This is a genomic window from Streptomyces sp. NPDC006872 (assembly GCF_040635845.1).
In the GTDB taxonomy this organism is placed as follows: Bacteria; Actinomycetota; Actinomycetes; order Streptomycetales; family Streptomycetaceae; genus Streptomyces.
Map to the genome: position 1 here is coordinate 1 of NZ_JBEYIL010000017.1, position 56,475 is coordinate 56,475.

The 56,475-nt window shown below is 70.5% G+C and carries 47 protein-coding genes and 1 tRNA gene (1 of these 48 only partly in view); 26 read left to right on the forward strand and 22 right to left on the reverse strand.

What is annotated here, in order from left to right; translation table 11 throughout:
• Positions 1 to 135 precede the first annotated feature (135 nt).
• Positions 136 to 1,854, reverse strand: a complete 1,719-nt coding sequence (locus tag ABZ725_RS38425; RefSeq protein WP_358807045.1) for a lytic transglycosylase domain-containing protein — start codon at positions 1,852 to 1,854, stop codon at positions 136 to 138.
• A gap of 335 nt (positions 1,855 to 2,189) precedes the next feature.
• Here ABZ725_RS38425 and ABZ725_RS38430 point away from each other — a divergent pair, with 335 nt between their 5' ends.
• Complete coding sequence (locus ABZ725_RS38430; RefSeq protein ID WP_358807046.1) at positions 2,190 to 3,062, forward strand: DUF4184 family protein; 873 nt, start codon at positions 2,190 to 2,192, stop codon at positions 3,060 to 3,062.
• On the opposite strand, the gene ABZ725_RS38435 is transcribed toward ABZ725_RS38430, so the two are convergent.
• Both ABZ725_RS38435 and polA read right to left on the reverse strand, forming a co-directional pair.
• Complete coding sequence (locus ABZ725_RS38435; RefSeq protein WP_358807047.1) at positions 3,028 to 3,426, reverse strand: hypothetical protein; 399 nt, start codon at positions 3,424 to 3,426, stop codon at positions 3,028 to 3,030. The two genes, ABZ725_RS38430 and ABZ725_RS38435, sit on opposite strands and share 35 nt — an antisense overlap.
• A 206-nt stretch (positions 3,427 to 3,632) precedes the next feature.
• The gene (gene polA / locus ABZ725_RS38440; protein WP_358807048.1) at positions 3,633 to 6,359 is read right to left on the reverse strand and encodes a DNA polymerase I; all 2,727 of its coding nucleotides are present in this window, start codon (positions 6,357 to 6,359) and stop codon (positions 3,633 to 3,635) included.
• A 221-nt stretch (positions 6,360 to 6,580) separates the two neighbouring features.
• Between polA and ABZ725_RS38445 the strand changes: the two genes are divergently transcribed.
• From ABZ725_RS38445 to ABZ725_RS38485, 9 genes are all read left to right on the forward strand, one after another.
• Positions 6,581 to 8,860: an FdhF/YdeP family oxidoreductase gene (locus ABZ725_RS38445; RefSeq protein ID WP_358807049.1), complete on the forward strand. Its 2,280-nt coding sequence runs from the start codon at positions 6,581 to 6,583 to the stop codon at positions 8,858 to 8,860.
• Between the two features lie 49 nt (positions 8,861 to 8,909).
• On the forward strand, positions 8,910 to 9,398 hold the full coding sequence (locus ABZ725_RS38450; protein ID WP_358807050.1) for a hotdog fold thioesterase: 489 nt from the start codon (positions 8,910 to 8,912) through the stop codon (positions 9,396 to 9,398).
• A gap of 73 nt (positions 9,399 to 9,471) precedes the next feature.
• Positions 9,472 to 9,900, forward strand: coding sequence for a hypothetical protein (locus ABZ725_RS38455; RefSeq protein ID WP_358807051.1), 429 nt, complete (start codon positions 9,472 to 9,474; stop codon positions 9,898 to 9,900).
• Positions 9,897 to 10,565 carry a Tat pathway signal sequence domain protein gene (locus tag ABZ725_RS38460; RefSeq protein WP_358807052.1) on the forward strand — a complete coding sequence of 223 codons (669 nt, stop codon included), beginning with the start codon at positions 9,897 to 9,899 and terminating at the stop codon, positions 10,563 to 10,565. Before ABZ725_RS38455 ends, ABZ725_RS38460 begins: the two co-directional genes overlap by 4 nt.
• A gap of 287 nt (positions 10,566 to 10,852) precedes the next feature.
• Positions 10,853 to 12,079 (forward strand): branched-chain amino acid ABC transporter substrate-binding protein, encoded by a 1,227-nt coding sequence (locus ABZ725_RS38465; RefSeq protein WP_351910909.1) that lies wholly within the window; start codon positions 10,853 to 10,855, stop codon positions 12,077 to 12,079.
• Between the two features lie 112 nt (positions 12,080 to 12,191).
• A complete protein-coding gene (locus ABZ725_RS38470) occupies positions 12,192 to 13,124 on the forward strand; it encodes a branched-chain amino acid ABC transporter permease (RefSeq protein WP_351910910.1) in 933 nt (310 codons plus the stop codon).
• 5 nt (positions 13,125 to 13,129) lie between these two features.
• Positions 13,130 to 14,953, forward strand: a complete 1,824-nt coding sequence (locus ABZ725_RS38475) for a branched-chain amino acid ABC transporter permease (RefSeq protein WP_358807053.1) — start codon at positions 13,130 to 13,132, stop codon at positions 14,951 to 14,953.
• 5 nt (positions 14,954 to 14,958) lie between these two features.
• Positions 14,959 to 15,873 carry an ABC transporter ATP-binding protein gene (locus ABZ725_RS38480; RefSeq protein ID WP_351910912.1) on the forward strand — a complete coding sequence of 305 codons (915 nt, stop codon included), beginning with the start codon at positions 14,959 to 14,961 and terminating at the stop codon, positions 15,871 to 15,873.
• Positions 15,870 to 16,586, forward strand: coding sequence for an ABC transporter ATP-binding protein (locus ABZ725_RS38485; protein WP_358807054.1), 717 nt, complete (start codon positions 15,870 to 15,872; stop codon positions 16,584 to 16,586). The genes ABZ725_RS38480 and ABZ725_RS38485 overlap by 4 nt, the downstream gene beginning before the upstream one ends.
• Before the next feature lie 72 nt (positions 16,587 to 16,658).
• Here the strand turns inward: ABZ725_RS38485 and ABZ725_RS38490 are convergent, their stop codons facing one another.
• The gene (locus tag ABZ725_RS38490) at positions 16,659 to 17,315 is read right to left on the reverse strand and encodes a response regulator (RefSeq protein ID WP_351910914.1); all 657 of its coding nucleotides are present in this window, start codon (positions 17,313 to 17,315) and stop codon (positions 16,659 to 16,661) included.
• Positions 17,316 to 17,411: 96 nt separating this feature from the next.
• Between ABZ725_RS38490 and ABZ725_RS38495 the strand changes: the two genes are divergently transcribed.
• Positions 17,412 to 17,495 (forward strand) — tRNA-Leu (locus ABZ725_RS38495).
• An 80-nt stretch (positions 17,496 to 17,575) separates the two neighbouring features.
• Entirely contained in the window at positions 17,576 to 18,364 is a 789-nt protein-coding gene (locus tag ABZ725_RS38500) for a helix-turn-helix domain-containing protein (RefSeq protein WP_358807055.1), read from the forward strand.
• 3 nt (positions 18,365 to 18,367) lie between these two features.
• On the opposite strand, the gene pyk is transcribed toward ABZ725_RS38500, so the two are convergent.
• A complete protein-coding gene (gene pyk / locus ABZ725_RS38505; RefSeq protein WP_358807056.1) occupies positions 18,368 to 19,804 on the reverse strand; it encodes a pyruvate kinase in 1,437 nt (478 codons plus the stop codon).
• Between the two features lie 152 nt (positions 19,805 to 19,956).
• Positions 19,957 to 20,658, reverse strand: coding sequence for an SIMPL domain-containing protein (locus ABZ725_RS38510; RefSeq protein WP_358807057.1), 702 nt, complete (start codon positions 20,656 to 20,658; stop codon positions 19,957 to 19,959).
• Between the two features lie 149 nt (positions 20,659 to 20,807).
• On the opposite strand from ABZ725_RS38510, the gene ABZ725_RS38515 reads away from it, so the two are divergent.
• Positions 20,808 to 22,619: a 5'-nucleotidase C-terminal domain-containing protein gene (locus ABZ725_RS38515; RefSeq protein WP_358807058.1), complete on the forward strand. Its 1,812-nt coding sequence runs from the start codon at positions 20,808 to 20,810 to the stop codon at positions 22,617 to 22,619.
• Positions 22,620 to 22,684: 65 nt separating this feature from the next.
• Here ABZ725_RS38515 and ABZ725_RS38520 read toward each other — a convergent pair whose 3' ends face one another.
• The 4 genes from ABZ725_RS38520 to ABZ725_RS38535 form a co-directional block, all read right to left on the reverse strand.
• Entirely contained in the window at positions 22,685 to 24,121 is a 1,437-nt protein-coding gene (locus tag ABZ725_RS38520; RefSeq protein ID WP_358807059.1) for a SidA/IucD/PvdA family monooxygenase, read from the reverse strand.
• On the reverse strand, positions 24,118 to 25,560 hold the full coding sequence (locus tag ABZ725_RS38525) for an aminotransferase class V-fold PLP-dependent enzyme (RefSeq protein WP_358807060.1): 1,443 nt from the start codon (positions 25,558 to 25,560) through the stop codon (positions 24,118 to 24,120). Before ABZ725_RS38525 ends, ABZ725_RS38520 begins: the two co-directional genes overlap by 4 nt.
• 123 nt (positions 25,561 to 25,683) lie before the next feature.
• Positions 25,684 to 28,200 (reverse strand): aminopeptidase N, encoded by a 2,517-nt coding sequence (pepN, locus tag ABZ725_RS38530; protein WP_358807061.1) that lies wholly within the window; start codon positions 28,198 to 28,200, stop codon positions 25,684 to 25,686.
• A 122-nt stretch (positions 28,201 to 28,322) separates the two neighbouring features.
• Positions 28,323 to 28,676, reverse strand: coding sequence for a chorismate mutase (locus ABZ725_RS38535; protein WP_351910922.1), 354 nt, complete (start codon positions 28,674 to 28,676; stop codon positions 28,323 to 28,325).
• Positions 28,677 to 28,773: 97 nt separating this feature from the next.
• Between ABZ725_RS38535 and ABZ725_RS38540 the strand changes: the two genes are divergently transcribed.
• Positions 28,774 to 29,670, forward strand: coding sequence for a hypothetical protein (locus ABZ725_RS38540; RefSeq protein ID WP_358807062.1), 897 nt, complete (start codon positions 28,774 to 28,776; stop codon positions 29,668 to 29,670).
• Between the two features lie 2 nt (positions 29,671 to 29,672).
• Here ABZ725_RS38540 and ABZ725_RS38545 read toward each other — a convergent pair whose 3' ends face one another.
• Complete coding sequence (locus ABZ725_RS38545; RefSeq protein ID WP_358807063.1) at positions 29,673 to 30,578, reverse strand: SDR family oxidoreductase; 906 nt, start codon at positions 30,576 to 30,578, stop codon at positions 29,673 to 29,675.
• A 1-nt stretch (position 30,579) separates the two neighbouring features.
• Positions 30,580 to 31,338, reverse strand: coding sequence for an SDR family oxidoreductase (locus ABZ725_RS38550; protein ID WP_358807064.1), 759 nt, complete (start codon positions 31,336 to 31,338; stop codon positions 30,580 to 30,582).
• A 54-nt stretch (positions 31,339 to 31,392) separates the two neighbouring features.
• On the opposite strand from ABZ725_RS38550, the gene ABZ725_RS38555 reads away from it, so the two are divergent.
• The 4 genes from ABZ725_RS38555 to ABZ725_RS38570 are packed head-to-tail and all read left to right on the forward strand — an operon-like array spanning position 31,393 to position 34,769.
• The gene (locus ABZ725_RS38555) at positions 31,393 to 32,151 is read left to right on the forward strand and encodes an enoyl-CoA hydratase family protein (protein WP_358807065.1); all 759 of its coding nucleotides are present in this window, start codon (positions 31,393 to 31,395) and stop codon (positions 32,149 to 32,151) included.
• Positions 32,144 to 32,980, forward strand: a complete 837-nt coding sequence (locus ABZ725_RS38560; protein WP_358807066.1) for a CoA-transferase — start codon at positions 32,144 to 32,146, stop codon at positions 32,978 to 32,980. Before ABZ725_RS38555 ends, ABZ725_RS38560 begins: the two co-directional genes overlap by 8 nt.
• Positions 32,977 to 33,720 carry a CoA-transferase gene (locus tag ABZ725_RS38565; protein ID WP_358807067.1) on the forward strand — a complete coding sequence of 248 codons (744 nt, stop codon included), beginning with the start codon at positions 32,977 to 32,979 and terminating at the stop codon, positions 33,718 to 33,720. The genes ABZ725_RS38560 and ABZ725_RS38565 overlap by 4 nt, the downstream gene beginning before the upstream one ends.
• The gene (locus tag ABZ725_RS38570; RefSeq protein ID WP_358807068.1) at positions 33,720 to 34,769 is read left to right on the forward strand and encodes a nitronate monooxygenase; all 1,050 of its coding nucleotides are present in this window, start codon (positions 33,720 to 33,722) and stop codon (positions 34,767 to 34,769) included. Before ABZ725_RS38565 ends, ABZ725_RS38570 begins: the two co-directional genes overlap by 1 nt.
• 15 nt (positions 34,770 to 34,784) lie before the next feature.
• On the opposite strand, the gene ABZ725_RS38575 is transcribed toward ABZ725_RS38570, so the two are convergent.
• From ABZ725_RS38575 to ABZ725_RS38585, 3 genes are read right to left on the reverse strand one after another with little or no spacing between them, the layout of a single operon-like run.
• A complete protein-coding gene (locus ABZ725_RS38575; RefSeq protein ID WP_358807069.1) occupies positions 34,785 to 35,942 on the reverse strand; it encodes an acetyl-CoA C-acetyltransferase in 1,158 nt (385 codons plus the stop codon).
• 34 nt (positions 35,943 to 35,976) lie between these two features.
• Positions 35,977 to 36,588: a TetR/AcrR family transcriptional regulator gene (locus tag ABZ725_RS38580; RefSeq protein ID WP_351910931.1), complete on the reverse strand. Its 612-nt coding sequence runs from the start codon at positions 36,586 to 36,588 to the stop codon at positions 35,977 to 35,979.
• Positions 36,589 to 36,610: 22 nt separating this feature from the next.
• Positions 36,611 to 37,420, reverse strand: coding sequence for an SDR family oxidoreductase (locus ABZ725_RS38585; RefSeq protein WP_358807070.1), 810 nt, complete (start codon positions 37,418 to 37,420; stop codon positions 36,611 to 36,613).
• A gap of 71 nt (positions 37,421 to 37,491) precedes the next feature.
• Here ABZ725_RS38585 and ABZ725_RS38590 point away from each other — a divergent pair, with 71 nt between their 5' ends.
• Both ABZ725_RS38590 and ABZ725_RS38595 read left to right on the forward strand, forming a co-directional pair.
• Complete coding sequence (locus ABZ725_RS38590) at positions 37,492 to 38,631, forward strand: acyl-CoA dehydrogenase family protein (RefSeq protein WP_358807071.1); 1,140 nt, start codon at positions 37,492 to 37,494, stop codon at positions 38,629 to 38,631.
• Positions 38,631 to 39,581, forward strand: a complete 951-nt coding sequence (locus tag ABZ725_RS38595; protein WP_358807072.1) for an acyl-CoA dehydrogenase family protein — start codon at positions 38,631 to 38,633, stop codon at positions 39,579 to 39,581. Before ABZ725_RS38590 ends, ABZ725_RS38595 begins: the two co-directional genes overlap by 1 nt.
• Positions 39,582 to 39,628: 47 nt before the next feature.
• Here the strand turns inward: ABZ725_RS38595 and ABZ725_RS38600 are convergent, their stop codons facing one another.
• A complete protein-coding gene (locus tag ABZ725_RS38600) occupies positions 39,629 to 40,120 on the reverse strand; it encodes an FBP domain-containing protein (protein WP_358807073.1) in 492 nt (163 codons plus the stop codon).
• A gap of 104 nt (positions 40,121 to 40,224) precedes the next feature.
• On the opposite strand from ABZ725_RS38600, the gene ABZ725_RS38605 reads away from it, so the two are divergent.
• Together ABZ725_RS38605 and ABZ725_RS38610 are read left to right on the forward strand one after the other, a co-directional pair.
• The gene (locus tag ABZ725_RS38605; protein ID WP_358807074.1) at positions 40,225 to 40,794 is read left to right on the forward strand and encodes a WHG domain-containing protein; all 570 of its coding nucleotides are present in this window, start codon (positions 40,225 to 40,227) and stop codon (positions 40,792 to 40,794) included.
• On the forward strand, positions 40,791 to 42,005 hold the full coding sequence (locus ABZ725_RS38610) for a GDSL-type esterase/lipase family protein (RefSeq protein WP_358807075.1): 1,215 nt from the start codon (positions 40,791 to 40,793) through the stop codon (positions 42,003 to 42,005). Before ABZ725_RS38605 ends, ABZ725_RS38610 begins: the two co-directional genes overlap by 4 nt.
• Here the strand turns inward: ABZ725_RS38610 and ABZ725_RS38615 are convergent.
• The 3 genes from ABZ725_RS38615 to ABZ725_RS38625 all read right to left on the reverse strand — a co-directional run bounded on the left by ABZ725_RS38615 (position 41,965) and on the right by ABZ725_RS38625 (position 45,005).
• Complete coding sequence (locus ABZ725_RS38615) at positions 41,965 to 43,641, reverse strand: cytochrome bc complex cytochrome b subunit (RefSeq protein ID WP_358807076.1); 1,677 nt, start codon at positions 43,639 to 43,641, stop codon at positions 41,965 to 41,967. The two genes, ABZ725_RS38610 and ABZ725_RS38615, sit on opposite strands and share 41 nt — an antisense overlap.
• 84 nt (positions 43,642 to 43,725) lie before the next feature.
• Positions 43,726 to 44,289, reverse strand: a complete 564-nt coding sequence (locus tag ABZ725_RS38620) for a HutD family protein (RefSeq protein ID WP_358807077.1) — start codon at positions 44,287 to 44,289, stop codon at positions 43,726 to 43,728.
• Entirely contained in the window at positions 44,286 to 45,005 is a 720-nt protein-coding gene (locus ABZ725_RS38625) for a VWA domain-containing protein (RefSeq protein WP_358807078.1), read from the reverse strand. The genes ABZ725_RS38620 and ABZ725_RS38625 overlap by 4 nt, the downstream gene beginning before the upstream one ends.
• A gap of 173 nt (positions 45,006 to 45,178) precedes the next feature.
• Between ABZ725_RS38625 and ABZ725_RS38630 the strand changes: the two genes are divergently transcribed.
• Positions 45,179 to 46,009 (forward strand): chitosanase, encoded by an 831-nt coding sequence (locus ABZ725_RS38630; protein WP_358807079.1) that lies wholly within the window; start codon positions 45,179 to 45,181, stop codon positions 46,007 to 46,009.
• 146 nt (positions 46,010 to 46,155) lie between these two features.
• On the opposite strand, the gene ABZ725_RS38635 is transcribed toward ABZ725_RS38630, so the two are convergent.
• The 3 genes from ABZ725_RS38635 to ABZ725_RS38645 all read right to left on the reverse strand — a co-directional run bounded on the left by ABZ725_RS38635 (position 46,156) and on the right by ABZ725_RS38645 (position 53,351).
• Positions 46,156 to 47,616, reverse strand: coding sequence for a glutamate synthase subunit beta (locus ABZ725_RS38635; protein WP_358807080.1), 1,461 nt, complete (start codon positions 47,614 to 47,616; stop codon positions 46,156 to 46,158).
• Complete coding sequence (gene gltB / locus ABZ725_RS38640; RefSeq protein WP_358807081.1) at positions 47,609 to 52,207, reverse strand: glutamate synthase large subunit; 4,599 nt, start codon at positions 52,205 to 52,207, stop codon at positions 47,609 to 47,611. The genes ABZ725_RS38635 and gltB overlap by 8 nt, the downstream gene beginning before the upstream one ends.
• 412 nt (positions 52,208 to 52,619) lie before the next feature.
• Entirely contained in the window at positions 52,620 to 53,351 is a 732-nt protein-coding gene (locus ABZ725_RS38645) for a VIT1/CCC1 transporter family protein (protein WP_358807213.1), read from the reverse strand.
• 280 nt (positions 53,352 to 53,631) lie between these two features.
• Here ABZ725_RS38645 and ABZ725_RS38650 point away from each other — a divergent pair, with 280 nt between their 5' ends.
• The 3 genes in view from ABZ725_RS38650 to ABZ725_RS38660 are tightly spaced (at most 8 nt apart) and all read left to right on the forward strand, a layout consistent with a single transcriptional unit that may run on beyond the window.
• Positions 53,632 to 54,666 carry an ADP-ribosylglycohydrolase family protein gene (locus ABZ725_RS38650; protein WP_351910943.1) on the forward strand — a complete coding sequence of 345 codons (1,035 nt, stop codon included), beginning with the start codon at positions 53,632 to 53,634 and terminating at the stop codon, positions 54,664 to 54,666.
• On the forward strand, positions 54,663 to 55,910 hold the full coding sequence (locus ABZ725_RS38655) for an ADP-ribosylglycohydrolase family protein (protein WP_358807082.1): 1,248 nt from the start codon (positions 54,663 to 54,665) through the stop codon (positions 55,908 to 55,910). Before ABZ725_RS38650 ends, ABZ725_RS38655 begins: the two co-directional genes overlap by 4 nt.
• 8 nt (positions 55,911 to 55,918) lie before the next feature.
• Positions 55,919 to 56,475: the beginning of an ADP-ribosylglycohydrolase family protein gene (locus ABZ725_RS38660; protein ID WP_358807083.1), read on the forward strand. It continues 619 nt past the right edge of the window; only the first 557 of its 1,176 coding nucleotides appear in the window; its start codon is at positions 55,919 to 55,921; its stop codon lies off the right edge, out of view.

Below are 56,475 nucleotides of genomic sequence, written 5' to 3' on the forward strand. Positions count from 1 at the left end.
TCCCGTACGGCTCACGGAACATCGCGGTCTCGGAGGCCGAGGCCCATCTGCGGCGACTGGTGAAGCAGGGGCACGCGGAGGCGGTGACCGGGAGCTCCGGAGAGGGGCGCCGCCGCCGTCGTGGTGCGGGAGCGGTTATGAAGCGGGGGCCGTCGACTCCGACTCGGTGGGCGTGTCGCTCGGCGTCGAGGTCGGGGCGGCCGTGACGGTCAGTTCGACCGTGAGGGTCGCTCCGCCGGTGGTGGTGATGCGCAGCACGTACGTGCCGGCGTTGTCGTCGGCGTACAGCTGGGGCAGCTGCAGCAGGCCGCTTGCGTCCGTCTGCAGGTTCAGCGTGCGCACGGCATTGCCGGCGGCGTCCTTGAAGTAGGGGCCGCTGTCGCCGGCGCTCGTGTCGCCGGCCGAGTTGAGCAGGGTGGCGGTGGCCGCGACCTTGCCCGCCGCGGCGCCCTGGTACGTGGCCTTCACCCCGACCTGGTCGGCGAACTCGCCGCCGGCGGTGCAGGTCAGCGCGGTGCTGCCGGTGGCAACGAGGGCGTCGGCGGCGCGGGCGGTGACCGTGGCCCGGTAGTCGACGGCGGAGAGCGTGCGGCCGACGAGCGTGGCGCGGACGATGAAGTCACCGGTGTCCTCGCCCGCCTTGAGCGCGGGCGCGAGGGCGACGCCCTTGCTGTCGGTGACGATCGTCGCGACGCTCTCGCCGCCGGCGAAGACGGCATCCGTGTCGCCGACGATGGTGAAGCGGATCCTGACCTTGGCGACGGTCTTGCCGGCCGCCGTCTCCGCGCGGGCGGCGATCTGCTCGGCGAACGTGTCGCCCGCCATGGCGGTGAGGCTCGCCGCGCCCGAGGCCTCCAGGTGGTCGACCGTGTCGGTCGGCGTGGGCGTCGGGGTCGGGGTGGCGGGGGGCGTGCTGGGCTTGCTGGGCACGCTCGGAGTCGACGGGGAGGTCGGGGTGCCGGGCGTCGACGGGGTGGACGGCGAGGTGGGCGTGGAGCCGGTGTCGTCGTCGCTGCGGTTGCTCGGCACGGTGCCGGTGCCGTCGGGGATCGCGTGCGTGCCCTTGCGGTAGTACTCCAGCCACGACAGGACGGTGTTGAGGTAGTCCGTCGAGTTGTTGTAGCTGAGGATCGCGCTGCGCATCCCGGACGTGGTGGACATGTCCCAGTCGTAGCGGCACAGGTAGTGGCCGGCGGCGAGCGCGGCGTCGTAGATGTTGTTGGGGTCCTTCTTGCCGTCGCCGTTGCCGTCACGGCCCGCCCACGCCCAGGTGGAGGGGATGAACTGCATGGGGCCCACGGCGCGGTCGTAGGCGCTGTCGCCGTCGTACGCACCGTTGTCGGTGTCGCTGATGTTGGCGAAGCCGTTGCCGTTGAGGACCGGGCCGAGGATCGGCGTGATCGTGGTGCCGTCGGCGGTCACGTTGCCGCCGCCCGCCTGGCCCGACTCGACCTTGCCGATGGCGGCGAGGAGTTGCCAGGGCAGGTTGCAGCCCGCCTTGGACTGCGCGAGCGCCGCCTCGGCCTTCTTGTAGGCGTCCAGGACGGTGGCGGGGATGCCCGCCTCGCTGCTGCCGGCGGCGGCCGGGGTGGTGGTGGCGGAGCTCGCGCTCGGCGCCGGGGCGGGGGTGTTCAGCGGCGGCAGGTCCGTGTAGTACGGCGAGTTGCCGGTGGCGCTGCCGCTCGTGCCGGGGTCCACGGAGTCCGCGGACGGGACATCGGCGGCCGTCTGCCTGCCCTGACTGTCGGCCGTGACGTCCGGTGCCTGGGACGCGGCCAGAGCCGCGACCACCAGTGCGGCCACGGTCGTGTTGACCGCTCCTTTGCGCAGTCTCGTGCCGATATGCGCCGACATGAAGTGAACCCTCCCGTGGGACGCCTAACGCCCGTCTACGTCTGCACCCTGTTGTTGCCGTTGCCACGCTGGTGCGGTGCTGCTCTTGTGACGATCAACCCACCCCGGAGGTTGCACCCGTGGGCGGTTTGCACTGTTCTGTTGTGTTGTTCGATGTGCCGCGCAGACACGGCGACCCAGGCGACCCTACGACAACTTCTTTTGCACCGGCACCCGTTCGAGCGCCGTTTTCACCGACTGGTCACGCGCCGTTGGCCGGGAACCGACGCCCGCATACTGGACGTCTTCGATCACCGGGCCGCCCGGCCCGCCAACGTCCGCCTCCGGGAGCCCTGTTGCCGTTCACCCTGAGTCACGCCGCGGCCGTGCTGCCCGCGCTCCGCGTCGACGGCACCGGCCGCGGACGGCTGGTGCCGGCCGCACTCGTGGCGGGCTCCTTCGCTCCCGACATGACCTACTACGCGGCGAGCTTCCTGTCCGGGGCCATGGAGTTCGGCGACGTCACCCACTCCTTCCCCGGCGTGTTCACGGTCGACGTGCTGGTCGCCTGGGCGCTGGTGGGGCTCTGGCTGCTGGTGCGCGAACCGCTGACAGCGCTGCTGCCACGGGGCCGGCAGGGCCGGACGGCGGCCCTGACCCGCTGCGGAACGCCACGCGCGCGTGTACGGCCGTCCACAGTCCTGTGGTGGTACGTCTCGGCGGCTCTCGGCGCCCTGACCCACGTGGTGTGGGACGCCTTCACGCACCTCGACCGCTGGGGCATGCGGCTGTTCCCGGTCCTCGGCGAGCAGATCGCCGGCTCACCGCTGTACTGGTACCTGCAGTACGGGGGTTCGGCCGTGGCCGCCGTCGTGATCGCCGCGTTCGTGACGTACGCGCTGCGCCGGACGCCCGCCGCCGAGCCGGTGGGCGTCCCGCTGCTGTCGGTACGGGACCGCTGGTGGGCCGGCGCCCTGATCGGCGGCTGCGCGCTGGTCGCGGCGGTGCGGCGGGCCACGCGGTGGTGGGACTACTGGGGCTCGCGCGGGGCGAAGCCGTGGGAGTTCATCCCGACGCTGTGCTTCGGGGCGGGCGCCGGGCTGGTGCTGGGGGTGCTGCTGTACGCCGTCGGCGTGCGGCTGTGGCGCCCGGCCGCCCGGGGCGGCTCGGCGGGGCCGCCGCAGCCGGAGAGGGTCAGCGCGCAGCGGAGCCGTCCGGGCGTTCGGTGAAAGGCGTCACGGTCGCGACGAAGACGGGGATGCGGCGGACCGTGCGGGCCGTACGGGGCCTGGGGAGCCGGCCCAGGACGCCGACGGCGAGTGTCAGGAAGCCGCGCGCCGCGTCCGCCCACAGACGCCATCTGTCGCCCCGGGGCAGCAGCCGGGTGAGGGCGGCCGGGCAGCGCAGCCGCGCGGCGGCCGCGCGCAGGACCGTGACGGGGGTTCTCGGGACGCGGGGCGCGGCGGCGGCGGGCGCGAGTGCCGGGCGCGGTCGCCGCCGGCGCGCCGCGCCGGGGTCGACCTGTGTGTCCGCGGTGGCCGTGGCGTGCACGCGTGCGTGGGCCTTCCGGCGGTGAAGCATGCGTATACCCATGGCGGCATCCTGGCGGGCCGCGGTGGGGAGAGGCTTGTTCTCGGGGGCCACGCGGGTGAGGGCCCTTCGGGGGATGACCAGGGGTGACGACCCGTCCCGCAGGGCGCAGGCCCCTTGCTGCGGGACGTGAAGGGGGCCCTGCCGCTGCCGACAGGGCCCCCTTCACCAGGCCTGAGACATGACTCCCGCCCGTCCGCCGCCGCGGGCTAGTGCGCCGCCGACTCCCAGTCGGGGCCCGCGCCGACCGACACGTCCAGCGGGGCCTTGAGGTGGACGGCTGCGGGCATCTCGCGGCGCAGCAGTTCCTCGGTCGCCGCGCGCTCGCCGGGGGCGATCTCCAGGACGACTTCGTCGTGGACCTGGAGGAGCATGCGGGACTTGAGGTCCGCCTCGCGCAGTGCCGCGTCGACCTTGAGCATGGCGATCTTGACGATGTCCGCCGCCGTGCCCTGGATCGGCGCGTTCAGGGCCATCCGCTCGGCCGCCTCGCGGCGCTGACGGTTGTCGCTGTTGAGGTCGGGCAGGTAGCGGCGGCGGCCGAACAGCGTCGCCGTGTAGCCGGTCGCGCGTGCCTCGTCGACCGCCCGGCGCAGGTAGTCGCGTACGCCGCCGAAGCGTTCGAAGTAGGCGTCCATCAGGGCGCGGGCCTCGCCCGCGTCGATGTTGAGCTGCTGGGACAGGCCGAACGCGGACAGGCCGTAGGCCAGACCGTAGGACATCGCCTTGATCTTGCGGCGCATCTCCGCGTCCACCGCGGCGGGCTCGACGCCGAACACCTGGGAGGCGGCCGTGGTGTGCAGGTCCTCGCCGGAGGTGAACGCCTCGATGAGGCCTTCGTCCTCCGACAGGTGGGCCATCACCCGCAGTTCGATCTGGCTGTAGTCGGCCGTCATCAGCGACTCGAAGCCCTCGCCGACGACGAAGCCGCGGCGGATCGCCCGGCCCTCGTCCGTGCGGACGGGGATGTTCTGCAGGTTCGGGTCCGTCGACGACAGTCGGCCGGTCGCGGCGACCGTCTGGTTGAACGTGGTGTGGATACGGCCGTCGGAGGCGATCGTCTTGATCAGGCCCTCGACGGTGACGCGCAGCTTCGCCTGCTCCCGGTGGCGCAGCATGATCACCGGCAGCTCGTTGTCCGTCTGCCCGGCGAGCCAGGCCAGGGCGTCGGCGTCGGTGGTGTAGCCGGTCTTGGTCTTCTTGGTCTTGGGCAGGCCCAGTTCGCCGAAGAGGACCTCCTGGAGCTGCTTGGGCGAGCCCAGGTTGAACTCGTGCCCGGCCGCCGCGTGCGCCTCCTTCACGGCCTGCTGGACGGCGCCCGCGAACATCTGCTCCATGGCCTCCAGATGAGCCCGGTCGGCCGCGATGCCGTGCCGCTCCAGACGGGCCAGGAGGGCGGAGGTGGGCAGCTCCATGTCACGCAGCAGGTCGGTCGCGCCGACCTCCTCCAGACGGCCCCGGAAGGCCTCGCCGAGGTCGACGATCGTGCGGGCCTGCACCATCAGGGCCTCGGCCTCGGCGCCGTCGTCCGCGCCGAAGGCGAGCTGGCCGTCGGCCGCGGCGGCGGGCGCCAGCTCGCGGCCCAGGTACTCCAGGGACAACGCGTCCAGGTCGAAGGAGCGGCGGCCCGGCTTGACCAGGTAGGCGGCGAGCGCGGTGTCCATGAAGACACCGGCGACGGACCAGCCGTGCTCGGCGAAGACACGCATGGCGCCCTTGGCGTTGTGCAGGACCTTGGGGCGGTCCTCGGCGGCGAGCCAGGCCGCCCACGCGGTCTCGTCGGCCTCGTCCAGCTCCGTCGGGTCGAACCAGGCCGCCGCTCCCGCCGCGGCGGCGAGCGCGACCTCGGCGACCGAGCCGGCGCCCAGCGCCCAGGTGTCGACGGTGGCGACGCCGAGGGTCTCGGCGCCGTGCTCCGCGAGCCAGCCGGCCAGCTCGCCCGTGCCCAGCACCGTGCCGTCCAGCTCCACCCCGCCGGTGGCCACCGGGGCCGTCTCGGCCTCCTCGCCGCCCGGGTCGACGGCGAGCAGCCGCTCGCGCAGCGAGGGGTTCCTGATCTCCAGGGTGTCCAGGACCATCGCGACGGCCGTGCGGTCGTAAGGGGCGCGCTCCAGGTCGGTGACCGCCTTGGGCAGCTCGACGTCCTTGACCATCTCGGTGAGCCGGCGGTTGAGCTTGACGGCCTCCAGGTGGTCGCGCAGGTTCTGCCCGGCCTTGCCCTTGACCTCCTCGACGCGCTCGACCAGCTCCGCGAACGAACCGAACTGGTTGATCCACTTCGCGGCCGTCTTCTCGCCGACGCCGGGGATGCCCGGGAGGTTGTCCGACGGGTCGCCGCGCAGCGCCGCGAAGTCGGGGTACTGGGCGGGCGTCAACCCGTACTTCTCGACGACCTTCTCCGGGGTGAACCGGGTCAGCTCGGAGACGCCCTTCGTCGGATACAGCACCGTGGTGTGCTCCGACACCAGCTGGAAGGAGTCCCGGTCGCCCGTGACGATCAGCACCTCGAAGCCCTCGGCCTCGGCCTGCGTGGCGAGCGTGGCGATGACGTCGTCGGCCTCGAAGCCGTCCACCGCGAACCGCGAGACGTGCATCGCGTCGAGCAGCTCGCCGATCAGCTCGACCTGCCCCTTGAACTCGTCCGGCGTCTTGGAACGGTTCGCCTTGTACTCGGTGAACTCCTCGGAGCGCCAGGTCTTGCGGGAGACGTCGAAGGCGACCGCGAAATGCGTGGGCGACTCGTCGCGCAACGTGTTGGCCAGCATCGAGGCGAAGCCGTAGATCGCGTTCGTCGGCTGGCCCGTCGCGGTGGTGAAGTTCTCCGCGGGCAGCGCGAAGAACGCGCGGTACGCCAGCGAGTGCCCGTCCATGAGCATCAGGCGCGGGCGGCTTGCGCCGGAGGGGGTGTCGGTCTTCTTCGCTGCTGTCTCTGCCACGCCCCCGATCCTGCCACGCCCCACTGACACTCGGCCCCGGCCACCGCGACCCACCCCGCTCCCGCACGGCTCCCCGCCCGCGCGGGACCGGCCCGCGCAAGCGATGTGCACGCAGGTGAGCAAACCCACAGGAGATCGTTGTCGGCGCCACGTGCGAGGATCGGACAGGTACCGCATTCACCGCGGGACGGCACTCACGGCAGGTGTAAGGAGAGCGTGCGATGGCTACGAAGCCGCCCAAAGCCGATCCGGTCCAGGACGCACCGCAGATCGCCGAGCCCAAGCACGCGGCGGCAGGCCTGCCGGCCGTCGGGCACTCCCTGCGGATCGCCCAGCAGCAGATGGGCGTGAAGCGCACCGCGCTGACGCTGCTGCGCGTCAACCAGAAGAACGGCTTCGACTGCCCCGGCTGCGCCTGGCCCGAGCCCGACCACCGGCACGCCGCGGAGTTCTGCGAGAACGGCGCGAAAGCGGTCGCCGAGGAGGCGACGCTGCGCCGGGTCACCCCCGAGTTCTTCGCCGCGCACCCCGTCGCCGACCTCGCCGGCCGCAGCGGCTACTGGCTGGGCCAGCAGGGCCGGCTCACGCACCCCATGTACCTCCCCGAGGGCGGCGAGCGCTACGAGCCGGTCACCTGGGAGCGCGCCTTCGACATCATCGCCGAGGAGAGCGCCGCCCTCGCCTCCCCCGACGAGGCCGTCTTCTACACCTCGGGCCGCACCAGCAACGAGGCCGCGTTCCTCTACCAGCTCTTCGCGCGCGAGCTCGGCACGAACAACCTGCCGGACTGCTCCAACATGTGCCACGAGTCCTCCGGCTCGGCCCTGTCGGAGACCATCGGCATCGGCAAGGGCAGCGTCCTGCTCGAGGACCTCTACCAGGCCGACCTGATCATCGTCGCCGGGCAGAACCCGGGCACCAACCACCCGCGCATGCTTTCCGCGCTGGAGAAGGCCAAGGCGGGCGGCGCGAAGATCATCAGCGTCAACCCGTTGCCCGAGGCGGGCCTGGAGAAGTTCAAGAACCCGCAGACCCCGCAGGGCATGTTCAAGGGCGCCTCCCTCACCGACCTCTTCCTGCAGATCCGCATCGGCGGCGACCAGGCCCTCTTCCGCCTCCTCAACAAACTCGTCCTCGAGACCGAGGGCGCGCTCGACGAGGCGTTCATCGGCGAACACACCCACGGCTTCGAGGAGTTCGCCGAGGCGGCCCGCGCCGCCGACTGGGAGGAGACGCTCACCGCGACCGGCCTCACGCGCGCGGAGATCGAGGAAACCCTGCGCATGGTGCTCGCCTCCGAGCGCACCATCGTCTGCTGGGCCATGGGCCTCACCCAGCACAAGCACTCCGTGCCGACCATCCGCGAGGTCGTCAACTTCCTTCTCCTGCGCGGCAACATCGGCCGCCCGGGCGCCGGCGTCTGCCCGGTGCGCGGTCACTCGAACGTGCAGGGCGACCGCACCATGGGCATCTTCGAACGGCCCGCCCCGGCCTTCCTGGACGCCCTGGAGAAGGAGTTCGGCTTCGCGCCCCCGCGCGAGCACGGCTTCGACGTCGTGCGCGCCATCCGCGCGCTGCGCGACGGCGAGGCGAAACTCTTCTTCGCCATGGGCGGCAACTTCGTGGCCGCCTCTCCCGACACCGACGTCACCGAAGCGGCCATGCGCCGCGCCCGGCTGACCGTGCACGTGTCGACGAAGCTCAACCGCAGCCATGTCGTCACGGGCGCGCGTGCCCTGATCCTGCCCACCCTCGGACGCACCGAGCGCGACCTCCAGGGCGGCGGCGAGCAGTTCGTGACCGTCGAGGACTCCATGGGCATGGTGCACGCCTCCCGCGGCCGGCTCGCGCCCGCGAGCGCCCACCTGCTGTCCGAGCCGGCCATCGTCTGCCGCCTCGCGCGGCGCGTGCTCGGCGAGGACAGCAAGGTGCCGTGGGAGGAGTTCGAGAAGGACTACGCGACGATCCGCGACCGCATCGCGCGGGTGATCCCCGGCTTCGAGGACTTCAACGCGCGCGTGGCCGAGCCGGGCGGCTTCACCCTCCCGCACGGCCCTCGCGACGAGCGCCGTTTCCCCACCGCCACCGGCAAGGCCAACTTCACCGCCGCCCCGGTCGAGTACCCGGAGCTGCCCGAGGGCCGCCTGCTGCTGCAGACGCTGCGCTCGCACGACCAGTACAACACCACGATCTACGGCCTGGACGACCGCTACCGCGGCATCAAGAACGGCCGCCGGGTCGTCCTGGTCAACGCCGAGGACGCACGCGCGTTCGGGCTCGCGGAGGGCTCCTACGTGGACCTGGTGAGCGAGTGGAGGGACGGCGTGGAGCGGCGGGCGCCCGGCTTCCGCGTCGTGCTCTACCCGACCACCCGGGGCTGCGCGGCCGCCTACTACCCGGAGACGAACGTGCTGGTCCCGCTGGACGCCACCGCGGACACCAGCAACACCCCGGCCAGCAAGTCCGTCGTGGTCCGTCTGGAACAATCGTCCACCGACTGAGCGTTTGCTCAGTGACGCTGGACTGGATCGACGAACGGAGCCGGGCCCCATGGGCGAGCAGCAGCACGTGAAGTTCCCGCAGGAAGTCATCGACGAGTACGCCGCGCTCGGCGTCGACATCCTCGCCCTGTTCTCCGCCGGACACCTCGGCAACCGCATGGGCGTGCAGATCGTCGAGGCCGCCGCGGACCGCGTCGTCGGCACCATGCCCGTCGAGGGCAACACCCAGCCCTACGGACTGCTGCACGGCGGCGCCTCCGCCGTCCTCGCCGAGACCCTCGGCTCGGTCGGCGCCATGCTGCACGGCGGCAGCTCCAAGATCGCCGTCGGCGTCGACCTGAACTGCACCCACCACCGCGGGGCCCGCTCCGGCCTCGTCACCGGCGTGGCCACCCCCGTGCACCAGGGCCGCTCCACGGCGACGTACGAGATCGTCATCAGCGACGAGCAGGGGCGACGCGTGTGCACCGCGCGGCTGACCTGTCTGCTGCGGGACGTACGGGCCGGCGACGGGGCGAACGTCCCTGCGGCCGGCTGACGACCCGGCGCCCCGACAGGCCACGCGCGCGCAGCCGTTGCTCCTCAGCGGCCCGACAGCCTAGCGTCGAGGCATGACCACGGGACGGGCCCCAAGGGCGGGAGCGGCGGCACGGCTGCTCGGACCGGCACTGCTGGCGGGGGCGTTGGCGACCGCGACCGGCTGCGGCGGCGCGTCCGGCGACAGCACGGCCGCCCGCACCCCCTCCCCGCCCCTGTCCCCGTCCCCGTCCTCTTCCAGCGCCTCGCCCGAGGAGTTGTGCACACGCATCGTCGCCCACTGGGCGCGCGAGGTCCTGGACGGCACGACCTACGGGGACTACCAGTCGATGGGACTGTCCAACGGGCAGTACGACATCCTGCGGACCGTCGTGGACGCCGCGCGGGCCGCCAAGAAAACCCAAGGAGCCGACGCCGCAGGCGAGTTGATCGACCGCGAGGCACGCGAGGGCTGCGCCGACCGGTACCGCTCCGGCGGCCCCGACGAAGGCCCCTGGCAGTGAGCGGCGTCGGCCCCGTGGAGCCCGGCGAGGGCACCCGCGCGTGGGACACCCCGCAGCCGCCCGACCCGCACCGCGACCCCGACTCACTCGACTCCCCCGACGCGCAGTCCCCAACTCCCTTCAGCCGCGCCCTCGCACGCCTCACCCGCTTCCACAGCGCCCACCGCCGAGCCGTGCTCGCCGCCCTCGCCGCCGCGCTGCTCCTCGCCGGCGGCGGCTACCTGTACGCGACCCGGCCGCACGACGCCGAACCGGCCGCCCCCGCACCGCCGTTCCCGTCCCAGACCGTGGACGTCAGCTACCTCGGCGAGATCGCCGTACCGCCCGGCACCCGGCCGCGCACCTTCGCCTTCGAAGTGCTGCTCTCCGTGGACTCGGGCCCGCCGGTCACCCTGACACGGCTGGCCCAGCCGTACGCCGGGCTCACCCTGACCTCGGCCCCGTCGGCGCCGTTCAGGACCGAGGAGGGCGCGGCGCGCAAGATCGTCGTCACCATGCATGTGACGGAATGCGGGAAAGCGCCGAGGAACGTCGGACTGCCTTTCCTGGACGTAACTCTACGTAATGCACGCGCAATACAGGACCACAGTTTCATCCTGGGCCCGCGCTATGCGCACGACCTCTCCGAAGCCCTACAGGTCGCCTGCGGCAACGAATCCGCGTAATTACCAAAACGCCTGAGACACCTGAACCCGCCTGGGTTCATCCTGCACTTTCTCACCATGCGGACAGGGCGAATCGGCCTGAATTCAGCCGTTCCACCCACCACGTACCGCTCTGCATTACCTCGTGTCATAACAAGAGAGTCACAGCATGGGTCAGACCCTCCTCCCCGTAACCCCCACCCGCTTAGAGTCACGCCCAGTCACCGCGCGGCTGGAATACCCCTTCGGCCAGACGCTCGACTCGGCCTCTTCCAGGGGGGAGGGCCGCCCATGGAAAGGACTGGAACGTGCGTCAACGTTCGCTCATCGCCATCACCGCCGCGCTGTCCGCCGGAGCTCTCACCCTGACCGCCTGCGGTTCGCGCGACAGTGACGACAAGGGCTCCGACAGCGGCGGCACCACCGTCACCATCGGCGTCGACGCCCCGCTCACCGGCGACCTGTCCGCGCTGGGCCTCGGCATCAAGAACTCCGTCGACCTCGCCGTCAAGACGGCCAACAAGCAGAAGTACGTCGACGGCGTCACCTTCAAGATCGTCGCCAAGGACGACCAGGCGCAGCCCTCCGCGGGCCAGCAGAACGCCACCGCCCTCGTCGCCGACAAGAGCGTCCTCGGCGTGGTCGGCCCGCTGAACTCCTCCGTCGCCGAGTCGATGCAGAAGGTCTTCGACGACGCCAAGCTGGTCGAGATCTCCCCGGCCAACACCAACCCGGCGCTCACCCAGGGCACCGACTGGGCGACCACCAAGAAGCGCCCCTACACCTCGTACTTCCGCACCGCGACCACGGACGCCATCCAGGGCCCGTTCGCCGCGCAGTACGTCTTCAACGACGCAAAGAAGAAGAAGGTCTTCGTCATCGACGACAAGAAGACCTACGGCGCCGGCCTCGCCGCCACCTTCACCGCGGAGTTCAAGAAGCTCGGCGGCACCATCGCCGGCACCCAGCACATCAACCCGGACAGCAAGGACTTCTCCGCGGTCGCCACCCAGGTCAAGAACTCCGGCGCCGACGTCGTCTACTACGGCGGCGAGTACCCGCAGGCCGGCCCGCTCAGCAAGCAGATCAAGGCCGCCGGCGCCAAGATCCCCGTGGTCGGCGGCGACGGCATCTACAGCGCCGACTTCATCAAGCTCGCCGGCGCCACCGCCACCGGCGACCTCGCCACCTCCGTCGGCGCCCCCGTCGAGGAACTGGCCTCCGCCAAGGAGTTCGTCGCCAACTACAAGACCGAGGGCTACAAGGAGGCCTACGAGGCCTACGGCGGCTACTCCTACGACTCCGCCTGGGCGATCATCGAGGCCGTCAAGAAGGTCGTCGACGACAACAGCGGCAAGCTCCCCGACGACGCCCGCGCCAAGGTCACCGCAGCCGTCCAGAACGTCTCCTTCGACGGCGTGACCGGCAAGGTCTCCTTCGACGAGTACGGCGACGCCACCAACAAGCAGCTCACCGTCTACGCCGTCGAGAACGGTGCCTGGAAGGCCGTCAAGTCCGGCACCTACACCGGCTGACCCACCACCCGCACCACAGCTGAGCCGCGCGGGGCGCTGTTCCACAGGCGCCCCGCGCGGACTCACATCCGGCCCCCCGTCGAAACATCCGAACCGTCTCGGAGGACATGCGGTGAACGAACTGCCGCAGCAGCTGGTCAACGGCCTGCTACTGGGATCCATGTACGGGCTTGTCGCCATCGGCTACACAATGGTCTATGGCATCGTCCAGCTCATCAACTTCGCCCACGGCGAGATCTTCATGACCGGAGCGTTCGGCGCTCTCACGGTCTATGCCTACATACTCCCCGACGGCACATCCATGGCCATCGCCCTGCCACTGATGCTCGTCGGAGCCGTGATGGTCTCCGTGACCGTCGCCGTGGGAGCGGAACGGTTCGCCTACCGTCCCCTCCGCAACGCACCCCGCCTCGCCCCGCTCATCACCGCCATCGGCCTCTCCCTCGCCCTCCAGCAAGCCGTCTGGGCCTGGTACCCCGAAGCCAAGTCCGCCCGCGTCTTCCCCCAGATCGACGGCGGCCCCTTCGAAATCGGCAACGTCACCATCCAGACCGGCGACGTCTTCCTGCTCATCGCCGCCCCCATCAGCATGGCCATCCTCGGCTACTTCGTCATGAAGACCCGCACCGGACGCGGCATGCAGGCCACCGCCCAGGACCCCGACACCGCCAAACTCATGGGCGTCAACACCGACCGCATCATCGTGGTCGCCTTCGCCCTCGGCGCCACCTTCGCCGCCATCGGAGGCGTCGCCTACGGCCTCAAATACGGCCAGATCTCCTTCACCATGGGCTTCCTCCTCGGCCTCAAGGCCTTCACCGCAGCCGTCCTCGGCGGCATCGGCAACATCTACGGAGCCATGATCGGCGGCCTCGTCCTCGGCATCGCCGAAACCCTCGCCACCGCCTACATCGCCGACATCCCCGGCATGAGCCAGTTCGGCAGCAACGCCTGGGCCGACGTCTGGGCCTTCGTACTCCTCATCCTCGTGCTCCTCCTGCGGCCCCAGGGCCTGCTCGGCGAGCGCGTCGCGGACAGGGCGTGACACCGATGACGACACAGACCACCACCGCCGAAGCGCTCGGCAAGACCGCTTCCGCCCCGGCCGGCCTCATCGGCATCCCGGCACCCATCGCCCGCGCCCTCGCCACCGGCGGCGCCATCCTCACCATCATCTCCACCTTCCTCGCCTGGACCTGGACCAGCGCCTTCCCCGGCGACCTCACCGTCTACGGCTACCCCGGCGGCCTCCAGGTCCTCGTCCTCATCGGCGGCGCCCTCACCACCCTCTTCGCCCTCGCCTCCTACGGCGTCAAGGGCCTCGGCTGGCTCATCCCCGCCGGCGCAGACGGCGCCATCAAACTCGCCGCCCTCGCCACCTTCGCCACCAGCTGGTACACGGTCATCGCGATCAGCGCCGACCTCGGCGGCATCGTCAACCTCGAAATCGGCGGCTACCTCGTCGCCATAGGCAGCCTCGCCGCCTTCCTCGGCGCCCTCGCCCTGCCCTTCGAGCACCCCGAAGCCGACCCGATCGACCCCGACGACACCCCCTGGGAACACCGCAGGCACAAGGCCACCCACCAGTGGGACACCGTCAAGGCCGCCTTCGCCACCGGCACCCCCAAGCCCGTCGGCAAGCTCCCCTCCTACGCCGAGATCCTGATCATCGTCGCCGTACTCGCCCTCGGCCTCACCGTCTTCACCTACGGCATCGGCACCGAGTACGACGAACTCTTCGTCGGCTTCCTCATCACCGCCGGATTCGGCTTCGCCGCCCTCAGCAAGTCCGGCCTCGTCGCCCAGGCAAGCCAGATCACCGCCCGGCACCAGAACATCACCACCTGCGGCGCCTTCGTCGCCGCCGCACTCTTCCCCTTCACCCAGACCGACGACCAGTACGCGACCGTAGGCGTCTACATCCTCATCTTCGCCACCGTCGCCCTCGGCCTGAACATCGTCGTCGGCCTCGCCGGACTCCTCGACCTCGGCTACGTCGCCTTCCTCGGCGTCGGCGCCTACGCCGCCTCCCTCGTCTCCGGCTCCCCCAGCTCCCCCTTCGGCGTGCACTTCCCGTTCTGGGCCGCCGCCCTCGTCGGCACCGCCGCCTCACTCGTCTTCGGCGTCCTCATCGGCGCCCCGACCCTGCGACTGCGCGGCGACTACCTCGCCATCGTCACCCTCGGCTTCGGAGAAATCTTCCGCATCACCGCCAACAACCTCGACGGCACCTCCGGCCCCGACATCACCAACGGCTCCAACGGCATCTCCTCCATCCCGAACCTCAACATCCTCGGGTTCGACTTCGGAGCCGTCCACGACATCGCCGGATTCAGCATCGGCCGCTTCGCCAACTACTTCTTCCTGATGCTGATCATCACCGCCATCGTCGTGACCGTCTTCCGACGCAGCGGCGACTCCCGCATCGGCCGCGCCTGGGTCGCCATCCGCGAAGACGAGACCGCCGCCCTCGCCATGGGCATCAACGGCTTCCGCGTCAAACTCATCGCCTTCGCCGTCGGCGCCTCCCTCGCCGGACTCGCCGGCACCGTACAAGCCCACGTCACCTACACCGTGACCCCCGAGCAGTACGTCTTCGCCGGCCCCATCCCGCCCAACTCCGCCTTCCTGCTCGCCGCAGTCGTCCTCGGCGGCATGGGCACCATCGGCGGCCCCCTCATCGGCGCCTCCCTGCTCTTCCTCATCCCCAACAAGCTCCAGTTCCTCGGCGACTACCAGCTCTTCGCCTTCGGCCTCGCACTCATCCTGCTGATGCGCTTCCGCCCGGAAGGCATGATCCCCAACCGGCGCCGCCAGCTCGAGTTCCACGAAGACGCGGAAGCGCCCACCGTCCTCACGAAGGCAGGGGCCTGACCACCATGACCACCGACACCACCACCAAGGACGCCCCTGTCGCCCCGGTCGGCGAAACGGTCCTCGACGCCCGCGGCGTCACCATGCGATTCGGCGGCCTCACCGCCGTCCGCAACGTCGACCTCACCGTCAACAGCGGCGAGATCGTCGGCCTCATCGGCCCCAACGGCGCCGGCAAGACCACCTTCTTCAACTGCCTCACCGGCCTCTACATCCCCACCGAGGGAGAGGTCCGCTTCAAGGGCAACGTCCTGCCGCCCAAATCCTTCAAGGTCACCGCCGCCGGCATCGCCCGCACCTTCCAGAACATCCGCCTCTTCGCCAACATGACGGTCCTGGAAAACGTCCTCGTCGGCCGCCACACCCGCACCAAAGAAGGCTTCTGGTCCGCCATCCTCCGCCTCCCCGGCTTCCACAAAGCCGAAGCCGCCTCCCGCGAACGCGCCATGGAACTCCTCGCGTTCGTCGGACTGGAGAAAAAAGCCGACCACCTCGCCCGCAACCTCCCCTACGGCGAACAGCGCAAGCTCGAGATCGCCCGCGCACTGGCGAGCGAGCCGGGCCTGCTCCTGCTCGACGAGCCGACGGCCGGCATGAACCCCCAGGAGACCCGCGCGACCGAAGAACTCGTCTTCGCCATCCGCGACCAAGGCATCGCCGTCCTCGTCATCGAGCACGACATGCGCTTCATCTTCAACCTCTGCGACCGCGTCGCCGTCCTCGTCCAAGGCGAAAAACTCGTCGAAGGCGACAGCGCCACCGTCCAGGGCGACGAACGCGTCGTCGCCGCATACCTCGGCGAACCCTTCGAAAACGCCCCCGGCGAAGAAGAAATAGCCGAAGTCGAGGCCGCCGAAGCACACGCCGAAAGCGCCGCCACCCCGACGGACGCCGCGCCCGGCAAGGAGAACGACCGATGACCGCACTGCTCGAAGTCGAAGACCTCCGAGTCGCCTACGGCAAGATCGAAGCCGTCAAAGGCATCTCGTTCAAGGTCGAAGCCGGCGAAGTCGTCACCCTCATCGGCACCAACGGCGCCGGCAAGACCACCACCCTGCGCACCCTCTCCGGACTCCTCAAGCCCGTCGGCGGCCAGATCAAATTCAACGGCAAATCGCTGAAGAAGATCCCCGCCCACAACATCGTCAGCCAGGGACTCGCCCACTCCCCCGAGGGCCGGCACATCTTCCCCCGCATGACGATCGAGGACAACCTCCGCCTCGGCGCCTTCCTCCGCAGCGACAAGGCAGGCATCGAGAAGGACATCCAGCGCGCCTACGACCTCTTCCCCATCCTGGGAGAGCGCCGCAAGCAGGCCGCCGGCACCCTCTCCGGCGGCGAACAGCAGATGCTGGCGATGGGCCGCGCGCTCATGTCACAGCCCAAACTGCTCATGCTGGACGAGCCCTCCATGGGCCTCTCCCCCATCATGATGCAGAAGATCATGGCAACCATCGCCGAGCTCAAGTCCCAGGGCATGACCATCCTGCTCATCGAGCAGAACGCCCAGGCCGCCCTCTCGCTCGCCGACCACGGCCACGTCATGGAGGTCGGCAACATCGTCCTCTCCGGCACCGGCCAGGACCTCCTCCACGACGAGTCCGTCCGCAAGGCGTACCTCGGCGAGGACTGAGCCCGCCCCTCGCATACGACGAGGCCCGCGCCCCTTCTCCGGGCGCGGGCCTCGTCGTGTGTCCGTCTGGGCTCAGCCCTTGGACGACTTCTTCTCGTCGGCGTCCTGAATGACCGCCTCCGCGACCTGCTGCATCGACATACGGCGATCCATCGACGTCTTCTGGATCCACCGGAACGCGGCCGGCTCCGTCAGCCCGTACTCCGTCTGAAGAATCGACTTCGCCCGGTCCACCAGCTTGCGCGTCTCCAGCCGCAGCGTCAGATCCGCGACCTCGTTCTCCAGCTCCCGCAGCTCCGTGAAGCGCGAGACGGCCATCTCGATCGCCGGGACGACGTCACTCTTGCTGAACGGCTTCACCAGGTACGCCATCGCACCGGCATCACGGGCGCGCTCGACGAGGTCGCGCTGCGAGAAGGCAGTGAGCATGAGGACGGGCGCGATGCGCTCCTCGGCGATCTTCTCGGCGGCCGAGATGCCGTCGAGCTTGGGCATCTTCACATCGAGGATGACGAGGTCGGGCTTGTGCTCACGGGCGAGCTCGACGGCCTGCTCGCCGTCACCGGCCTCGCCGACGACGCTGTAGCCCTCTTCCTCCAGCATCTCTTTGAGGTCGAGGCGGATCAGGGCCTCGTCCTCGGCGATGACGACACGGGTCGTCAGCGGAGGCACGTGCGACTTGTCGTCGTCGGGCGCGTCTACGGGCTGGGGCGACTCGGGGGCGGTCACGTGGGCTCCTTGTTGCGGGCCGGGCAGTGCTGCTGCTTATGCAGCCTACCTAGAGGCGGAGAAGTACGGTGACCCGGTACACTCACGGGGTGCCTAGCCGGGTTGGCGGAATCGGCTTACGCGGATGTCTCAAACACATCTGTCCGAGAGGACATACGGGTTCGAATCCCGTACCCGGCACACCGAAGCGGAGGCTCACGTTCTCGTGAACCTCCGCTTTTTGCTGCGCACAGTCGCGATCAGTAACGCAGTGTGTTCGCATGAACTTTCACAGCACTGAGATTCGACACCGGGCCGTCACGCTGCTGCGCGAAGGGGCACGCAACGCTGATGTGGCTCGCCAGTTGAAGGTCCCGCTCGGCACGGTCAGCTATTGGAAGCACATGGACCGCGCGAAACGCGGCGAGTGTCCTGGCTCGCATGATCCGAAGTGCCCCCGGTGCGACGGGCGAGAGCTGGACGAGTCGGCATACAGCTACCTCTTGGGGCTCTACCTCGGCGACGGCCACATCAGCCATTACTCAGAGCACCGCGTGCCCAACCTCATGATCACCTGCGCCGAATCGTGGCCCGGTCTCATGGATGAATGCGAGCAGGCCATGCGCGCGGTCTTCCCCGACAACTCCGTCTGCCGGGTCCGCAGGACAGGCTGCCGCAATGTCAAGGTCTACTCAAAGCACCTGCACTGCCTCTTCCCCCAGCACGGCCCCGGCAAGAAGCACGAGCGACTGATCGCCCTCGTCCCCTGGCAGGAGGCCATCGTCGATGCCTGTCCCTGGGAGTTCATCCGCGGCCTCATCCACTCCGACGGATGCCGCATCACCAACTGGACAGAGAGGACCGTCGGCGGGGAGCGCAAGCGCTACGAATACCCGCGTTACTTCTTCGCCAACAAGTCGGACGACATCCGGAAGCTCTTCACCGACACTCTCGACAAAGTCGGCGTCGAGTGGACCACTCTCGCTCGCGGCAGCGACCCGTTCAACGTCTCCATCGCCCGCAAGGCCTCCGTCGCCCTACTCGACACCCACGTAGGCCCCAAGCACTAACCCCTACTTGGGGCTGTCGTCCTCCCCGATGTGGTGCACGCGGACCAGGTTCGTCGAGCCCGACACCCCGGGGGGCGAACCGGCCGTGATGACCACCACATCCCCCTTCTGGCAGCGTCCGTACTTCAGCAGCAGCTCGTCGACCTGGTCGACCATCGCGTCCGTCGAGTCCACCTGCGGGCCGAGGAACGTCTCCACGCCCCACGTCAGGTTCAGCTGGGAGCGGGTCGCCGGTTCGGGCGTGAAGGCGAGGAGGGGGATCGGGGAGCGGTAGCGGGAGAGGCGGCGGACGGTGTCGCCGCTCTGGGTGAAGGCGACCAGGAACTTCGCGCCGAGGAAGTCGCCGATCTCCGCCGCCGCCCGGGCGACCGCGCCGGCCTGGGTGCGGGGCTTGTTGCTGTCGGTCAGGGGCGGGAGGCCCTTCGCGAGGATGTCCTCCTCGGCCGCCGCCACGATCTTCGCCATGGTGCGGACGGTCTGGATCGCGTATTTGCCGACGCTGGTCTCGCCGGAGAGCATCACCGCGTCGGTGCCGTCGATGACCGCGTTGGCCACGTCGGAGGCTTCCGCGCGGGTGGGGCGGGAGTTCTCGATCATGGAGTCGAGCATCTGGGTGGCGACGATGACGGGCTTGGCGTTGCGCTTCGCGAGTTTGATGGCCCTCTTCTGGACGATGGGGACCTGTTCGAGGGGCATTTCTACGCCGAGGTCGCCGCGGGCGACCATGATGCCGTCGAAGGCGGCGACGATGTCGTCGATGTTCTCGACGGCTTGGGGTTTCTCGACCTTGGCGATGACGGGGAGTCGGCGGCCTTCTTCGTCCATGATGCGGTGGACGTCGAGGATGTCGCGGCCGCTGCGGACGAAGGAGAGGGCGATGACGTCGAAGCCGGTGCGGAGCGCCCAGCGGAGGTCGTCCTCGTCTTTTTTGGAGAGGGCGGGGACGGAGACGGCGACGCCGGGGAGGTTGAGGCCTTTGTGGTCGGAGACGAGGCCTCCTTCGATCACTCGGGTGTGTACGTGTGGGCCGTCGACGGTCGTGACTTCGAGGCAGACTTTGCCGTCGTCGACGAGGATGCGTTCGCCCGGGGTGACGTCGTCGGCGAGGCCGGCGTAGGTGGTGCCGCAGCGGTTTTGGTCGCCTTGGGTGCCTTCTTGGACGCTGATGGTGAAGGTGTCGCCGCGTTCAAGGAGTACGGGGCCTTCGGTGAAGTGGCCGAGGCGGATCTTCGGGCCTTGAAGGTCGGCGAGGAGGCCGACGCTGTGGCCGGTTTCGTCGGAGGCCTTGCGGACTCGGTGGTAGCGCTCCTCGTGTTCGGCGTGGCTGCCGTGGCTGAGGTTGAAGCGGGCGACGTCCATTCCGGCGTCGACCAGGGCTTTGATCTGGTCGTATGTGTCGGTGGCGGGGCCCAGGGTGCAGACGATTTTTGCTCGGCGCATGTTTCGAGCTTATTGCTTACCGATGGGTAGGGAATTCGTGGCACATGGCTGCTCAACAACCTTTGTGTGAAGGGTTGTTGACAACTAATAAATTGTGCGGGCTGCCGCTCGAATGAGCATCGGCTTTTGCGTGCTGCTCTTTCGAGCCGCTTTTACAGCGTCGGCGGATTCATGGTGAACCGGGCGCTTACCTCTGCGCGGACGTGGATGCGCTGGGGTTCGAGGTCGAGGGGTTCGGGGGCTGCTGTTTCCGTTTCGGCGGCGGCCATGGAGAAGCGGACGGCGTGGCGGTCGAAGGCGGAGCGGGGGCGGGCTCCCGTGGTGCCGGTGTCGGCGAGTTCGAGGAGGGTGGCGACGGTGGTGTCGAGCGCCTCGGCGTATTCCTTGGCGCGTTGGACGGCTTCGCGTACGGCTTGTTGGCGGGCTTTGCGGTGGACGGGTGAGGTGGGGCGGAGTTCCCAGGTGGGGCCGTCGATTCTGGTGAGGTCGAGGTCGGCGAGGCGGGTGGTGAGTTCGCCGAGGGCGGTGAAGTCGTTGAGTTCGGCGGTGAGGTGGATGGTGCCGTGGTGGGTGCGGATGCGTTCGCCTCGTCCGCGGTGGGTGAGTTCGGGGGTGAGGGAGATGGCGCCGGTGGAGAGGTTCTCGATGGCGTCGCCGTAGGACTTGATGAGGTCGAGGACGGTTGTGTTGCGGCGGGTGAGGTCGTCGAGGGTGGTGCGGCGGTCGCGGCCGCGGGCGGTGACGGTGATGCCGATGCGGGCGATCTCGGGGTCGACTTCGAGTTCGGCCTCGCCGCGGACTGTGAGGAGGGGGGCGTCGGGGGTGCCGTGTGGGGGATTCTGCGGGGAGGTCATACGTCCCAGCTTGTCATGGCTTTCCCTGGTGTCCGGGGGGAGTTGACCGTTGTGGTCATCAGATCGAAACCTCCTGGACCTGTTGCCGTCGGTCATGTGCGGGTCAGAATCTACGCGCGTCGTTGACCATTCCCCGAGGAGCATGAGACATGCCGTTGAATCGCCGGAAGTTCCTGAAGAAGTCCGCTGTGACCGGGGCGGGGGTGGCGATCGCGGGTGGTGCCGTGGCGCCGGCGCAGGCCGCCGAGGCGAAGGGGCCGGGTAAGCCGGTCAAGCAGCCGAAGCGGTATGCGCTGACGGTGCTGGGGACGACCGACCTGCATGGTCATGTGTTCAACTGGGACTACTTCAAGGACGCGGAGTACAAGGACGCGGCCGGTAATGCGCAGGGTCTGGCGCGTATCTCGACGCTGGTGAACCAGATCCGTGCGGAGAAGGGGCGTGAGAACACGCTGCTGCTGGACGCGGGTGACACGATCCAGGGCACTCCGCTGACGTACTACTACGCGAAGGTGGACCCGATCACCGCCAAGGGTGGTCCGGTGCATCCGATGGCGCAGGCGATGAACGCGATCGGGTATGACGCGGCGGCGCTGGGCAACCATGAGTTCAACTACGGCATCGAGACGCTGCGTAAGTTCGAGTCGCAGTTGCGGTTCCCGCTGCTGGGGGCCAACGCGGTGGACGCGAAGACGTTGAAGCCGGCCTTTCCTCCCTACGTGATCAAGACGTTCTGTGTGAAGGGTGCGCCGCCGGTGAAGGTGGCGGTGCTGGGGCTGACGAACCCGGGTATCGCGATCTGGGACAAGGCGTATGTGCAGGGCAAGCTGGCGTTCCCGGGGCTTGAGGAGCAGGCGGCGAAGTGGGTGCCGAAGCTGAAGTCGCTGGGTGCGGATGTGGTGATCGTGTCGGCGCACTCGGGTTCGTCGGGTACGTCGTCGTACGGTGATCAGTTGCCGTATGTGGAGAATTCGGCGGCGTTGGTGGCGCAGCAGGTGCCGGACATCGATGCGATTCTGGTGGGGCATGCGCATGTGGAGATCCCGGAGCTGAAGGTCGTCAACGCGAAGTCGGGTAAGACGGTCGTGTTGTCGGAGCCGTTGGCTTATGCGGAGCGGCTGTCGGTGTTCGATGTCGAGCTGGTGTTCGAGAAGGGGCGGTGGGCGGTCGAGTCCGTCGCTTCGAAGGTGCTGAACTCGAACACGGTCGCCGACGATCCGAAGATCACGAAGCTGCTGGGTGACGAGCATGCGAAGGTCGTGGCGTACGTCAACCAGGTGGTCGGTTCGGCGACGGAGACGTTGACGACGGTGGAGGCGCGGTACAAGGACGCGCCGATCATCGATCTGATCACGAAGGTGCAGGAGGACGTCGTCAAGGCGGCTCTGGCGGGTACGTCGTATGCGTCGTTGCCGGTGATCGCGCAGGCTTCGCCGTTCTCGCGGACGTCGGAGATTCCGGCCGGCGCGGTGACGATCCGGGATCTGTCGAGCCTGTATGTGTACGACAACACGCTGGTGGCGAAGTTGCTGACGGGTGCGCAGGTGCGGGCGTACCTGGAGTACTCGGCGCAGTACTTCGTGCAGACGGCGGCGGACGCGGTGGTCGACACGGCGAAGTTGACGAATGCGGCGGGGCGTCCGGACTACAACTACGACTATGTGTCGGGTCTGGTGTACGAGATCGACATCGCGCAGGCGGCGGGTTCGCGGATCAAGAATCTGACGTACAACGGCGTTGCTCTGGATGACGCTCAGCAGTTCGTGTTCGCGGTGAACAACTATCGGGCGAACGGCGGTGGCGCGTTCCCGTATGTGGCGGCGGCGCAGGAGCTGTGGGCGGAGTCGACGGAGATCCGTACGCGGATTTCGGAGTGGGTGACGGCGAAGGGTGTGCTGGACCCGAAGGACTTCGCGTCGGTGGACTGGAAGTTGACGCGTGACGGTACGCCGGTGTTCTAGGGGCTGGTCCTGGTAGGGGTTGTTGGTGTGCGGCGCCGGCTTTCGAGTCGGCGCCGTTGCCGTTGCTAGCGTCGGTCGATGAGGGGGGTGAGGGTGGGGGCTTGTCGAGCGTGGGGGACTCGGGGTTGTTGTTCGAGTCCGAAGGTGGTGAAGGCGGTTCGGGTGGGGAGGGGGTAGGTCTCCTTGTCGGTGAGGGTGTTGAGGATGGTGGCGCTGCGCCAGGCGGCGAGGCCGAGGTCGGGGGCTCCTACGCCGTGGGTGTGGCGTTCGGCGTTCTGGACGTAGATGTTGCAGCCGGTGGCGGTGACGGAGGGGTCGAGGACGAGGCGGAAGTGTTGGTCGACGCGGGGGCGTTCGCTGTTGTCGCGGCGGATGTAGGGGTCGAGGCCGGCGAGGATGCGGTCGAGGGGGCGTTCGCGGTGGCCGGTGGCGAGGACGACGGCGTCGGTGGTGAGGCGGGTGCGGGTGTTCTGTTGGATGTGTTCGAGGTGGAGTTCGATTTTGGTGGTGGCGATGCGGCCTGCGGTGCGGACGCGGACGCCGGGGGTGAGGACGGTGTCGGGCCAGCCGCCGCCGAGGGTGCGGCGGTAGAGCTCGTCGTGGATGGCGGCGAGGGTGTCGGCGTCGATGCCTTTGTGGAGTTGCCATTGGGTGGTGGCGAGGCGGTCGCGGACGCCTTCGGGGAGGGCGTGGAAGTAGCGGGTGTAGTCGGGGGTGAAGTGTTCGAGGCCGAGTTTGGAGTACTCCATGGGGGCGAACGCGTCGGTGCGGCCGATCCAGTGGAGTTGTTCGCGGCCGGTGGGGCGGTTGCGCAGGAGGTCGAGGAAGACTTCGGCGCCGGACTGTCCTGAGCCGACGACGGTGATGTGGCCGGCGGTGAGGAGGGTGTCGCGGTGGGTGAGGTAGTCGGCGGCGTGGACGACGGGGACGCCGGGGGCGTCGACGAGGGGGCGGAGGGGGTCGGGGACGTAGGGCTCGGTGCCGATGCCGAGGACGATGTTTCTGGTGTAGGTGCGGCCGAGGGCTTCGGCTTCGCCGTCGGTGTCGAGGTGGGTGAAGTCGACTTCGAAGACGTCGCGTTCGGGGTTCCAGCGGGCGGCATCCACCTGGTGGCGGAAGTGGAGTCCGGGGAGGTTGTCGGCGACCCAGCGGCAGTAGGTGTCGTATTCGGCGCGTTGGATGTGGAAGCGCTCGGCGAAGTAGAAGGGGTAGAGGCGTTGGTGGGTTTTGAGGTAGTTGAGGAAGGTCCAGGGGCTGGTGGGGTCGGCGAGGGTGACGAGGTCGGCGAGGAAGGGGACCTGGATGCGGGCGCCGTCGATGAGGAGGCCGGGGTGCCAGTCGAAGCAGGGGCGTTGTTCGTAGAAGACGGCGTCGAGTTCGGCGAGGGGGTGGGCGAGGGCGGCGAGGGAGAGGTTGCAGGGGCCGATGCCGATGCCGACGAGGTCTCGGGGGGTGTCGGTGTCGTGGGGGGTGGTGGGGTCGGGGTGTGGGGGCGTGTTCATGCGGGGGTGTGTCCTTCCACCAGTCGTAGGAGGGCGGTGAGGTCTTCGGTGCGGGTGTGGGGGTTGAGGAGGGTGGCTTTGAGCCAGAGTCGGCCGCCGAGGCGGGCGCGGCCGAGGACGGCGTGGCCGTCGGTGAGGAGGTGGCGGCGTATCTCGGCGACGGTGTCGTCGGTGGCGGCTGTGGGGCGGAAGAGGACGGTGCTGATGGTGGGTGGGGAGTGGAGTCGCAGGTGGGGGTGTGCGGTGATGAGGGCGGCGAGTTCTTGGGCTTTTTCGCAGACTTGGTCGATGAGGGCGGCGAGTCCGGTGCGGCCGAGTGTTTTGAGGGTGACGGCGATTTTGAGGGCGTCGGGGCGGCGGGTGGTGCGCAGGGAGCGGCCGAGGAGGTCGGGGAGGCCGGCGTCGGTGTCGTCGTCGGCGTTGAGGTAGTCGGCGTGGTGGTGGAGGGCGGCCAGGTCGTGGGGGTCGCGTACGGCGAGGAGTCCGGCGGCGATGGGTTGCCAGCCGAGTTTATGCAGGTCGAGGGTGATGGTGTGGGCGGTGTCGAGGCCGGTGAGTTTGGTGCGGTGGCGGTCGCTGAAGAGGAGGCCGCCTCCGTAGGCGGCGTCGATGTGGAGGCGGGCGCCGCGGTGGCGGCAGAGGGTGGCGATCTCGGGGAGGGGGTCGATGAGTCCGGCGTCGGTGGTGCCGGCGGTGGCGGCGACCAGGGTGGGCCCGTCGGGGAGGGCGGTGGCGAGGGCGGTGGGGTCGAGGCGGCCGGTGGGGGCCGGGACGACGATGGGTTCGGGCAGTCCGAGGAGCCAGGCGGCGCGGGTGAGGGAGTGGTGTGCGTTGGTTCCGCAGACGAGTTGCACTGTGGCGCCGTGGGCTTCCCGGGCGAGGAGGAGTGCGAGTTGGTTGGCTTCGGTGCCGCCGGTGGTGATGACGGCTTCGCCGAGGTGGCCGGGGGTGGGGTGGCCCGGCGTACGGCTGTCGGGCGGGTCGCTGGGCCGCGGGCTGTCGGGGGTGCTGCCGTCGGGTGCCCGGCCGTAGATCTCGGCGGCGAGTGTCCGGGTGACCAGTGCTTCCAGTTCCGAGGCGGCGGGGGCCTGGTCCCAGGAGTCGAGGGAGGGGTTGAGGGTGGAGGCGGCGAGGTCGGCTGCGGTGGCGACGGCGAGGGGTGGGCAGTGGAGGTGGGCGGCGCAGAGGGGGTGGGCGGGGTCGGCGGCGCCTTCGGCGAGGGCGCGGACGACGGTGGCGAGGGCGTTCGGGTCGCCGTGTTCGGGGAGCAGGTCGCCGGTGGCTTGTCGTAGGCGTGCGGCGACGGTGTGGGGGCCGCCGGCGGGGAGTGGTCCGCCTCGGGCGGTGCGGCCGGCGTCGAGTGCGTGGAGGACGGTGTCGAGCAACGGCCTCAGGGCGTCGGTGCCTTCGGGGCCTGAGGCGAGCGGTGGGGTGCTCATGGGCGGCTCCGGGCGGGCGCGGGGCGGAGGGGGTTTCCAGCTTGTACGCCGTGGTGGAGACACGCCCGAAAACGGCAGCGATCGGTACCCGAAAGGGGGTACCGATCGCTGGTGGTGCGGGGGTTACGCCTGGTGTGCGGGGTCGTGGGCGGTCTCGTGTGCGGAGCGGACGTTCAACACCCGTGTCAGGTCGTCGAGTTGGTCGACGAGTTTGCGGCGCAGGGCCGGGATGGGGTCGGCGTCGGCGAGGCATTCGTGGCCGAGGCGGAGGGTGTCGGGGTCGACGGCGTGGGCGGGGAAGGCCCAGCGTCCTGCGGCGTCGGCGATGGCGGGGCCGCGGCGGGCGGCGACGGCGACGGCGTCCTTGTAGAAGCGTGGGACGTATTCGCGTACGAGGTCGGCCTGTTCGGGTTGCCAGAAGCCTTGGGCGGTGGCGGTGAAGAGGTAGTTGGAGAGGTCGTCGCGGTCGAACATGGCGGCCCAGGCGGTGTGTTTGGCGTCCGGGTCGGGGAGGGCGGCGCGGCAGCGGGCGGCGCCTTCGCGGCCGGTGGCGGAGGGGTCGCGGGCGAGTTCGGCGGCGATGGCGGTTTCGTCGGTGGCGCCGAGGACGGCGAGTCGGGCGAGGACGCGCCAGCGCAGGTCGGGGTCGAGTTCGGGTCCGCCGGGGACGGTGCCGTCGGCGAGCCAGGCGGCGATGGTCTCGGGGTGGGCGGCGACGTGGATGAAGTGGCGTACGGCGATGAGGCGCAGGCCGGGGTGGTCGCCGTCCTCGGTGCGGCGGATGAGGTCGCGGCACAGGGCGGTGAGGGTGGCGAGGGCGGCGGGGCGCTGATCGGGGGTGAGGTAGCGGTCGGCGACCTGGCCGGAGGCGAAGGCGAGGACGCCTTGGACGAGGGCGAGGTCGGTTTCCTGCGGGAGGTGGGCGCGGGCGGCTTCGAGGTAGGCGGTGGGGGCGAGTTCGCCGTCGCGGACGGCGTCGCGCAGGGCGTTCCAGACGACGGCGCGGGTGAGCGGGTCGGGCAGGCCGGAGAGGTTGGTGCGGATGGTCTCGAAGGATTCGGGGTCGAAGCGGATCTTGGTGTAGGTGAGGTCCTGGTCGTTGAGGAGGAGCAGGGCGGGGCGTTTGCCGATGGGCTGGGGTGCGCTGTGCGGGATGTCGATTTCGAGGCGTCGGCGCAGGGTGAGGTGGCGGGCCTCGTCGGCGAGGTCGAGGTCGTAGAGGCCGACGGCGATGCGGTGGGGGCGGCTGCCGTGGTGTCGGACGGTGAGGGTGCGGTCGCCGTTGGAGCCGCTGACGGTGGGGGTGAGGGTGTCGACGCCGGTGGTGCGCAGCCAGGCGTCGGCCCAGGCGTGGACGTCGCGGTCGGTGTGGGCGGCGAGGGAGTCGATGAAGTCGGCGAGGGTGGCGTTGGCGAACTTGTGGCGGGTGAAGTGGGTGTTGATGCCGGCGAGGAAGTCGTCCTGGCCGAGCCAGGTCACCAGTTGTCGTAGTGCGGAGGCGCCCTTGGCGTAGGAGATGCCGTCGAAGTTGAGGAGGGCGGCGGCGGTGTCGTCGACGTTCTCGGGGGCGACGGGGTGGGTGGAGGGGCGTTGGTCGGCGTCGTAGCCCCAGGCTTTGCGGACGACTCCGAAGTCGGTCCAGGTGTCGGTGAAGCGGGTGGCTTCGGTGAGGGTCTGGTAGCCCATGTATTCGGCGAAGGACTCGTTGAGCCAGATGTCGTCCCACCATTGGAGGGTGACGAGGTCGCCGAACCACATGTGGGCCATTTCGTGGGCGATGACCATGGCGCGGGTCTGGCGTTCGGTGTCGGTGACGGCGGAGCGGTAGACGAACTCGTCGCGGAAGGTGACGAGGCCGGGGTTCTCCATGGCGCCGGCGTTGAATTCGGGGACGAAGGCCTGGTCGTAGGAGTCGAAGGGGTAGGGCTCGTCGAACTTCTCGTGGTAGCGGTCGTAGCACTGCCGGGTGATCTCGAGGAGTTCGTCTGCGTCGGCGTCGAGGTGGGGGGCGAGGGAGCGGCGGCAGTGGATGCCGAAGGGGAGTCCGCGGTGTTCGGTGCGTACGGAGTGCCAGGGGCCGGCGGCGACGGCGACGAGGTAGGTGGAGATGCGGGGGGTGGGGGCGGCCTGCCAGCGGCCTTCGCCGAGGTGTTCGGTGATGCCGTTGGCGAGGACGGTCCAGGTTTCGGGGGCCTTGACGGTGACTTCGAAGACGGCTTTGAGGTCGGGCTGGTCGAAGGCGGCGAAGACGCGCTGGACGTCGTCCATGAAGAGCTGGGTGTAGAGGTAGGTCTCGTCGTCGGTGGGGTCGGTGAAGCGGTGCATGCCCTCGCCGGTGCGGGAGTAGTGCATGTCGGCCCGGACGCGCAGTTCGTGGTCGCCGGCGGTGAGGTTGTTCAGGGGGAGCCGGTTGTCGTCCAGGGTCTGTGGGTCGAGGGGCTCGCCGTCGAGGGTGACGGAGTGCAGTTCGGCGGGCCTGACCTCGACGAAGGTGTCTCCGTCCGTGCGCGCGGCGAACCGGATGACGGTGAGGGACTCGAAGGTCTCGCCGCTGGTCGTCACATCGAGCTCGATGGTGTAGCGGTGAACGTCGAGGAGCGTGGCACGGCTCTGCGCTTCGTCGCGCGTCAGTACGGACATGAACGACATGCTGCCTGATACCGCAGCTCGGGCACAGGGGCGGATCGGTACGCGCGCTATGTCCGTTCCCGCGCCGGAGCGCCGCTGCCGGTCGGCTTGTGGGGCGGGGGTGGGCTCGCAGGTCAGCCGGTTGCGGGGGTGGAGCCGTTGACGGTGTCCTCGGCGATGCGCTCGTGGTGGCGGATGACCTCGGCGATGATGAAGTTGAGGAACTTCTCGGCGAAGGCGGGGTCGAGCTTGGCGTTCTCGGCGAGGGTGCGCAGCCGGGCGATCTGACGGGCTTCGCGGGCCTGGTCGGCGGGCGGCAGCTGGTGGCGGGCCTTGAGGTGGCCGACCTGCTGGGTGGCCTTGAAGCGTTCGGCGAGCATGTGGACGACGGCTGCGTCGATGTTGTCGATGCTGTCGCGCAGTCGGGCGAGCTCCTCGCGGACGGCGGGGTCGACGTCTGCGGGTCCGGGGGTGTTACTGGTGGTCATGGGCGTTCAGCCTAGTGCGCCGGGTCCTCGTACAGTGGAACCGGGTGTACTGGGGTGCACGGCGTCTGGGAGTGCACGGCGTCTTGGGGGTGCGGACGTGGCGAACGGCGGTCCGGTCGAGCACGGGTACCCGCATCTGGAGACGGTGCGGGACGCTGTCACGGCGTTGTACAAGCGGTTGTCGTACGACACGATCCACCAGTTCGCGGCCAGTGTGGCGCCGGCGGATGTGGCGTTCTGCGATGCCGACGATCTGCATCTGGGGGCGCAGCGGGTGGCGCGTGAGCTGGTGCGTCACTATCGGTTGCCGGATGCGCGGATGATCGTGGCGTTCCGGGAGATGGAGCATGCGGCGAACGTGGAGCTGACGGCGGGGCCGGAGTACTTCGTGGAGCTGAACGATCGTTTCCGTAGGCATCGGCGGGACATCGGGGCGGCGCTGGCGCACGAGATCATGCATGTGTATCTGCATCGGGTGGGGTTGTCGTTCCCGGGCACGCGGGACAACGAGATCCTGACGGACACGGCGACGGCGTATCTGGGGGCGGGCTGGCTGCTGCTGGACGCGTACCGGGAGGACGCGGCGTCGTCGCAGAAGCTGGGGTATCTGACGCCGGAGGAGTTCGGGTATGTGCTGGCGAAGCGGGCGCTGGTCTTCGGGGAGGATCCGTCGGTGTGGTTCACCAGTGCGCAGGCGTTCACGGCGTATGTGAAGGGGATGGCGCGGGCTCGGCAGGACGAGGAGCAGCCTCCGCTGACGGGGGCGGGGTGGGCGGGGCGGCGGCGGTATGCGCGTGATCGGCACCGCGCGCAGGATCACCGTCCGGTGGCGGCCGCCGGGGAATCGCCGTACGCGTTCGCGCCCGGCCCGGGGGGCCCGCTGCGGGTGACGTTCCCCTGTCCCACCTGCCATCAGCGGATCAGGGTGCCGGTCAAGGGGCGGGTGCGGGCGCGGTGCGGGTTGTGCCGGACGGTGCTGGAGTGCGACACATAGGGCTACGCTCCGTACACCTCCCCCGGCGGCTCCGCCTCGGCCAGGAGTTTCTGTACGGCCTCCCCCGCCTCCGCCGGGCTCCAGCGGGCCCCCTTGTCGACGGTGGGGCCTGGCCGCCAGCCCTCCATGACCGTGATCCGGCCTGCCTCTGTCTCGAAGATCCTGCCGGTGACGCCCTCGCTCGCCGCTGAGCCGAGCCAGACGACCAGGGGTGAGACGTTCTCGGGGGCCATGGCGTCGAAGCCGGTGGCGGGGGCTGTCATGGTCGCGGCGAAGGTCTGTTCCGTCATGCGGGTGCGGGCGGCGGGGGCGATCGCGTTGACCTGGACTCCGTAGCGGGCGAGTTCCGCGGCGGCGACGAGGGTGAGGCCGACGATCCCGGCCTTGGCGGCGCTGTAGTTGCCCTGGCCGACCGAGCCGAGGAGTCCCGCGCCGCTGCTGGTGTTGACGATGCGGGCCACGGGCGTTCGGCCTGCCTTGGCTTCGGCGCGCCAGTGGGCGGCGGCGTGTTTGAGGGTGAGGAAGTGGCCCTTGAGGTGGACGCGTACGACGGCGTCCCAGTCGTCCTCGGCGAGGTTGACGAGCATGCGGTCGCGCAGGAAGCCGGCGTTGTTGACGAGGGTGTCGAGTCGTCCGTACGTCTCCAGGGCGGTCGTGACGAGGGACGCGGCGCCCTCGGGTGTGGCGATGTCGCCGCCGTGGGCGACCGCCTCGCCGCCGGCCGCGCGGATCTCCGCCACGACCTGCGCGGCGGGGCTGTCGGGGCCGGGTGTGCCGTCGAGGCCGACGCCGAGGTCGTTGACGACGAGCCGCGCGCCCTGCGCCGCGAACGCGAGGGCGTGCGCGCGTCCGAGGCCGCGGCCCGCGCCGGTGACGACGACGACCCGGCCTGTGCAGATTCCGCTCACTTCACTCCTCCTGGTTGGCGGCGTCCTTCTTGTTGGCGGTCGCGGCGTCGAGGAACGCGGGTCGTTCCCCTCCGCCGTGCACGAGCAGGCTCGCCCCGCTGATGTACGCGGACGCGTCGGAGGCGAGGAAGACGGCCGCCGCGCCGACGTCGGCGGGCTGGGCGAGCCGGCCGAGCGGGACGGTCCGCGAGACGGCCTCGACGCCCTCGGCGCCGCCGTAGTGGAGATGGGCCAGCTCGGTGTGGACCATGCCGACGACGAGCGTGTTGACGCGCACCTCGGGCGCCCACTCGACGGCCATGGAGCGGGCGAGGTTCTCCAGACCGGCTTTGGCGGCTCCGTAGGCCGCCGATCCGGGCGACGGACGGCTGCCGCTGACGCTGCCGATCATCACGACGGAGCCTGCGGCCCGTCTGAGGTGGTCGTAGGCGGCGAGGGAGACGGTCAGCGGGGCGAGGAGGTTGAGCGCGATCACGCGTGCGTGGCGTTCGGCGTCGGCCTGGACGAGCGGCCGGTAGGGGGCGCCGCCCGCGTTGTTGACCAGGACGTCGAGCCGGGGCAGTCCGGCGAAGAAGTCCCGTACGGCGTCGGCGTCCCGTACGTCGAGAGCCACGAACTCGGTTCTGGGCAGCGGGACTTCGGGCGGTCGGCGGGCGACGACGACCACCTCGGCGCCGGCACGTGCGAAGGAGCGCGCGATGCCGGCGCCCACTCCGCGGGTGCCGCCGGTGACGACGGCGACCTTTCCGTCCAGCTCCATTCGCTGCTACCTTTCACCTAACAAACGTTTGGTGGAAAGGTAGCTGATGCTTCCATGACTGTCTCCACCTCGTCCCCCGAAAAGGGGATTTCGGTACTGACCGTTGACTTCCCGCCCGTCAACGCGCTGCCGGTGAGCGGGTGGTTCGCGCTGGCCGACGCCGTGCGCGCGGCCGGCCGCGATCCGGGGACCCGGTGCGTGGTGCTGGCCGCCGAGGGGCGGGGGTTCAACGCGGGCGTGGACATCAAGGAGATACAGGCGCAGGGCGCGAGCGCGCTCATCGGCGCGAACCGCGGCTGCTTCGAGGCCTTCGCGGCGGTGTACGAGTGCGAGGTCCCCGTGGTGGCGGCGGTGCGGGGCTTCTGTCTGGGCGGCGGCATCGGCCTGGTGGGCAACGCGGACGTGATCGTGGCGAGCGAGGACGCCGTGTTCGGGCTTCCCGAGCTGGACCGCGGTGCGCTCGGCGCGGCCACCCACCTGTCCCGCCTGGTCCCCCAGCATCTGCTGCGCGCCCTGTACTACACCTCGCGCACGGTCACCGCGGCCGAACTGCATACGCACGGCTCGGTGTGGCGGGTGGTTCCCCCGGCCGAACTGCGCGCGGCCGCACTGGAGTTGGCCGGCGAGATCGCCGCGAAGGACGGCGAGCTGCTGCGGCTGGCCAAGGCGGCCCTCAACGGCATCGACCCGGTCGACGTGCGCCGCAGCTACCGCTTCGAGCAGGGCTTCACCTACGAGGCGAGCGTCGGCGGGGTCGCCGACCGGGTCCGGGACACCTTCGGCAAGGAGAAGGAGGGGCGTGGGCGTGAGTGACAAGACGATGACCGCCGAGGAGGTCGTCTCCCGGCTGGAGAGCGGCATGACCCTCGGCATCGGCGGCTGGGGCTCGCGCCGTAAGCCGATGGCCCTGGTGCGGGCGCTGCTCCGGTCGGAGGTCACCGATCTGACGGTGGTGTCGTACGGCGGCCCGGACGTCGGCATGCTGGCGGCGGCCGGCCGGATCCGCAAACTGGTCGCCGCGTTCGTCACCCTCGACTCGATCCCCCTGGAACCGCACTACCGCGCGGCCCGTGAGCGCGGTGCGTTCGAGCTGATGGAGATCGACGAGGCGATGTTCATGTGGGGGTTGCGGGCGGCCGCGAACCGGCTGCCCTTCCTGCCGGTGCGGGCGGGCCTCGGCTCGGACGTGATGCGGGTCAACCCCGGGCTGCGGACGGTGACTTCGCCGTACGACGACCAGGAGACGTTCGTCGCGATGCCCGCCCTGCGCCTCGATGCGGCCCTGGTGCACGTCAACCGGGCCGACCGGCTGGGCAACGGGCAGTACCTGGGCCCGGACCCGTACTTCGACGACCTGTTCTGCGAGGCGGCGGACACGGCGTACGCGTCGTGCGAACGGCTCGTCGACACGGCCGAGTTGGCGAAGGCGGCGGCTCCGCAGTCGCTGCTGCTCAAGCGGCATGTGGTGACGGGTGTCGTCGAGGCCCCGAACGGCGCGCACTTCACGTCCTGCGCGCCCGACTACGGCCGGGACGAGGAGTTCCAGAAGCAGTACGCGACCACGCCCTGGCCGCAGTTCGCGGCCCGGTATCTCGCGGACGACGAACAGGCGTACCGATCCGCGGTCGGGGAGGACTCATGACGCAGCCCACGAGTGATGCCGTGAGCGAGGCCACGCGCGCGGAGTACTGCGTGATCGCCTGCGCCGAGGCCTGGCGCGGCGCGGGCGAGATCGTGGCCAGCCCGATGGGCCTGATCCCGTCCGTGGGAGCACGCCTGGCGCGGCTCACGTTCGCGCCGGACCTGCTGCTCACCGACGGCGAGGCGCTGATCGTCCGTCCGGACGGCACGCCCGAGGGCTGGCTGCCCTACCGGCAGCACCTGACGCTGGTCACCGGCGGGCGGCGGCACGTGATGATGGGCGCGAGCCAGATCGACCGGTACGGCAACCAGAACATCTCCTGCATCGGCGACTGGGCGAGGCCGACGCGGCAGCTGCTCGGGGTGCGCGGAGCGCCGGTCAACACCCTGAACAACCCGACGAGTTACTGGATACCGCGGCACTCCCGACGGGTGTTCGTCGAGAAGGTCGACATGGTGTGCGGGGTGGGCTACGACCATGCGGCCGGCGCCCGCTTCCACCGCATCCCGCGCGTCGTGTCCGACCTGGGCGTCTTCGACTTCGCCACGCCCGACCGGTCGATGCGGCTTGCCTCGCTGCATCCGGGCGTCACACCGGAGGAGGTCAGGGAGGCGACCGGCTTCGAGCTGACCGTCCCGGACGACGTGCCGCCGACCCGTGCGCCCACCGTCGAAGAGCTGCGGCTGATCCGCGAGGTCCTCGACCCCGCCGGGGCCCGTTCCCGGGAGGTCGCGCTCTGATGGACACGGCACTGACCGCACTCGTGGGGGTCCGCCATCCGATCGTGCAGACCGGGATGGGCTGGGTGGCGGGCCCGCGCCTGGTGTCGGCGACGGCGAACGCGGGAGCGCTGGGCATCCTGGCCTCCGCGACGATGACCCTCGACCAGCTGCGGTCGGCGGTGCGCGAGGTGAAGTCCCGCACAGGCGCGCCGTTCGGGGTCAATCTGCGGGCCGACGCGGCGGACGCCGGCGACCGGGTGCGGATCATCCTCGACGAGGGGGTGCGCGTCGCGTCCTTCGCCCTCGCGCCCTCCCCGGAGCTGATCGCCGAGCTGAAGGAGGCGGGGGTCGTCGTCATCCCCTCCATCGGGGCCCGCCGGCATGCCGAGAAGGTCGCCGCGTGGGGTGCGGACGCGGTGATCGTGCAGGGCGGCGAGGGCGGCGGCCACACCGGGGAGGTGGCGACGACGGTGCTGCTGCCGCAGGTGGTGGACGCCGTGGACATCCCGGTCGTCGCGGCGGGCGGCTTCTTCGACGGACGGGGGCTGGTGGCGGCGCTGGCGTACGGGGCGGCGGGCGTCGCGATGGGCACGCGGTTCCTGCTGACGTCCGACTCGACGGTGCCGGACGCGGTGAAGGCCCGCTATCTGGCGGCGACGGTCCGGGACGTCACCGTCACCCGGGCGGTGGACGGCCTGCCGCACCGCATGCTGCGCACGGAGCTGGTGGCCGACCTGGAGGCCGCCGGCCGCACCAGGACCCTGCTACGGGCCCTGCGCCACGCGGCCGGCTTCCGCAGGCTGTCCGGACTCAGCTGGCCGCAGACGGTCCGGGAGGGCCTGGCGCTGCGCCACGGGAAGGAGCTGTCCTGGAGCCAGGTCCTGCTCGCCGCCAACACCCCGATGCTGCTGAGATCGGCGATGGTGGACGGCCGCACGGACCTCGGAGTCATGGCCTCCGGGCAGGTCGCCGGGGTGCTCGACGACCTGCCGTCGTGCGCGGAACTGGTGGAGCGGATCATGAAGGAAGCGCAGCAGGTCAGGGACCGGCTCACAGCCTCTCGATGATCGTCACACCCGGTGTCACAGCCTCTCGATGATCGTCACGTTCGCCTGCCCGCCGCCCTCGCACATGGTCTGGAGGCCGTAGCGGCCTCCTGTCCGCTCCAGTTCGTGCAGCAGGGTCGTCATCAGCTTCACGCCCGTCGCGCCCAGCGGGTGTCCCAGGGCGATCGCGCCGCCGTTGACGTTGACCTTCTCCGGGTCGGCCCCCGTCTCCTTCAGCCACGCCAGGACGACGGGCGCGAAAGCCTCGTTGATCTCGACGAGGTCGATGTCGTCCATGGACAGCCCGGTCTTCTTCAGGGCGTGCGCGGTGGCCGGGATCGGGGCCGTCAGCATGCGGATGGGGTCCTCACCGCGTACGGAGAGGTGGTGCACGCGCGCGCGGGGCGTCAGCCCGTGCTCGCGCACCGCCCGCTCGGAGGCGAGCAGCATCGCGGCCGCCCCGTCGGAGACCTGCGAGGAGCAGGCGGCGGTGACGGTCCCGCCGTCGATGACGGGCTTCAGCGCGGCCATCTTCTCCAAGGTGGTGTCCCGGCGCGGCCCCTCGTCCGCGGTCACCGGCCCGTGGGCGACGGTCTCGCGCGCGAACCGGCCCTCGTCGATCGCGCGGACCGCCCGCCGGTGCGAGCGCAGGGCGAACTCCTCCTGGTCCTGCCGGGTGACGCCCCACTTGGCGGCGATCATCTCGGCCCCCGCGAACTGGTTGACGGGCCGGTTCCCGTACCGTGCGCGCCAGCCCTCGCTGCCGGCGAAGGGCCCCTGGGTGAAGCCGAGCGGTTCGGCGGCCTGCCGGGTGGCGTAGGCGATGGGGATCTGCGACATGTTCTGCACGCCGCCCGCGACCACCAGGTCCTGTGTCCCGGACAGCACGCCCTGTGCGGCGAAGTGCACGGCCTGCTGCGAGGAGCCGCACTGCCGGTCCACGGTCACGCCCGGCACCTCCTCGGGCAGCCCGGCGGCCAGCCAGCAGGTGCGGGCGATGTCGCCGGCCTGTGGCCCGACCGCGTCCAGGCAGCCGAAGACGACGTCCTCGACGGCCGCCGGGTCGATCCCCGAGCGCGCGACCAGCTCCTTGAGGACATGCGCCCCGAGATCGGCCGGGTGCACCCCGGACAGACCTCCCCCGCGCCGCCCCACGGGCGTGCGGACCGCTTCGACGATGTAGGCCTCGGCCATGGCGACTCCCCAACGAGTACCGGTGAACAGTGGGTTATGTGCGTACGGCGATCCCGTCCAGCACCATCGACAGGTACTGCCGGGCGATCTCCTCCGGGCTGTGCTGTCCGCCGGGCCGGTACCAGGAGGCGGCGACCCACACGGTGTCGCGGACGAACCGGTAGGTGAGGCGGACGTCGAGGTCGGCCCGGAAGACCTGCTCCTCGACCCCGCGCTCCAGCGTGGACAGCCACGCCTTCTCGAACCTTCGCTGCGAGTCGGCGAGGAACGCGAACCGTTCCTGCGCGACCAGTTGCTTGCTCTCCTTCTGGTAGATCGCGACGGCGGCGCGGTGCCGGTCGATCTCCCGGAACGACTCGGTGACCAGCGCCTCCAGCGTCTCGCGGGGGCCGCTCCCGGCGTCCAGGACGGTGTCGTAGCCGTCCCAGAGTTCGTCGAGGAAGGTGCGCAGGATCTCCTCCAGCATCGATTCCTTGGAGTCGAAGTGGTAGTAGAGGCTGCCCGCGAGCATGCCCGCGTGGTCGGCGATCTTGCGCACGGTGGTGGCGTTGTAGCCCTGCTCGGCGAATACCTCGGCGGCGGTGTTCAACAGCTCGCCGCGTCGGGCCGGCGCGGCGGTCACCTGGGGCTTCTTCTTGGTCGGCACGCGTCCATTGTCGTCTGTCGCCCTACGCGTGCTGGCTGCTGACGGAGACGACCTCGCCGGTCATGTACGAGGAGTAGCCCGATGCCAGGAACACGATCACGTTGGCCACCTCCCAGGGCTCGGCGTATCTGCCGAAGGCCTCGCGCGCGGTCAGCTCCGCCAGCAGTTCGGGGGTGGTGACCTTGACCAGGTGCGGGTGCATGGCGAGGCTCGGCGAGACGGCGTTGACCCGTACCCCGTACTCGGCCGCCTCCACGGCCGCGCACCGGGTCAGCGCCATCACGCCCGCCTTCGCGGCGGCGTAGTGCGCCTGTCCGGCCTGGGCGCGCCAGCCGACGACGGAGGCGTTGTTGACGATGACGCCTCCCGCGCCGGTCTCCCGCATCAGCCGCAGGGCGGCTCTGGTGCAGCGGAAGGTTCCGTTCAGTGTGACGTCCAGGACGCGCGACCACTGCTCGTCGCTCATGTCCACGAGCGGTGAAGTCCCGCCGAGGCCCGCGTTGTTGACGACGATGTCCAGCCGCCCGTGCGAGGTGACGGCCGTGTCGAACAGCGCCTGCACCTGGCTCTCGTCGGTGACGTCACAGGGCAGCGCCGCCACGGCGGCCGCGCCGAACTCCTCGGCCAGTTCGGCCTCGTGGGCCTTGAGCCGCCGGGTGTGGGCGTCGCTGATCAGCACGCGCGCGCCCTCTTCCAGGAAGCGGCGCGCGATCGCTCCGCCGATGCCCGCGCCGGCCGCCGCGGTGACGACGGCGGTGCGGCCCTTCAGCAGCCCGTGTCCGGGCACGTATGCCGGACTCTGCGGACTGCCCGGACTCTCGACGCCTGTCATGGCCCCACGCTAACCTACCAAACACTTGTTAGGGAAGAAGCGGCAGAAGAAGAACGGGAGGGACGGGTCGTATGGATCTCGCCGTCACGCAGGGGGACGACGCCTTCCGCGTCGAGGCCCGCGCCTGGCTCGCCGCACATGTGCCGCGCACCCCCCTGCCGTCCCTGGAGACGGCGGAGGGCTTCGCCGCGCACCGCGCGTGGGAGGCCGAACTGGCCGCGGACCGCTGGTCGGCGGTGAACTGGCCGACGCAGTACGGCGGCCGGGACTCGGGGCTGATGCGGTGGCTGCTCTTCGAGGAGGAGTACTGGGCGGCGGGCGCGCCCGGACGCGTGAACCAGAACGGGATCAGCCTCCTCGCGCCCACCCTCCTCGACCACGGCACGCGGGAGCAACGCGCGCGCGTGCTGCCGCCGATGGCGACCGGCGAGGTGGTCTGGGCGCAGGCCTGGTCGGAGCCGGAGGCGGGATCCGACCTGGCCGCGCTCGGATCGAGAGCCGTACGCGCGGACGGCGGCTGGCTGCTGACCGGCCAGAAGACCTGGTCCTCCCGCGCGGCCTTCGCCGACCGCGCCTTCGGCCTGTTCCGCAGCGATCCACAGGCCCCGAGGCCCCATCAGGGGCTGACCTACGTCATGTTCGACCTGCGCGCCCCGGGCGTCACGGTCCGCCCGATCGGCCGGCTGGACGGGAAGCCGGCGTTCGCCGAGCTGTTCCTGGACGGAGTGTTCGTGCCGGACGAGGACGTGATCGGGGAGCCCGGCGCGGGCTGGCGGATCGCGATGTCCACGGCGGCCAACGAACGCGGCCTCACCCTGCGCTCCCCCGGCCGCTTCCTCGCCGCCGCCGACCGGCTGCACGCCCTCTGGCAGGCGCAGGGCAGCCCCGCCGCCGCGGCGGACCGGGTCGCCGACGCGCTCATCGGCGCGCGCGCCTACCAGCTGTTCACGCACGCGGCGGCGTCCCGCTTCCTGGCGGGCGAGCGGCTCGGCCCGGAGTCGAGCCTGAACAAGGTCTTCTGGTCGGAGTTCGACATCGCGCTGCACGAGACGGCACTCGATCTCCTCGGCTCGGAGGGCGAGCCGGGCGACACCGACTGGGCGCAGGGTTACGTGTTCGCCCTCGCCGGGCCGATCTACGCGGGGACGAACGAGATCCAGCGCGACATCGTCGCCGAGCGCCTGCTCGGCCTGCCGAAGGGACGCCGCTGATGCGTTTTCTCCTCGACACCGAGCAACGGGCCTTCGCGGACTCCCTGAACGCCCTGCTGACGGCCGCCGACACGCCGGGGGTGGTCCGGGAGTGGAGCCGGGGCGAGCACGCGCGCGGGCGCGCCCTGTGGTCCCGGATCGCCGAGGCCGGAGTGTTCGCGCTGGCGGTGCCGGAGGCGTACGAGGGTCTCGGGCCGCGGCCGGTGGAACTGGCCGTGGCCTTCGTCGAGCTGGGGCGGCACGCGGTGCCGGGGCCGCTGGCGGAGACGGTGACGGCGGCGGCCCTGATCCGGGAGGCGGGCCCGGCGAAACGGCTGCTGCCCGCGCTGGCCTCGGGCGAGTCGATGGCGACGGTGGCGTACGAGGGGTCGTACGCGCCGGACGGCGACGCGGCGGACGTACGGCTGTCGCTCGCTCCCGACGGTCTGCGCCTCGCCCCCGGTCACGACGCCGTACGGCCTTCCCTGGACCCGGCGCGGCGGCTCACCCGCCTCACGCCGGGCGGGGAACTCCTCGCCGTCGGCCCGCCCGTGCCGCAGGCTCTGCTCTGGGCTCGGCTGGCGACCGCCGCGCAGGCCCTCGGCGTCGGACTGGCGCTGCTCGACCGGACGGTGGCGTACGTCGGGCAGCGCACGCAGTTCGGGGTGCCGGTCGGCTCGTTCCAGGCCGTGAAGCACCGGCTGGCCGATGCGAAGATCGCGTTGGAGTTCGCCCGGCCGCTGGTCCTGGGCGCCGCCGTGACGATGACCCCGGCGGACGTGGCGGCGGCGAAGGCGAGCGCCTGCGAGGCGGCGTACCGGGCCGCCCGTGCCGCGCTCCAGCTGCACGGCGCGATCGGCTACACGGCGGAGTACGACCTGTCGCTGTGGCTGACCAAGGCCCGCGCCCTGCGCACGGCGTGGGGCACACCGGCGCAGTGCAGAGCCGACGTGCTCGCCGCCCGCCCATGACGGTCAGCCCGTCGGCCGGTCGGTCGGGCGGGCGGGCGGCCACACGGTCAGGCGGTCACCTTGGCGATGAAGGCGGCGAGGTTGGCCACGGTCCGTGCGATCTTCTCCTCCAGCGTGATCGTCTCGTGCAGCCGCGCGCCGATGCCCGCGTCCCGCCTGCCCCGCACGTACAGCGAGCAGGCGAGGTCGCTGCAGATGTAGGCCCCCACCGAGTTGCCCTGCTGGCCGGCCCGCCCGGCCTTCGGCGCGACCAGCAGCGAGACGCCGCCGGAGTGGGTGGTCAGACACATCGTGCACATGCTGCGCCGGGACTGCCCGACCGCGCCCGGCGAGGCCCGTAGGGCGAGCGCTTTCAGGTCGCCGTCCAGCTCGGCCACGAGGTAGGCGCGGTCGGGGGCCTGGGGGTCGCGCCAGCCGAGGTAGTCCAGGTCGTCCCACGGGCTCTCGGCCAGGTCGCGCGGCACGGACAGGCGCTTGGCCTCGCCTTTCGTGCAGTTCACGAACGCGGCGCGGATCTCTTGCTCGGTCAGCGGCTTCATAAAGTCGAGGCTAATTTGCCTAAAGGTTTTAGGCAAATGCATAATGACTTCAGGCTGATGAGGGATGCCGAAGGATGAGGAAGGCTGATGAAGGGACGACGACCATGGGGCGCGTAGGGCTGAGCACGGAACGCCTGGTCCGGGCGGGAGCGGAGCTGGCCGACGAGGTCGGCTTCGACGAGGTGACCGTCTCGGCGCTCGCCAGGCGGTTCGACGTCAAGGTCGCCAGCCTGTACTCGCATGTGAAGAACTCCGACGACCTCAGGACCCGGATCGCCCTGCTCGCCCTGGAGGAGCTCGCCGACCGGGCCTCCGACGCACTGGCCGGACGGGCCGGCAAGGACGCCCTGACCGCGCTGGCGAACGTCTACCGCGACTACGCCCACGAGCACCCCGGCCGCTACACCGCCGCGCAGCTCAGACTCGACCCGGAGACGGCCGCCGCGAGCGCGGGCGTGCGGCACGCGCAGATGACCCGGGCGATCCTGCGCGGCTACGACCTCACGGAACCGGACCGCACGCACGCGGTCCGTCTGCTCGGAAGCGTCTTCCACGGGTACGTCGGCCTGGAGCTGGGCGGCGGCTTCAGCCACAGCGCCCCCGACACGGACGAGACCTGGACCCGGGTCCTGGACGCCCTGGACGCCCTGCTGCGCAACTGGCCCGCGGCATGAGCCACGCGAGCCGCGCGAACCGTGCGGCAGAGCCCGAGTGGATCACCACACCCGTCACCGCCGATCTGCTGCGCGGCGCGCTCGACGTGGAGCGCACCGAGCACGGCGTGCTGCCGCACCGGCTGCCCGCACGCGCGCGTGCCCAGTGCGCCGACCCGCAGCTCGCGATGGCCGAGTCCCAGCCGTCGGGCGTGCGGCTGGTCTTCCGCAGCGCCGCCACCGCCGTCGAGCTGACGGCCCTGCCCACCCGGCGGGTCTATGTGGGCGCGCCGCCCAGGCCGGACGGCGTGTACGAGCTGCTCGTCGACGGACGTCCGGCCGGGCAGGCGAGCGTGACGGGCGGCGGCCGCACGGTGACCGTCGACATGACCGCCGGCACGGGCGAGTTCCGGACCGGAGAGCCCGGCACGGTCCGCTTCGCCGAACTGTCCGAGGGCGTCAAGGACATCGAGATCTGGCTGCCGCACAACGAGACCACCGAACTCCTCGCCCTGCGCACCGACGCCCCCGTCGAACCCGCCCCGCCCAGCGGCCGCCCGGTCTGGCTGCATCACGGCAGCTCGATCAGCCACGGCTCGGACGCCGTGCTCCCCACGGCCATCTGGCCCGCGCTCGCCGCGTCCCTCGGCGGAGTGGAGCTCATCAACCTGGGTCTGGGCGGCAGCGCCCTGCTCGACCCGTTCACCGCCCGCACGCTGCGGGACACCCCGGCCGATCTGATCAGCGTCAAGCTCGGCATCAACCTCGTCAACACCGATCTGATGCGGCTGCGCGCGTTCGGGCCGGCCGTCCACGGCTTCCTCGACACCGTCCGCGAGGGCCATCCGACCGCGCCCCTGCTGGTCGTCTCGCCGATCCTGTGCCCGATGCACGAGGAGACGCCCGGCCCGACCGCCCTCGACTTCACCGCCGTCGCCGAAGGCCGGCTGTGGTTCCAGCCCATGGGCGACCGGGCCGAGGTCGCGCACGGAAAGCTGAACCTGCGCGTCATCCGCGCCGAACTGGCCCGGATCGTGGACCGGCGCGCGGCCGACGACCCGAACCTGCACTACGTCGACGGCCGCGACCTCTACGGCGAGGCCGACGCCGCCGAGCTCCCGCTCCCCGACGGCCTCCACCCGGACGCGGCCACCCACCGGCTGATCGGCGAGCGCTTCGCGGAACGGGTCCTCAGTGCCCATGTCCTCCGGAATGCCCGGATCCGCCGGTGAGTTCGCGGTACTCCTCCGGCGTCGGCTTGGGGACGTGCGTGTCCTGACCGAACATGGCCCGCGCCAGCCGCGCCCGCACCCGCTGGGCGGCGGTGACCGGCCGTCGCACGCCGTTGTGGTCGACGAGCGGGCCGATGGCGTACGGCTGCTCCTGCTCGTGCTGGGTGAGGGTGAACAGCTGGGCCTGGTCCAGGGGCTCGTGGACCTCGACGTACTCGCCGTGCGGAAGGCGCTTGATGGTGCCCGTCTCGCGGCCGTGCAGGACCTTGTCCCGGTCCCCGAGCTGCAGTCCCAGACAGATCCGCTTGGTCACCATGAAGGCGAGGACGGGGGCGACGAACACGGCGACCCGTACGAACCAGGTGATCGCGTTGATGGACAGATGCAGATGCGTGGCCACGATGTCGTTGCCGCCGCCGACGAGCAGCACCCCGTACAGGACGAGCCAGGCCACGCCGAGGCCGGTGCGCACGGGCGCGTTGCGCGGCCGGTCGAGGATGTGGTGTTCCCGCTTGTCGCCGGTGATCCAGGCCTCGATGAACGGGTACAGGCCGATGGCGAGCAGGATCAGCGGGAAGAGCGAGAACGGGATGAGGACGCCCAGTGCCAGGGTGTGGCCCCAGGCGTTGATCTCCCATCCCGGCATCACCCGGATCAGCCCCTCGGAGAAGCCGAGGTACCAGTCGGGTTGTGCGCCGGTGGTGACCAGGTCCGGCCGGTAGGGCCCGAACGCCCACACGGGGTTGATGCTGGCGATGCCGCCCATCACCGCCAGCACGCCGAAGACCAGGAAGAAGAACCCGCCCGCCTTGGCCATGTAGACCGGCATGAAGGGCATGCCGACCACGCTCTTCTGGTCGCGTCCGGGCCCGGGGTACTGGGTGTGCTTGTGGAAGAACACCAGGATGAGGTGGGCGACGACGAGCCCCAGCATGATCCCCGGCAGCAGCAGCACATGGATCGGGAAGAACCGCGCGATGATGTCGTGCCCCGGGAACTCCCCGCCGAAGAGGAAGAACGAGATGTACGTCCCGACGATCGGGATGGACAGGATCGCGCCGTCGGCGAACCGGACGCCGGTGCCGGAGAGCAGGTCGTCGGGGAGCGAGTAGCCGGTCAGACCGGTGAGGATGCCGAGGAACAGCAGGGTCCAGCCGAACAGCCAGTTGACCTCGCGCGGCTTGCGGAACGCGCCGGTGAAGAACACCCGCATCATGTGCACGAGCATGCCGGTGACGAAGACCAGCGCCGCCCAGTGGTGGATCTGCCGGATCAGCAGCCCACCGCGCACGTCGAAGCTGATGTGCAGCGTCGACTCGTACGCCCTGGTCATCGTGATGCCCTGGAGCGGGACGTACGAGCCGTCGTAAACGACCTCGGCGCTGCTCGCCTCGAAGAACAGGGTGAGGTAGACGCCGGTGAGGATCAGGATCAGGAAGCTGTAGAGGCAGATCTCGCCCAGCATGAAGGACCAGTGGTCCGGGAACACCTTGCGCAGGTTGGCCTTGGCCACCGTGTACAGCCCCAGCCGGCTGTCCGCCCAGTCGGCGACCTTCTCACCCTTGCCGGGCTCGCCTCGCCGTCTCGAACTCCCGCCGTCCGCAGCGTAGTTCACCGCTTGCGCGCCGTCGCTCATACCTCGTCGCCCTCCCCGTCGGATCATCCTCAGGGTGGCACGGCGGCGCGGCTGAGCCAACGGTGCGGACGACGGAGATCGCCGTTATGGCCTAAGGCCGACGACCGCAGTCCGTCCGTGCGCGTGCAGCAGCCCGTTCTCCCCGCTCAGCAGGACGGCGTCATGGCGGCCGAGCCGCACTCCGCCACCGCCCCCGGCCGCCTCCACGTCGACGTCCGCGTCCGCTTCGAGGGCGACGATCAGGGCATGCGCCGCCCGCAGGGCGAGCCGACCGCGGACGACCGCGACGGTCGGGGCCGCCGCTCCCCTGCGCCACATCACGTTGAGGTTGACGACGGGCCCGTCGAGCAGCCGGCAGTCGGTGGGCACGTCGCCGGGGAAGTCCTGGGGCACGTACCGGGTGTCCACGAGCCGTCGCCGCCCGCCCAGGGTCAGGTCCATGCCCGCGCCCTCGACCAGGGTGAGGGTCCGTTCCACCTCGGGGAACGCGGAGAACGGCCCGTCCGCCGCGACCTCGGCGAGGCTGACGCGCCAGGCGAAGTCGGCCATGCCGGCCCCCGACAGGGAGGCGGCGAGCTCACGGGTCACCCCGCCGCCGTTCTTCCAGGCCACGGCCGCGCGGTCGGCGGCGGGCAGCAGGACGCTCATCGGGTGATCCCCTGTGCCCGGGCCGCCACCAGCCACTTCGGGAACTCCCCCACCAACCGGTCGTACAGTTCCGCGTCCGGCATCTTCGCCGGTTCCGGTCCGGCGTGGAAGAAGCCGGCGTTGTCGACCGCCCGCTTCGTCGGCACGGGCAGTTCGTCGAGTCTGCGCAGGAAGTCGAACTGTTTGCTGCCCCGGTCGCCGAAGCCGACGAACTGCCAGAACAGCGGCAGTTTCGACGCCTTGCAGAGGTAGCGTTCCGCGGCGAGCTTGTTGATGGGGCCGCCGTCGGTCTGGAAGACGACGAGCGCGGGCTGTCGCGACCCGCTGTCGAGGTAGTGGTCGATGACGGCGTCCATGGCGAGGTGGTAGCTGGTCTTGCCCATGTGTCCGAGCCCGGCCACGATGCGGTCCACCCGGCCCTGATGGTCGGCGAGGGCGATGTCGGTGACGGCGTCGACGTCGGTGGAGAAGAAGACGACCGGCACCCGGCCGTCGTCGTCGAGATGCGCGGACAGCCCCAGCACCCGGTCGGCGAGCGCCTGGACACTGCCGTCCTGGTAGAACGGCTTCATCGACCCCGAGTAGTCGACGACGAGATAGACGGCGGCCCGCTGCCCGTCCAGGCCGTGCCTGGTGAGAGAAACCCCGGCGCTCTTGTACAAGTCGACCAGCGCGGGTGCGGTCTCCTGGACCTTGGTGAGACTGATCGCGACCATGGCCGACAGCCTCCCACACCCGCCGGCGCCCGCCTTTCGCTCGCCCGCCCGTTCGACCCTTCGCCCGCCTGTTCACCCGCCTCTTCACCCGCGCGTTCGCCCATTTGTTCGTTCATCAGCTAATTAGGATGGAATGACAAGGAACACGACATTCCGGCCTTAGGGTGTGCGGCATGAAACGTGCCGCCGTCCTGGTCTGCGCCGTCGTCGCCTCGACGGCGTGTCTGTTCACTCCCGCCCAGCCCGCCCAGCCGACCACCGGCGTCCCGGCGACGAGCGAGGTGCGGGCCACCCCGCCGGGCCTCGCCGCCCCGCCGCAGAAGGAACTGGCCCAGCAGATCGTGGCCAGCGCCGAGAACGCGACCCTGAACTGGCGCAGCGCGTACGCCTACATCGAGGACATCGGCGACGGACAGGGGTACACGGCGGGCCTGATCGGCTTCTGCACCGGCACCCACGATCTGCTCACCCTGGTCGAGCGCTACACCCTCGACCACCCGGGCAACGCCCTCGCCCGCTATCTGCCCGCGCTGCGCCGGGTCGACGGCACCGACTCGCACGCGGGTCTGGATCCGGGTTTCCCGGCCGCCTGGCGGACGGAGTCGGCCGTGCCCGCGTTCCGGGCCGCCCAGGACAAGGAGCGCGACCGCGTCTACTTCAACCCGGCGGTCACCAAGGGCCGGTCCGACGGCCTGGGCCCGCTGGGCCAGTTCGTCTACTACGACGCCCTGGTCTTCCACGGCCCCGGCGGCGGCCGGACCAGTTTCGACGGCATCCGCGCGCGGGCGATGCAGGAGGCCCGCACCCCCGCCCAGGGCGGCGACGAGGCCGCCTACCTCGGCGCCTTCCTCGACGCCCGCCGCCGCGCCATGCTGACCCGGCACCCCGGCATCGACACCTCCCGCATCGACACGACCCAGCGCCGCTTCCTGAACGAGGGGAACCTGGAGCTGCAGCCGCCGCTGCAGTGGCAGATGTACGGGGAGACGTACCGGGTGCCGTAGCCGGTGAACTCACGTGCGCGGACATGCGACGGCGCCTGCCCGGTCGTCCGGTCGGGGACTGTTGGGCAGGCGTCGTCAATGTTCCGCACGCCTTTGTGCGGGACGTATGGGGGCCCTTGCGGAGCGGGCCGTCGGACCAAGGGCCGTCAGACCATCAGCGAGCGGTCCGTGGGGCGGATCGGGGCCGGCAGCTCGCTGGCTCCGGTGAGGAACCGGTCGACGCCACGGGCGGCCGAGCGGCCCTCGGCGATCGCCCACACGATGAGCGACTGACCGCGGCCCGCGTCACCGGCGACGTACACGCCGGGGACGTTGGTCTGGAAGTCGGCGTCGCGGGCGATGTTGCCGCGCTCGTCGAGCTCCAGGCCGAACTGCTCCACCACGCCGTTCTCCCGGTCGGTGCCGGTGAAGCCCATCGCGAGGGTGACCAGCTGGGCGGGGATCTTGCGCTCCGTGCCCGGCTTCGAGGTCAGCTTGCCGTCGACGAACTCCACCTCGCTGAGGTGCAGCCACTGGACGTTGCCGTCCTCGTCGCCCTCGAAGTGGGTCGTCGAGACGGAGTAGACCCGCTCGCCGCCCTCCTCGTGGGCCGAGGTGACCTTGTAGAGCATCGGGAACGTCGGCCACGGCTGGTGCGGCGCGCGGTCCTCGCCCGGCTGGGGCATGATCTCCAGCTGGGTGACCGAGGCCGCGCCCTGGCGGTGGGCGGTGCCCACGCAGTCCGCGCCGGTGTCGCCGCCGCCGATGACCACGACGTGCTTGCCCTCGGCCGAGATCGGGGGCGCCACGAAGTCGCCCTCCTGGACCTTGTTGGCCAGCGGCAGGTACTCCATGGCCTGGTGGACGCCCTTGAGCTCACGGCCGGGGACCGGCAGATCACGGGCGGTCGTGGCGCCGGCCGCGATGACGATCGCGTCGTAGCGCTTCTTCAGGTCGGTCGCCTTGAGGTCGCGGCCGATCTCGATGCCGGTACGGAAGCGGGTGCCCTCCGCGCGCATCTGCTCGATACGGCGGTTGATGTGCCGCTTCTCCATCTTGAACTCGGGGATGCCGTACCGGAGGAGGCCTCCGATGCGGTCCGCGCGCTCGTAGACGGCGACGGTGTGGCCGGCCCGGGTCAGCTGCTGGGCGGCGGCGAGACCCGCCGGGCCCGAGCCGATGACCGCGACGGTCTTGCCGGACAGCCGCTCGGGCGCCTGCGGGGCGACGTCACCGGTCTCCCACGCCTTGTCGATGATCGAGACCTCGACGTTCTTGATGGTGACGGCCGGCTGGTTGATGCCGAGCACACACGCCGACTCGCAGGGCGCCGGGCACAGACGGCCGGTGAACTCCGGGAAGTTGTTCGTGGCGTGCAGCCGCTCGGACGCGTTCTGCCAGTCCTCGCGGTAGGCGTAGTCGTTCCACTCGGGGATCAGGTTCCCCAGCGGACAGCCGTTGTGGCAGAACGGGATGCCGCAGTCCATGCACCGGCCGGCCTGCTTGCTGATGATCGGCAGCAGCGAGCCGGGGACGTAGACCTCGTTCCAGTCCTTCAGACGCACGTCGACGGGACGGGACTTGGCGACCTCACGGCCGTGGTTCAGGAAGCCCTTCGGGTCAGCCATTGGTCGCCGCCTCCATCATCTTCTCGGTGATCTCGGACTCGGAGAGTCCCGCTCGCTCGGCGGCGTCCTTGGCGGCGAGCACTGCCTTGTACGTGCTGGGGATGATCTTGCTGAAGCGCGCCATGGCCGTGTCCCAGTCCGCGAGCAGCTTCCCGGCGACCGTCGAGGCGGTCTCCTCGGCGTGCCGGCGCACCACGTCGTGCAGCCACTGCCGGTCGCTGTCGTCCAGGGCCTCGATCGCGCCGAGGTTGCCGACGTTGACGTTGTCGCGGTTCAGGTCGATCACGTAGGCGACGCCGCCCGACATGCCGGCCGCGAAGTTGCGGCCCGTCTCGCCGAGGACCACCGCGTGACCGCCGGTCATGTACTCGCAGCCGTGGTCGCCCACGCCCTCGGAGACGACCGTCGCGCCGGAGTTGCGGACGCAGAACCGCTCGCCGGTGCGGCCGCGCAGGAACAGCTCGCCGCCGGTCGCGCCGTAGGCGATGGTGTTGCCCGCGATCGTCGAGAACTCGGCGAGGTGGTCGGCGGCCCGGTCCGGGCGGACGACGACCCGGCCGCCGGAGAGGCCCTTGCCGACGTAGTCGTTGGCGTCGCCCTCCAGGCGCAGCGTGACGCCGCGCGGGAGGAAGGCGCCGAAGGACTGGCCGGCGGAGCCGGTGAAGGTGATGTCGATGGTGTCCTCGGGCAGGCCCGCACCGCCGAACTTCTTCGTCACCTCGTGGCCGAGCATGGTGCCGACCGTGCGGTTGATGTTGCGGACCTTGACCTGGGCGCGCACCGGCTGGGCGTCGGTCGCGGAGTCGGCGGCGAGGGCGTCGGCGGCGAGCTTGATGAGCTCGTTGTCGAGCGCCTTCTCCAGTCCGTGGTCCTGGGCGATGACCTGGTGCAGGGCGGCGCCCTCGGGCAGCGCGGGCACGTGGAAGAGCGGGGCCAGGTTGAGGCCCTGCGCCTTCCAGTGGTCGACGGCGCGCTCGACGTCGAGGACCTCGGCGTGGCCGACGGCCTCCTCGATCGAGCGGAAGCCCAGCTCGGCCAGCAGCTCGCGGACCTCCTCGGCGATGAACTTGAAGAAGTTCACGACGTACTCGGCCTTGCCGGCGAACCGGTCGCGCAGCACCGGGTTCTGGGTGGCGATGCCGACGGGGCAGGTGTCCAGGTGGCAGACGCGCATCATGACGCAGCCGGAGACGACGAGCGGCGCGGTCGCGAAACCGAACTCCTCGGCGCCGAGCAGCGCGGCGATGATCACGTCACGGCCGGTCTTGAGCTGGCCGTCGGTCTGCACGACGATGCGGTCGCGCAGGCCGTTGAGCAGCAGGGTCTGCTGGGTCTCGGCGAGGCCGAGCTCCCAGGGGCCGCCCGCGTGCTTCAGGGAGGTGAGCGGCGAGGCGCCGGTGCCGCCGTCGTGGCCGGAGATCAGCACGACGTCCGCGTGCGCCTTGGACACACCCGCGGCGACCGTGCCGACGCCGACCTCGGAGACCAGCTTCACGTGGATCCGCGCCTGCGGGTTCGCGTTCTTCAGGTCGTGGATCAGCTGGGCGAGGTCCTCGATGGAGTAGATGTCGTGGTGCGGCGGCGGGGAGATCAGACCGACGCCCGGGGTGGAGTGCCGGGTCTTGGCGACCCACGGGTAGACCTTGTGGCCGGGCAGCTGGCCGCCCTCGCCGGGCTTGGCGCCCTGGGCCATCTTGATCTGGATGTCGTCCGCGTTGACGAGGTACTCGCTCGTGACGCCGAAGCGGCCGGAGGCGACCTGCTTGATGCTGGAGCGGCGCGCCGGGTCGTACAGCCGGTCCGCGTCCTCGCCGCCCTCACCGGTGTTGGACTTGCCGCCCAGCTGGTTCATCGCGATGGCGAGCGTCTCGTGCGCTTCCTTCGAGATGGAGCCGTACGACATGGCGCCGGTGGAGAAGCGCTTGACGATCTCGGAGACCGGCTCGACCTCGTCGATGGAGATCGCTTCCCGGCCGCTGTTGAAGCCGAAGAGGCCGCGCAGCGTCATCAGCCGCTCGGACTGCTCGTTCACGCGGTCCGTGTACTTCTTGAAGATGTCGTAGCTGGCCGTGCGCGTCGAGTGCTGGAGGCGGAAGACCGTCTCCGGGTCGAACAGGTGCGGCTCGCCCTCGCGGCGCCACTGGTACTCGCCGCCTATCTCCAGGGCGCGGTGGGCCGGCGCGATGCCGCTGGCCGGGTAGGCCTTGGCGTGGCGGGCGGCGACCTCCTTGGCGATGACGTCGATGCCGACGCCGCCGATCTTGGTGGCCGTGCCGTTGAAGTACTTCTCGACGAAGGCGTCGTCGAGACCGACGGCCTCGAAGACCTGGGCGCCGCGGTAGGAGGCCACGGTGGAGATGCCCATCTTGGACATGACCTTCAGGACGCCCTTGCCGAGCGCGTAGATCAGGTTGCGGATCGCCTGCTCGGGCTCCATGCCGTTGAGGAAGGTGCCCGCGCGCAGCAGGTCCTCGACCGACTCCATGGCCAGGTACGGGTTGACGGCGGCGGCGCCGAAGCCGATCAGCAGGGCCACGTGGTGGACCTCGCGGACGTCGCCGGCCTCGACCAGGAGGCCCACCTCGGTGCGCTGCTTGGTGCGGATGAGGTGGTGGTGGACGGCCGCGGTGAGCAGCAGCGAGGGGATGGGCGCGTGCTCGGCGTCCGAGTGGCGGTCCGACAGGACGATGAGCCGGGCGCCGTTGTCGATGGCGGCGTCGGCCTCGGTGCAGATCTCCTCGATGCGGGCGGCGAGGGAGTCGCCGCCGCCGGAGACCCGGTACAGGCCGGAGAGCGTCGCGGCCTTGAAGCCGGGCATGTCGCCGTCGGCGTTGATGTGGATGAGCTTGGCGAGCTCGTCGTTGTCGATCACCGGGAACGGCAGGGTGACGGTCCGGCAGGACGCGGCGCTCGGCTCGAGCAGGTTGCCCTGCGGGCCGAGGGAGGAGCGCAGCGAGGTGACGAGCTCCTCGCGGATGGCGTCCAGCGGCGGGTTGGTGACCTGCGCGAACAGCTGGGTGAAGTAGTCGAAGAGCAGCCGGGGGCGCGCGGAGAGCGCGGCGATCGGCGAGTCGGTGCCCATGGAGCCGAGGGGCTCGCCGGCGGTCTTGGCCATCGGCGCGAGGATGATGCGCAGCTCTTCCTCGGTGTAGCCGAAGGTCTGCTGGCGGCGGGTGACCGAGGCGTGGGTGTGCACGATGTGCTCGCGCTCGGGCAGGTCGCCGAGTTCGATCTCGCCGGCCTCCAGCCACTCCGCGTAGGGCTTCTCGGCGGCGAGGCCGGCCTTGATCTCGTCGTCCTCGATGATGCGGTGCTCGGCGGTGTCGACGAGGAACATCTTGCCGGGCTGGAGGCGGCCCTTGCGGACGACCTTGGCGGGGTCGATGTCGAGGACGCCGACCTCGGAGCCGAGGACGACGAGGCCCTCGTCGGTGACCCAGTAGCGGCCGGGGCGCAGACCGTTGCGGTCGAGGACCGCGCCGACCTGGGTGCCGTCGGTGAAGGTGACGCAGGCCGGGCCGTCCCAGGGCTCCATCATCGTGGAGTGGAACTCGTAGAACGCGCGCCGGGCGGGGTCCATGGAGTCGTGGTTCTCCCACGCCTCCGGGATCATCATGAGCACGGAGTGCGGCAGCGAGCGGCCGCCGAGGTGGAGGAGCTCGAGCACCTCGTCGAAGGACGCCGAGTCGGAGGCGTCCGGCGTACACACCGGGAAGATCCGCTCGATGGACTTCTCGTCCGCTCCGAAGAGGTCGGAGACCAGCTGCGACTCGCGGGCGCGCATCCAGTTGCGGTTGCCCTTGACGGTGTTGATCTCACCGTTGTGCGCGACGAAGCGGTACGGGTGCGCGAGCGGCCACGACGGGAAGGTGTTCGTGGAGAAGCGCGAGTGGACGAGCGACACGGCCGAGGCGAAGCGGCGGTCGGACAGGTCCGGGAAGAAGGGCTCGAGCTGGCCGGTGGTCAGCATGCCCTTGTAGACGATCGTGCGCGCGGAGAGCGACGGGAAGTACACGCCGGCCTCGCGCTCGGCGCGCTTGCGCAGCACGAACGCCTTGCGGTCGAGGTCGATGCCCTGGCTGGCACGGTCCGTGACGAACACCTGTCGGAAGGCGGGCATCGTCGAGCGGGCGGTCGCGCCGAGCAGTTCGGGGGCGACGGGGACCTCGCGCCAGCCGAGGACGGTGAGGCCCTCGTCGGCGGCGATCGTCTCGATCTGTGAGACGGCCGTCTGCAGGCCGTCCTCCGGGAGGAAGGCGACGCCGACGGCGTAGTGACCGGCCTCGGGGAGCTCGAATTCGGTCACCGCGCGGAAGAACGCGTCCGGGACCTGGGTCAGGATGCCCGCGCCGTCGCCGGAGTCGGGCTCGGAGCCGGTGGCGCCGCGGTGTTCGAGGTTGCGCAGAACGGTGAGCGCCTGCTCGACCAGCGTGTGGCTCGCCTCGCCGGTGAGGTTGGCCACGAAGCCGACGCCGCAGGCGTCGTGCTCGTTGCGGGGGTCGTACATACCCTGCGCAGCAGGGCGAGCATCCATGAAGGACCAGTTCTGGCCATTCGCGGAATGCTGGGACGGCTGGCGCGGCGTACGCATCGGCTCTCCCGTCGTCGTCTCAAGTGGCTGTGGATTCCTCCCAGGCCCTTGGGGCTCTGGGGGAGCTGCTTGCGAAGGGACGACGTTGGCCCTCTGCGAGTGCAAAATTTCACGCAGGTTACATGATGGAGCGGTTCTCGGGAACCGGATACTCCGTTCCAGCATGCGGACGCCACGGGCGCAGACAGGGGTGTCGCGCACATGGCTGAAAGTATGTGGGGACCGAACGGGACGAGATCGATCAGATCGGCGTCTTCCGGTCCGGAAGGCGAGGGGAGCGGCGTCACTCACCCCGCGAGTGCGCCGTAGGCGTCATTGCCCACAGCGCTTACGGCTCATGCCCATTGGTTAAGCCGTCGAAACCAGTCAGTAACGACTACTTATGCGGCCCAACGCATAAGTAGCATCCGACCTATCCTACGACCGCTCCGAACAAGCTGCCCAGGGCGTACGTCACACCGGCCGCGGCGCCCCCGAGGGCGAGCTGCCGCAGCCCGCTGAACCACCAGGTCCGCGCGGTCACCCGGGCCACCACGGCGCCGCAGCCGAACAGTCCGAGCAGTGCGAGCAGCACGGCCGGCCACAGCGAGGCCGCCCCGAGCAGATACGGCAGCACGGGCAGCAGCGCGCCCAGCGCGAACGCCCCGAAGCTCGACACGGCGGCGAGCACCGGCGAGGGCAGATCGGACGGATCGATGCCCAGCTCCTCGCGGGCGTGGATCTCCAGCGCCTGCTCGGGATCGCGTGACAGCTGCTTCGCGACCCGTCGGGCCAGCGCGGGCTCGACCCCCCGCGCCTCGTACAGCCCGGCGAGCTCCGCCTCCTCGTCCTCCGGGTGCTTTCGCAGCTCCTGGCGCTCGACGTCCAGTTCGGCCTCGACGAGCTCCCGCTGCGAGGAGACGGAGGCGTACTCGCCGGCGGCCATGGAGAAGGCGCCGGCCGCCAGCCCGGCGAGCCCGGTGATGACGACGGTCTGCTGCCCGACCGAGCCGCCGACGACTCCGGTCATCAGGGCGAGGTTGGAGACCAGGCCGTCCATCGCGCCGAACACGGCGGGCCGCAGCCAGCCTCCGTTGACGTCCCGGTGCGTGTGGTTGTCGCGGTGCGCCTCGTGCAGCGGCGCCTCGCTGTCGATGACGGACATGATCGCCATGGGGTCCCCCAGAAAAGCTGAGCCTAAGCTAACTTTAGACAGATTCCAATTTCCGACGACGGCCAAGTTACTCTCATGCATTCCCGTCCGCCAGGAAGGCGAGGATGCCCTAACCTGCGGCTTTACCTTCGATCGCTCATTCGATCGGGTCCCCGCACAAATGTCGACCGGGTGACATGGAGGGGTTTCAGGCTGAGGTCAACCGCCGATGGTGGGACACATCCGCAAAGGGTCCCGCGCCCGTGCGGGACCCCCGAAGGAGAGGCCCCGCATGCCATCGATCCGTGAACGGGCCCGCGGCGCCCTGCTCGGCCTCGCCGTCGGCGACGCCCTGGGCGCCCCCGCGGAGAACATGAAGCCGTCACAGATCCGCGCCCGCTGGGGCCGCATCACGGGCTATGTCACCGACCGGCCGGCCGGCACCGACGACACCGAGTACGCGATCTTCTCCGGCCTGCTGCTCGCCCGCCACGGCTCCGCGCTCACCCCGGCCCACGTGGAGTCGGCCTGGCACCAGTGGATCGCCGACCTCGACGAGGGCCCCTTCCGCGGCGCCGGCTTCAGCGAACGCGGCACCCTGGAGAACCTCCGCCGCGGCCTCGCGGCGCCGATCTCGGCACAGCACCGGCACGCCTGGAGCGACGGACTGGCCATGCGCGCGGCGCCCTTCGGCGTCTTCGCCGCGGGCCGCCCGGCGGAAGCCGCCCGGCTCGTCGCGATCGACGGCGCGGTGAGCCACGACGGCGAGGGCATCTACGGCGGCCAGGCGGTCGCGGCGGGAGTGGCGGCGGCGATGGCGGGCGCACCGACGATCGCGGTGGTGGCCGCGGCCCTGGCGGTGGTCCCCGAGGACTCCTGGACGGCACGTTCCCTGCGCCGCGCGGTGGCCGTGGCCCACCGGGGCGAACGGGCGGTCCGCTCCGCCGTCGTCATCGGCGGCTACCCCTGGACCGACCTGGCCCCTGAGGCCGTCGCCCTCGCCTTCGGCGCATACGCGGCGGCCGACGGCGACTTCCGCGAAGCCGTCCTCACGGCGGTGAACATGGGCCGCGACGCGGACACGACGGCCGCGGTGGCCGGCGCCCTGGCCGGCGCCACCCGGGGCGTCTGCGCGATCCCGCCGGACTGGGCGGCCGCCATCGGCCCGGCCCGCGGGACCTGCCTCCCGTCGATGGCCGGCCACCACGTCCTGGACGTGGCGGAGCTGCTGGTACCCGAAGAGGGCGGAAAGTGGGGCGAGGGAATGATCGCCGAAGAACTCGTACCGAGCCTGATGGGCCACACCGGGGCGGAGGCACGATCGTGAGGCCGCCGGGACCGTGGGACGAGGGAATGACAGCCGGAACGGCGACGGCGGACCCGGTCACAGCCGCGGCCGCCGCCACCGACACCGCCCCACAGGGGCCACCCGCGCCGCAGCCGCAGGCAAAAGCGCAGGTACGCCGTATCGAAGGCCTGCTCCTGGGCCTCGCCGCAGGCGACGCCGCCGGATGGCCCGCCGCCCGCCACCGAGCCGCCCGCATGCCCGAGTGGACCCGCCGCCTCACCCGCGAACTCGACACCTTCGCCGAGCACAACGCGACGACCACCCTGCCCGTCCCCATCGCCCTGAACCAACCCCCCGAGCCCCTCCGCCTCGGCCCCTCCGACGACGCCGAATGGGCGGCGTTCGCCGCGGAGGCGGTCCTCAGGGCCGGAGACGACACCGCCCTCGGCGACCTCAGCAGGGCACGCCGTATGCGCGCCGCGATCGACCTCGCCTGGAACGCCCTGGCCAGCGAGGTCGCCGCGGCAGCGGACCGCGCCCCCGAGGTCGAGTCCGCCGTCCTCCCCCTGCGCGCCCGGATCTCCGTCCGGGCCGGCCTCGGCAACCTCGCCGCCGGACTGCGGCCCCCCGCCACCGGCCACGACAACCCCCACTACTTCGACGACGCGGCCTGCGTACGCGCCTGCCTCCTCGCGGTGGCCCACCCCGGCGACCCCCGACTCGCCGCCGAACTCGCCGAGTTCGACGCCCGCTACACCCAGGACGGCGACGGAGTGCACGGCGCCCGCGCGATGGCGGCGGCCCTCGCGCTGGCCCTCGTCGGCGCGGACCCCGAAGACTGTGTGACGGCGGCGCTCGCCGAACTCCCCGAGCACACCGAGATCGGCCGCAACGCCCGGCACGCGCTCAAGCTGGCCCACGACGCCGACAGCGCCTTCGCACTCATCCCCCTCCTGGAACACCAGATCGTCGACCACGTCTACAGCTACGGCATCGCGGCGGCGGAGACGGTCCCGGTGGCCCTCGCCCTGGTGACGGCGTCCGGCGGCCGTATCTCCGAAGCGGTGCCGGCGGCGGCCTGTCTGTCCCGGGTCGCGGACTCCGCCCCGGCCCTCGCGGGCGCGCTGACCGGCGCGTTGGGCGGCGGCGCCGCGATCCCCGCCTCGTGGCGGGACAGCTGCGGCACCCTCTCCGGCTGCGTGCTCCCCCGGCTCACCGACACGGACCTGGTGGAACTCGCCGAACTCCTGGAAGCCACACAACCGGCCCCACCAGGAGGATGATTCGGGGCATGAGCCCCAAACCGCAAGAAAGCGACGGCGCAACCCTCGCAGAGCGCATCACCGGCGCCCTGGTGGGCGCGGCCGTCGGCGACGCCCTCGGCGGCCCCGTCGAGGGCTACTCCCCGGAGCAGATCGTCGAACGGCACGGCGGCCGCGTCCACGGCATCGTCGGCCCCTGGAACGGCGACGACTGGCGCACCGCCCGCCCCATCGCCCCGTACCACAAGGGCGACGGCCACGTCACCGACGACACCTTGATGACCCACGCGCTGATCAGGGTCTACGCCACGGTCCGCGACCACCTGGACGCCTACGCGATCGCCGACCACCTGGTCCCGGACCTGATGACGACACCCCGCTGGATCCCGGAGCTGGAGGCGGAGGCGCTCCCCCTGCAGCGGATCTTCCTGGCGGAGAAATGGCTGGTGACAAGAGTTCACTACGGCCATGCCGACCCCCGCGAGGCCGGCGTCGGCAACATCGTCAACTGCGGTGCGGCGATGTACATGGCTCCCGTGGGCCTGGTCAACGCGGCCGATCCGGCGGGCGCGTACGCCGAGGCGCT

What these genes read in the sequence shown, in the direction of transcription:
- ABZ725_RS38425 (WP_358807045.1), bottom strand. Translation starts at nt 1,854, where the DNA reads ATGTCGGCGCATATCGGCACGAGACTGCGCAAAGGAGCGGTCAACACG.
- ABZ725_RS38435 (WP_358807047.1), bottom strand. Translation starts at nt 3,426, where the DNA reads ATGGGTATACGCATGCTTCACCGCCGGAAGGCCCACGCACGCGTGCAC.
- ABZ725_RS38445 (WP_358807049.1), top strand. Translation starts at nt 6,581, where the DNA reads ATGGCTACGAAGCCGCCCAAAGCCGATCCGGTCCAGGACGCACCGCAG.
- ABZ725_RS38450 (WP_358807050.1), top strand. Translation starts at nt 8,910, where the DNA reads ATGGGCGAGCAGCAGCACGTGAAGTTCCCGCAGGAAGTCATCGACGAG.
- ABZ725_RS38455 (WP_358807051.1), top strand. Translation starts at nt 9,472, where the DNA reads ATGACCACGGGACGGGCCCCAAGGGCGGGAGCGGCGGCACGGCTGCTC.
- ABZ725_RS38475 (WP_358807053.1), top strand. Translation starts at nt 13,130, where the DNA reads ATGACGACACAGACCACCACCGCCGAAGCGCTCGGCAAGACCGCTTCC.
- ABZ725_RS38480 (WP_351910912.1), top strand. Translation starts at nt 14,959, where the DNA reads ATGACCACCGACACCACCACCAAGGACGCCCCTGTCGCCCCGGTCGGC.
- ABZ725_RS38485 (WP_358807054.1), top strand. Translation starts at nt 15,870, where the DNA reads ATGACCGCACTGCTCGAAGTCGAAGACCTCCGAGTCGCCTACGGCAAG.
- ABZ725_RS38500 (WP_358807055.1), top strand. Translation starts at nt 17,576, where the DNA reads ATGAACTTTCACAGCACTGAGATTCGACACCGGGCCGTCACGCTGCTG.
- pyk (WP_358807056.1), bottom strand. Translation starts at nt 19,804, where the DNA reads ATGCGCCGAGCAAAAATCGTCTGCACCCTGGGCCCCGCCACCGACACA.
- ABZ725_RS38510 (WP_358807057.1), bottom strand. Translation starts at nt 20,658, where the DNA reads ATGACCTCCCCGCAGAATCCCCCACACGGCACCCCCGACGCCCCCCTC.
- ABZ725_RS38515 (WP_358807058.1), top strand. Translation starts at nt 20,808, where the DNA reads ATGCCGTTGAATCGCCGGAAGTTCCTGAAGAAGTCCGCTGTGACCGGG.
- ABZ725_RS38520 (WP_358807059.1), bottom strand. Translation starts at nt 24,121, where the DNA reads ATGAACACGCCCCCACACCCCGACCCCACCACCCCCCACGACACCGAC.
- ABZ725_RS38525 (WP_358807060.1), bottom strand. Translation starts at nt 25,560, where the DNA reads ATGAGCACCCCACCGCTCGCCTCAGGCCCCGAAGGCACCGACGCCCTG.
- pepN (WP_358807061.1), bottom strand. Translation starts at nt 28,200, where the DNA reads ATGTCCGTACTGACGCGCGACGAAGCGCAGAGCCGTGCCACGCTCCTC.
- ABZ725_RS38535 (WP_351910922.1), bottom strand. Translation starts at nt 28,676, where the DNA reads ATGACCACCAGTAACACCCCCGGACCCGCAGACGTCGACCCCGCCGTC.
- ABZ725_RS38550 (WP_358807064.1), bottom strand. Translation starts at nt 31,338, where the DNA reads ATGGAGCTGGACGGAAAGGTCGCCGTCGTCACCGGCGGCACCCGCGGA.
- ABZ725_RS38555 (WP_358807065.1), top strand. Translation starts at nt 31,393, where the DNA reads ATGACTGTCTCCACCTCGTCCCCCGAAAAGGGGATTTCGGTACTGACC.
- ABZ725_RS38565 (WP_358807067.1), top strand. Translation starts at nt 32,977, where the DNA reads ATGACGCAGCCCACGAGTGATGCCGTGAGCGAGGCCACGCGCGCGGAG.
- ABZ725_RS38570 (WP_358807068.1), top strand. Translation starts at nt 33,720, where the DNA reads ATGGACACGGCACTGACCGCACTCGTGGGGGTCCGCCATCCGATCGTG.
- ABZ725_RS38575 (WP_358807069.1), bottom strand. Translation starts at nt 35,942, where the DNA reads ATGGCCGAGGCCTACATCGTCGAAGCGGTCCGCACGCCCGTGGGGCGG.
- ABZ725_RS38585 (WP_358807070.1), bottom strand. Translation starts at nt 37,420, where the DNA reads ATGACAGGCGTCGAGAGTCCGGGCAGTCCGCAGAGTCCGGCATACGTG.
- ABZ725_RS38590 (WP_358807071.1), top strand. Translation starts at nt 37,492, where the DNA reads ATGGATCTCGCCGTCACGCAGGGGGACGACGCCTTCCGCGTCGAGGCC.
- ABZ725_RS38595 (WP_358807072.1), top strand. Translation starts at nt 38,631, where the DNA reads ATGCGTTTTCTCCTCGACACCGAGCAACGGGCCTTCGCGGACTCCCTG.
- ABZ725_RS38600 (WP_358807073.1), bottom strand. Translation starts at nt 40,120, where the DNA reads ATGAAGCCGCTGACCGAGCAAGAGATCCGCGCCGCGTTCGTGAACTGC.
- ABZ725_RS38605 (WP_358807074.1), top strand. Translation starts at nt 40,225, where the DNA reads ATGGGGCGCGTAGGGCTGAGCACGGAACGCCTGGTCCGGGCGGGAGCG.
- ABZ725_RS38610 (WP_358807075.1), top strand. Translation starts at nt 40,791, where the DNA reads ATGAGCCACGCGAGCCGCGCGAACCGTGCGGCAGAGCCCGAGTGGATC.
- ABZ725_RS38615 (WP_358807076.1), bottom strand. Translation starts at nt 43,641, where the DNA reads ATGAGCGACGGCGCGCAAGCGGTGAACTACGCTGCGGACGGCGGGAGT.
- ABZ725_RS38620 (WP_358807077.1), bottom strand. Translation starts at nt 44,289, where the DNA reads ATGAGCGTCCTGCTGCCCGCCGCCGACCGCGCGGCCGTGGCCTGGAAG.
- ABZ725_RS38625 (WP_358807078.1), bottom strand. Translation starts at nt 45,005, where the DNA reads ATGGTCGCGATCAGTCTCACCAAGGTCCAGGAGACCGCACCCGCGCTG.
- ABZ725_RS38630 (WP_358807079.1), top strand. Translation starts at nt 45,179, where the DNA reads ATGAAACGTGCCGCCGTCCTGGTCTGCGCCGTCGTCGCCTCGACGGCG.
- ABZ725_RS38635 (WP_358807080.1), bottom strand. Translation starts at nt 47,616, where the DNA reads ATGGCTGACCCGAAGGGCTTCCTGAACCACGGCCGTGAGGTCGCCAAG.
- gltB (WP_358807081.1), bottom strand. Translation starts at nt 52,207, where the DNA reads ATGCGTACGCCGCGCCAGCCGTCCCAGCATTCCGCGAATGGCCAGAAC.
- ABZ725_RS38645 (WP_358807213.1), bottom strand. Translation starts at nt 53,351, where the DNA reads ATGTCCGTCATCGACAGCGAGGCGCCGCTGCACGAGGCGCACCGCGAC.
- ABZ725_RS38650 (WP_351910943.1), top strand. Translation starts at nt 53,632, where the DNA reads ATGCCATCGATCCGTGAACGGGCCCGCGGCGCCCTGCTCGGCCTCGCC.